This is a genomic window from Paraburkholderia kururiensis JCM 10599 = LMG 19447 (assembly GCF_003986935.1).
GTDB classification, from domain to species: Bacteria; Pseudomonadota; Gammaproteobacteria; order Burkholderiales; family Burkholderiaceae; genus Paraburkholderia; species Paraburkholderia kururiensis.
Map to the genome: position 1 here is coordinate 1 of NZ_RJZE01000015.1, position 57,671 is coordinate 57,671.

Genomic DNA, 57,671 nt, shown 5'->3' on the forward strand with positions numbered 1-57,671 from the left:
GAACAGGACCGTGAAACGACTCCACGCCGATGATAGTGCGGATTGCCCGTGTGAAAGTAGGTAATCGTCAGGCTCCTTACCCCGCAAAGACCCCGCCACCCATATGGCGGGGTCTTCTGCTTTGGGCCGGCGCTTCCCTCCTGAACCACGCCTCGACCAGTCCCCACTGGCAGCCCCAAAACCTCCCGCATCTCCAGCCCCAGCAAGCCCATACCAAGGCGAAACCATCCGCGCCTCGTAGGTCGCTTAGGTCCTTGAGGCACTATTAGCAGTTAAATCAGTCCGGAACGTTCACACACGCTGAGCGCTTACTCACTCGCATTGCAATAGAAACTGTGTGGCTAGCCGCACCCAATAGGTCGCGCCTACCGGAAGCAGTGCGTCGTTGAAGTCGTAGCTCGCGTTGTGCAGCATACAAGGCCCGACGCCATGTCCTGCTTCCCGATGCCCGCCGTCTCCATTCCCGAGGAATGCATAGCAACCGGGTTTGGCGAGCAACATGAATGAAAAGTCCTCAGCACCCATGGTTGGCTCTACGTTGCTTTCGACATTTTCTGCCCCAACCACTTCTGCCATTACGCTGGCGGCAAATTGAGTTTCTTTGCTGCTATTCACCGTAGGCGGATAGTTGCGATGGAAGCTTATCGTCACGTCGCAGTCGTACGCTGCTGCCGTACTTTCCGCGATCTTCCGCAAGCGCGTTTCGATCAGATCCAGCGTTTCGGTCGTGAACGTTCGGACTGTGCCGGCTAGCCACGCGTCATCGGGAACAACGTTGACGGCGTCGCCAGCGTGGATTTGAGTGATTGAAAGCACTGCCGTGTCGAGCGGCTTCTTGTTTCTCGTGACGATGCTTTGCAGACCGTTGGCGATCTGTACCGCAACGAACACAGGATCGCGGCCGTTGTGCGGAAGTGCCGCGTGAGACCCGACGCCCTTGATGTCGATGCGGAACTCGTTGCTCGACGCCATGATTGGTCCTTCCCTCACGCCGAAATGTCCTTCCGGTAGGCCGGGCCAGTTGTGAATGCCGAACACCGCATCGACGGGAAACTTGATGAACAAGCCGTCGTCGATCATCGCCTGTGCGCCGGCTCCGCCTTCTTCGGCCGGTTGAAAGATAAATACGATCGTTCCATCAAACTCACCATGTTTCGCAAGGTGGCGAGCCGCACCTAGCAGCATCGCGGTGTGCCCGTCGTGTCCGCAGGCGTGCATCTTCCCTTCGTTGCGAGACCGATGCGCGAAACTGTTGAGTTCATGTATCGGCAGGGCGTCCATATCGGCTCGCAGTCCAACAGAGCGCGTTCCGTTACCGCGCTTCAGGACGCCCACTACCCCCGTTTTGCCTAGGCCACGGTGAACCTCGATGCCCCACGCGGTCAATCTGTCTGCAACGAGGTCGGCTGTCCGTGTCTCCTCGTAGCGCAGCTCGGGATGAGCGTGAATCGTTCGTCGAAGGGTTTGAATTTCGCCGCGCGCGGCCTCGATTTCGGGGATCAATCTCATGGTTTTCGTCTTGATGTCTCGTGACGCGCGGCTGGCGCCGCGACAGATCGGACCATTCTACGCCCCACCGATTTTTCCGCCGGAATCCCCCTTGTGGCTGATCTGGCACGCGAGCAGAACGTAATAAAATCACCGCTTCGGTATTCGCAATACCTTCCGGGTCCGTCCATATGAATGCTTCAGCAGAATTTGCCCGCGCCGTTTGTCCTCATGATTGCCCCGATACCTGCGCGATGCGGGTCACCGTCGAAAATGGGCGTGCGATCAAGGTGGTGGGCGATCCGGATCATCCGCCCACACAAGGCGTGCTGTGCACGAAGGTGAGTCGATACGCGGAGCGCGTCCATCACCGTGATCGCTTGACGGTGCCAATGAAGCGGGTCGGCCGTAAGGGGGAAGGTCGTTTCGAGCCGGTCAGTTGGGACGAGGCTTACTCGATCGCTGCAACCCGGCTCTCCGAAATTGCGGCCCGGGCGCCCGAAGCGATTCTTCCATACAGCTACGCGGGCACGATGGGACTCGTGCAGGGAGAGAGTATCGCCCAGCGCTTCTTTCACAAGCTCGGGGCGTCGCGGCTGGACCGCACCATTTGCTCGGCTGCCGGTGCGGCCGGTTTGCGCTATACCTATGGCGCCAGCATCGGCATGCACAGCGAGTTCTTCTCGGAAGCCGAGGTCATCCTGATCTGGGGCGGTAATCCTATCGCGTCGAACCTGCATGTATGGACGCGCATGCAGGAGGCGAAGCGCAACGGCGCGAAGCTCATTGCGATCGACCCCTACCGCTCGCTGACCGCCGAGAAATGCCATCAGCACGTCCAGCTCAAGCCGGGCACGGACGCCGCGCTCGCGCTCGGTATGATGCACGTGCTGATCACCGAAGACCGGCTCGATCACGCGTACATCGGCGAGTACACATACGGATTCGAGCAACTGAAGGCCCGCGCCCTTGAGTGGACACCGGATCGCGCTGCCCGTGTGTGCGGTATCGAGGAGCAAACGGTCATTGACCTCGCGCGCGTCTATGGGTCGACCAAACGAGCCGCTATCCGCGCGAACTACGGGCTCCAACGCGTACGCGGGGGAGGCAACGCGGTGCGCGCAATCGCCTGCCTGCCGTCGCTCACGGGTGCATGGCGGCATCGGGCGGGTGGATTGTTGCTTTCGTCGTCGGGCTGGTCGCCGGTCAATAACCACGCGCTGGAGCGTCCCGATCTGATGCCGGGCTGGCCATCGAAACTGCCGCGTGTCGTCAATATGAACGAGATCGGCAACACGCTGCTGCATCCTGGTGACGGCGAATTCGGGCCGAAGGTAGAAGCGATCGTGGTCTACAACTCGAATCCGGTCGCGGTCGCGCCGGACTCCGCGCGGGTCGCGAAGGGTTTCGCCCGCGAGGACCTCTTCACCATCGTGCTCGAGCAGTTCCAGACCGATACGGCGGACTACGCCGATTTGCTGCTTCCGGCCACGACGCAGCTAGAGCACCTCGACATTCACAAGTCGTACGGCCACACCTACGTGATGGCGAATCTTCCTGCGATCCCGCCGGTCGGCGAGGCTCGCGCGAATACGGAGATCTTCCGCGGCATCGCACGCCGCATGAAGCTCACGGAGCCGGCGCTCTACGACAGCGACGAAGCCGTGGCTGCAGTCGCCTACCGTTGGGACGATCCCGCTCTCACGGGCGTGAGCTGGGAATCGTTAAAGACAACGGGTTGGGTCAAACTCGCCTTGCCCGATGCGCCTTTTGCCAACGGTGGCTTCCAAACACCTTCCGGCAAGTGCGAATTCTTTAGCGATCGTCTTGCAAAAGAAGGCATCGATCCGCTACCGGACTATCTGCCACCCCACGAATCGGCCGACGGCTCGCCAGAGCTCGCAGCCCGCTATCCGCTCGCCATGATTTCGCCGCCGGCGCGCAACTTTCTGAACAGTACCTTCGTCAACGTCGAGAGCTTGCGCTCCACCGAAGGCTCGCCCCATCTCGACATCCATCCTGTGGATGCCGTGGCGCGGGGTATCGCCGAAGGCGACGAGTTGCGTATCTTCAACGACCGCGGCGTGCTGCATGCCCGCGCCCGCGTGACGGACCGGGCGCGCGAGGGTGTCGTTGTCGGCCTGTCGATCTGGTGGAAAAAGTTGGCGCCGGATGGCTGCAACGCCAACCAGGTCACGAGTCAGGCGTTGACGGATCTGGGCCGCTCGGCAACGTTCTACGACTGCCTCGTCGAAGTGGAGCGCGCCTGAGAGTGGGAGCGTGCCGTTGTTATGCGCCTGCCTCAACGGACGCCCAAACGTATTCGAGGGCGAAATCTAACTGCCCGCCCGGCTTCGAAACCGCCACCGTCCCCGTGCTAGGATGCCATTTTTTAGCACGACCATTCGAAAATTCAGGAGGAGACGCGGCATGGAAAAAGTCTGGCTAAAGTCCTATCCGCCCGGCGTTCCAGCCGAGATCGATCCGAGCCAGTACGCGTCCATTACGGACTTGCTGGAGGAAAGTTTTCGGCAGTATCGCGCGAAGAGCGCGTTTGCCTGCATGGGCAAGCAGATCACCTACGGACAGCTCGACGACCTGTCACGCGCCCTCGGTGCCTGGTTTCAGTCGCGCGGCATTGTGCGTGGCGCGCGCATCGCCGTCATGATGCCCAACGTGTTGCAGTATCCGGTCGCGCTCTCCGCGATCCTGCGCGCGGGTTACGTCGTGGTGAACGTCAATCCGCTCTATACGCCGCGCGAACTCGAACATCAGCTCAAGGACAGCGGCGCCGAAGCCATCATCATCCTCGAAAACTTCGCGGTTACGCTGCAGGCGGTTATCCGCAATACCGCGGTGAAGCACGTAGTCGTTGCGACGATGGGCGATCTGTTGGGGCCGAAAGGCGCGCTCGTGAACTTCGTTGTGCGTCGGGTGAAGAAGATGGTGCCGGCGTGGGCGCTGCCGGGTCACGTGCGTTTCAATGACGCCGTGCGCGCGGGCGGCCGACAGACCTTCAAGCGCGTGGAGCAGAGCGCGGAGGACGTCGCGTTTCTCCAATACACGGGCGGCACGACCGGCGTGGCGAAGGGGGCGACCCTGCTGCATCGGAACATCATTGCGAATGTGCTGCAGTCGCATGCATGGCTGGATGTGGCGCGCCGCCAGCGGCCTGACATCGAGCAGTTCATTACTGTGGTCGCGCTGCCGCTCTATCACGTATTTGCGCTGACGGTGTGTGGCCTGCTGACCATCCGGACGGGCGGCCTCGGCGTCCTGATTCCGAATCCGCGCGACATAGCGGGCACGATCAAGGCACTGCAGGGCTACGCGATTACGACGATTCCGGCGGTCAACACGCTCTACAACGCTTTGCTCAACCATCCTGACTTCGACAAGCTCGACTTTTCGAATCTGCTCGTTGCGAATGGTGGCGGTATGGCGGTTCAGGAAGCTGTTGCGAAACGGTGGTTCGAGCGCACCCATACGCCGATCATCGAAGGTTATGGGTTGTCCGAAACATCACCGTGCGTAACCTGCAACCCGGCAACGGTGACGGAGTACAGCGGGACGATCGGCCTACCACTGCCGTCCACCGAGGTTTCGATCCAGGACGATGCCGGCAACGAAGTGCCGCTCGGCGAGGCTGGCGAAATTTGTATCCGCGGCCCTCAGGTGATGGCGGGTTATTGGAACCGACCCGAAGAGACGGCCAAGGTAATGACGTCCGATGGCTTCTTCAAATCGGGCGACGTCGGCGTCATGGACGCACGCGGATTCGTGAAGGTCGTCGACCGGAAGAAGGACATGATTCTGGTGTCCGGCTTCAACGTGTACCCGAACGAGATCGAGGACGTGGTCGCGAAACTTCCCGGGGTGTTCGAGGTTGCCGCGGTGGGAGTGCCCGATGCGCACTCGGGCGAGGCGGTGAAGCTCGTCATCGTCAAGAAGGATCCGGCGCTTACCGATACGGACGTTTTCGCGTTCTGCAAGACGCAGCTGACGGGTTACAAGCGGCCCAAGATCATCGAATTCCGCGCCGAGCTGCCGAAGAGTAATGTCGGCAAGATCTTGCGGCGGGAACTGCGTGACGGAAGAGCATGAGGTCTTCCAGGAGTGCAAGTGAGCAAAACGTGGGTGTTGCGCGCGAAGCAGTCACATAGCACCTGATGGGCGAGTCGGGTTTAGCTTCCGCCCGCTGCCTCATCGGCGTCAGCCCGACCGACGTAAAGTCTGTCGGGCTTTTTTGTGTGCACCGTTCTGGGCACAGTGATGGTCCGTCTGCGCAGAAGGCCCGGCGACACCGGCCAATCAACAACACTAAAACGAAAAAAGGCGCCCGAAGGCGCCTTGAGACTACAGACTACTTTGTTCCGACTTATTAGAACTTGTGACGGATACCGACGCGAGCCGTCAGCTGATTCTTGTTCGACGACGCGGTGAGGCCGTTGATGCCGGCGACGGCAGGAACGACGCTGTTACCGCTCGAGCTAACCGTATCGCCAGACGCGTGTTGGTACACGCCGATCACGTAGACGTCGGTGCGCTTCGACAGGAAGTAGTCGGTACCAAGCGAGAACTGATGGTACTTCGCGGCCGAATTGCCGTTGATCTTGGAGCCCTGCGTATAGTCGTACGCCGTGCCGATCAGCAAGGCGGGGGTCAACTGATACTTGAAGTTGACTTCAGCATTGTTGAAAGTTGCGGTTTGACCTGCAAAGGCCGATGCGTACGACGAGCCCAGGTTATAGAACTTGATGTTCGAGTACGTTGCACCCACCGTTGCTGCGCCGAACGTGTACGCGCCACCTGCGCCGATGACCTGGTACGTGTGCGCCGAACCGTAGCCCGCATAGACCGGCGAGCTGACGTTCGAAATCGCACCGTTGACCGTGCCCGACGTGCTGTTGCCGAAGAAGCTGACGTTCGGGTTACGGACGTTCAAGTAACCGAGGCCGAGAACCAGCGGGCCGTTGTTGTAGCCGGCGCCGAACGAGAAGATCTGGTTACGGCTGAAGTCGCCGGACACGCCACCGAGGCTGTACAGGGCGCCGAACTTGAGGCCGGCGTAGTCAGCACTCGTGAACTTGATCGCGTTGTTCACGCGATAGGCGTTGTTGAAGTTGTCGAGGTCACCCGGGTGAGCAGCGATGTAGCCGCCCCATTGGTCGCCGGCTTCCAGCGGGCCGACGAAGTCGACCACGGAGTCATACTGGCGTCCCAGCGTGACGGTACCGTACGGGCTCGACAGGCCGACATACGCCTGGCGGCCGAACTCGAGACCGCCTTGACCGAGCTTGCCGGTGTTCACGTCGAAGCCGTTTTCCAACACGAAGATCGCCTTCAGGCCACCGCCCAGATCTTCCGTGCCGCGCAGACCCCAGCGGCTGCCTTGCATGACGCCGCTTGACAGGTTGTAAAGGTGCTTGCCGCCGGCGTTCGTATTGATGTTGAAACCTTCATCAATAATGCCGTACAGCGTGACGCTGCTCTGTGCGTGAGCAACACCAGCGAACGCGCCAAGGGCTGCGAGCGCGAGAAGCGACTTTTTCATTGAGAGATCTCCAAGGGATTACCGAAATCGTTATATGGGCAGGGCAAATATTTGTCTTGCGTTGCGGCCTTGCCATCTAACTTCGCGAGAAGTTGCCCGTAATGTAACAAAACGCCTAACGTGGACAAAGAAAAAGCGGGGTGCGCTGCAAGTCCATGTTTCGTTTACGCAACATGGTCTAGAATTGCATATTTGCCATAGGATTTACCCTGGATCTGTCGCGTGCGGAGCGGAAGAAGTCGGCCGGTTGGCTTCGGGCTACTACGTATTTCTTCCGGATGCAGACGCGAGGTATGCCAATGGCCAGACGCAGAAGTCGGATGGAGGGATTGAATGACGCTGGATGAATTGATTACGGAGTTTGATCGAGGCCTGCGAACCATGGCCGGGGTATCGCGAATGAGCCGTCCCACTCCGTTGCCGCCTACCGAAGAACAATCTGGAGAGGGGGCGCAGCCAGTGGACCTTTCTCCGGCCGAGCGCACCCATGCCGCGGGACTCATGCGGGTGAACCACGTCGGGGAGGTATGCGCCCAGGCCCTATACCAGGCGCAGAAGCTTGCCACGTCGTCGCCTAAGCTGAAAGACGCGTTCGAACGCGCCGCGCGCGAGGAGGAAGACCACCTTGCATGGACCGCCCGGCGTCTGGAAGCGCTGGACTCTCGTCCCAGCTTGCTCAATCCGCTCTGGTACGCCGGGGCACTCTCGATCGGTTTCGTCGCCGGGTGTTTCGGCGACAAGGTAAGCCTCGGATTCATGGCGGAGACAGAGCGTCAGGTCGAGCAGCATCTCGACAGCCATCTGGACAAGCTTCCGGAAGCCGACCGCGAGTCTCGAGCAATCGTTGAGCAGATGCGCACCGACGAGGTTGCGCACGCAAAGGCCGCCACCGACGCAGGCGGCGTCGAACTGCCGTTTCCGGCTCGCGCGATCATGAGAGCCGCATCGAAAGTAATGACGCGTACTGCCTACTATCTATGATCCATTTCAGGTGGGACGGCCTCTCAATGCCGTTTCACCCCGCCTTGCCTCAAACGCCTCTCTCGCTCCGCATCACCATCTCTCCCGCTCGCCCTCCAATCACGCCTTTCCCCCGCACTTTTCAGGTATTACCTTCACAGTCTGCAGTAGCTCATTCATTCGTAACGATTTTTTGCTTTTACCGTGCTTGAACAAGTGCCGCTAAGTCCTTGTTCTAACTAATAAATTTCGTCAAAAAACAGTCCTTCTCCCTTGACCCGTCCAGGGCGTTCCTCTAAAGTGGGAGACAGTGTGAGAAAGTGTATTTTTGTGTGATTCCTCGGGCATCTTCCGGTAGATTTTTGAGATCAGGCGGGCGGTGCGCGGCACCGCGATGAGGGGAGAGCGAAGTGTTCCAGGGGGCGTCGGCGCTGACGCTCGATGCGAAAGGACGGATGTCGATTCCGTCGCGCTATCGGGAAGCGCTGCAACAACAGGCAGAAGGACGGGTGACGGTGACCAAGCACCCGGACGGCTGCCTGTTGCTGTTTCCACGCCCCGAATGGGAAGTGTTTCGCGCGAAAGTCGCTGCCTTGCCCATGGACGCCCACTGGTGGCGCCGCATCTTCCTCGGTAATGCCTCGGATGTCGAACTGGACAGCGCGGGCCGCGTGCTCGTATCGCCTGAGTTGCGGCTTGCTGCCGCGCTGGAAAAGGAAGTGATGCTGCTCGGCATGGGCAGTCACTTCGAGTTGTGGGATGCCCAGACTTACGCCGCGAAGGAAGCTGCGGCGATGGCGCAGGGCATGCCCGACGCGCTGAAGAATTTCACATTCTGACCGCGGGTGACTCGATGGCATCCGCGATGGGAAATGGATTGCAGCATCGCACGGTGCTGCTGGACGAAGCGGTCGACGCGCTCGTAACGCGCACCGACGGCATCTATGTGGACGGTACGTTCGGGCGTGGCGGCCACAGCCGGGCGGTGCTCGCCAAGCTCGCTGACAAAGGGCGTCTGATTGCGTTCGACAAGGATCCGCAGGCCATCGCGACGGCCGGTGAAATTGTCGATCCGCGTTTCGAAATCGTGCATGGCAGTTTTGCATCGCTGCGTGACGCTCTGGCGGAACGCGGGGTAGGGCGTGTGTCGGGCGTGCTGCTGGATCTCGGTGTGTCGTCGCCGCAGTTCGACGACCCGCAGCGCGGTTTCAGTTTCCGCGCCGAAGGTCCGCTCGACATGCGGATGGACCCGACGCGCGGCGAGTCCGCGGCTGACTGGCTCGCGCGGGCCACTGTGCAGGAGTTGACGGAGGTAATACGAGACTATGGGGAAGAACGGTTTGCTTTTCAGATTGCAAAGGCGCTTGTTGCTCGCCGGGCAGAGTCCGACCGTCTTGGGCCTCTCGTCAGCACGCGCGAGCTTGCCCAAATCGTGGCTAACGTCGTCAAAACCCGTGAGAAGGGCAAGGACCCGGCAACCCGCACCTTTCAGGCTATACGGATTCACGTCAATCAAGAGCTTGCGGAGCTGCAAGTCGTTCTAGAGGCTGCATTGTCGTTGCTGGAGCAAGGGGGGCGGCTCGTGGTCATCAGCTTCCATTCGCTGGAGGACCGGATAGTCAAGCGGTTCATGCAGACGCATTCGAGTGCGCCTGCGCTCGACCGCCGGCTGCCGCTCCGCGCTGTCGACCTGCCGAGCCCGCCGCTCAAGCTGATGGGCCGTCTGTTCGCGAGCGACGCGGAAGTTGCCGAGAACCCGCGGGCCCGTTCGGCCGTGATGCGCATCGCGGAGCGCGTCACGCCATGAGCCGCCTGAACATCTTTCTACTGATCGTTGTGATGGGGTGCGCGCTGTCGGTCGTCAATGCGACGAACCAGCAGCGCCAGTTTTTCATCGCGCTGCAGCGCGCGCAGTCGCAGGAGCGGCAGCTGCAGCAGGATTACGCACAGCTTCAATATCAGCAGAGCGCGCTGTCGAAGACTTCGCGCATCGAACAGATCGCCACCGATTCGCTCAAGATGCAGCCCGTGACGACCGGACGCACGCAATATCTCACCCTCGCGCCGGGCGCCGCTACGGCTGAAGATGCGCCCGTGCAGGCATCGGCGCCGGGTGGGGCCGCGTCCACGCCGGCGAACGGCCGCGGGGTGACGCGATGAAGAAGTCGTCGAAGCGTAGCGTGGCGTTCTCGGCCAACCCGATTCTCTCGGTGCGCCTGCCGATGTGGCGCTCGAAGCTCGTCGTCTTTCTTCTCTTCATGGCGTTCGTTGCGCTGGCCGGCCGCGCGTTCTGGATCCAGGGTCCGGGCAACGCGTTCTATCAGAAGCAGGGCGAGAGCCGCTATCAGCGCACCATCGAACTGCCGGCCACACGCGGCAAGATTCTCGATCGCAACGGCCTCGTGCTTGCAACGAGTCTGCCTGTGCGCGCCATTTGGGCGATTCCCGAATCCGTGCCGGACGACCTGGGCGCCGACAAGCTCGCCGCGCTCGGCAAGCTGCTCGGCATGACGCCGACGGAGCTGCGCGCCAAACTCTCCGAGGACAAGACTTTCGTCTACGTGAAGCGCCAGGTGCCGCTCGACGTCGCGCAGAAAGTGGCCGACCTCGACATCCCCGGTATCTATCAGCGCAACGAGTACAAGCGCTATTACCCCGAAGGCGAAATCACCGCGCACCTGATCGGCTTCACGAACGTCGAGGACGAGGGGCAGGAAGGCGTCGAACTGGGCGACCAGAAGATTCTCGCGGGCACGCCGGGCAGCCGCCGCGTCATCAAGGACCGCATGGGCCATATCGTCGAGGACGTCGACGAACTGGCCGTGCCGCATAACGGTCAGGACGTCGAGCTTTCCATCGACAGCAAGATCCAGTACATCACCTACGCGAACCTGAAGGCCGCCGTGGAGAAATTCCGCGCGAAAGCCGGCGCGGCCATGGTGATCGACGTGCGCACGGGCGAGGTGCTCTCGCTCGTCAATTATCCGACCTATAACCCGAACGACCGCTCGCACCTGACCGGCGAGCAGCTGCGCAACCGCATGCTCACCGACGTCTTCGAGCCCGGTTCCATCATGAAGCCGTTCACGGTGTCGCTCGCGCTCGATCTGCACCGCGTGTCGCCGACTACACTGGTGGATACAGGCCCGGGCCGCTTCGTGCTGGACGGCGCCACCATCACGGACGACAGCGCGTTCGGCGTGCTCACCGTGGGCGGCGTGATCCAGAAGTCGAGCAACATCGGCGCGACCAAGATCGCGATGCAGCTGCGGCCCGAAGAGATGTGGAACATGTACACCAGCATCGGTCTCGGTCAGGCGCCGAAGGTCGGGTTTCCCGGCGCGGCGGCGGGCCGTCTGCGTCCGTGGAAAAGCTGGCGGCGCATCGAGCAGGCGACGATGTCGTACGGCTATGGTCTTTCGGCTTCGCTGTTCCAGCTTGCGCGCGCCTACACGGCCATTGCGCATGACGGCCAGATCCTGCCGGTGTCCATTTTCAGGACGCCGGGCGATCAGCCGGTCTCCGGTCCGCAGGTGTTCGCGCCGACCACGGCACGCGAAGTGCGCGCCATGCTCGAGATGGTGACGGCACCGGGCGGCACGTCGCCGGATGCAGCCGTGCCGGGTTACCGCGTCGGCGGCAAGAGCGGCACGGCGTACAAGCACGGTGCGCACGGGTACGACCACGGCAAGTACCGTGCGTCGTTCGTCGGTATGGCGCCGATGCCGAATCCGCGCATCGTGGTGGCGGTTTCCATCGACGAGCCCACGGCCGGCAGCCACTTTGGCGGGCAGGTGTCCGGCCCGGTGTTTTCGGGCATCGTCGGCGATACGCTGCGCTCGCTCAACATTCCGCCGAACATGCCCGTGAAGCAGCTAGTCGTCTCCGACGACCCCGCGCAGCAAGCGCAGTCCGGCACGCCCGCACCTGTCGCGGCAGCTGCGAAGAAGCTCGCGGGCGGCAAAGAAGCCGGCGGCGCCAAACATATGAAGGTCGCGGAAAACGCGAAGAATCGTCCGGGGGTGGTCCGATGATCGCGCTGGACAAACGGGACCGCGCCGAGCACCCCGCCCATCAGCGGATCGCCGAGGCGCTCGCATGGCTGCGCGCCCATGCCCAACGCGGCGCCGATCTGCACGCCGACACCCGCGCGCTCAAGCCCAGCGACGTGTTTCTCGCCTACGCCGTGGACGGCGCCGACAACCGTCCGTTCATCGACAACGCCATCGAGCGCGGCGCGTCTGCCGTGCTGTACCAGCCGGAAGGCTTCGACGGTACGGTCAGCGCCGTCGCCTCGCTCGCGGTACCTGAACTCGACGTGCTGGCGGGCGAAATTGCGAGCGGCTGGTACGGCGACCCGAGCGACGCGATGCTGATGATCGGCGTGACCGGCACCAACGGCAAAACCTCGTGCAGCCAGTGGGTGGCAAGCGCGCTGACCGCGCTCGGCAAGCCGTGCGCCATTGTCGGCACGCTCGGCAGCGGCATGCCGGGGCAACTCGTACACACTGGCTTCACGACACCGGACGCGCCCCAACTCCAGCGCAGCCTTGAACAACTGCGCGCCGGTGGCGCCCAGGCCGTGGGCATGGAGGTGTCGTCGCACGCGCTTCATCAAGGGCGCGCGAACGGCACGGCGTTCGACATCGCGATCTTCACGAACCTCACGCAAGACCATCTCGACTATCACGGCACGTTCGAAGCTTACGAAGCTGCGAAGGCGAGACTCTTCTCGTGGCCGGGGCTGCGCTGTGCGGTGATCAACCGCGACGACGAAACGGGCCGCCGCTTCATCGCTGCCTCGCAAGGCCGTGTGCGCACCATCGCCTACGGCATTGCCGCGACCGGCGAAGCGTCCGGTGCCGCTGCGCAGGTCGCCGACGCCTTCCTCACCGCGAGCAACGTGCGCGCTACCGCGACGGGCACGGCGTTCCACCTGTCGACGTCCGATTGGGGCGCAGCCGACGTCGAAGTGATGACCCTCGGTGCCTTCAACGTCAGCAATCTGCTTGGCGTGCTAGGCGCGCTGCTCGGGGCCGGCGTGCCGTTCGACGCCGCGCTCGCTGAAATCGCGAAACTCGAACCGGTGAATGGCCGGATGCAACGTCTTGGCGGTCGCGTCGATCACGACGAGCCGCTCGTGGTGATCGATTACGCGCACACGCCGGACGCGCTCGAAAAGACGCTGGAAGCGCTGCGTCCCATGGCCGCCGCGCGAGGCGGCCAGCTCGTCTGCATGTTCGGCTGCGGCGGCGATCGCGACGCGACCAAGCGTCCGCTGATGGGCGGCATTGCGGAGCGCCTCGCCGACACCGTCGTCGTCACGAGCGACAACCCGCGCAGCGAAGACCCGGCGAAGATCATCGACCAGATCGTCGCGGGCATGACGAAACCCGACGCCGCGCGCTGCGTCGAAGACCGCGCGAGCGCGATCTTGCAGGCAGTGCGCGGCGCCGCACGCGAAGACGTGATCGTGCTCGCCGGAAAGGGACACGAAGCAACACAGGAAATCATGGGCAAGAAGCGCGCTTTCTCCGATCAGGATCACGCACGTCTCGCGCTCGCGGCACGTGCGACACACGTCCGCGGAGGTGGCGAATGACGATGTTCTCGCTGCGCGAAGCGGCCCAACTGATCCCCGGCGCCACGGTGCTTGGCGACGACTCGGTGACGTTCGAGCGGGTTGCCACCGACAGCCGCACGGCCGGCCCGGGCGATCTGTTCGTCGCGCTCAAGGGCGACCGCTTCGACGCGCACGATTTTCTTCCGGAGGTCGCGGCGCGCCACGTGAGCGCGGCGCTGGTATCGCGTAGTCCTGGCGACTGGCGTTTGCCCGCACTGCGCGTGGCGGACACGCGCGTCGCGCTCGGCGCGCTCGCGCACGGCTGGCGGAAACGTTTCACCTTGCCCCTCGTCGCGGTGACAGGCAGCAACGGCAAGACCACCGTCAAGGAAATGATCGCGTCTATCTTCGCGGCAGCCGTGGGTGCGGATGCGCGGCTCGCGACGGCGGGCAATCTGAACAACGACATCGGCGTGCCGCTCACGCTGTTCCGGCTCTCCAGCGCTCATCGTCTCGCGGTGGTCGAACTCGGCATGAACCATCCCGGCGAAACACAACTGCTTGCGCAGATCGCCGCGCCGACGGTGGCCGTCGTGAACAACGCGCAGCGCGAGCACCAGGAGTTCATGGCGACAGTCGAGGCGGTCGCGCTCGAACATGCGAGCGTGATTCATGCGCTCTCGCCAGACGGCATCGCTGTATTTCCCGCCGACGACGCCTACGCCAGCATCTGGCGCGTTGCCGCAACGGGCAGCGCCGTGATGGACTTTGCGCTGCACACCGCTGAACGCCAGACGCCTGCCGCCGTGACCGGCACGCTCATCGGCAATCGCCTCGCTATCGAGTCGCAGCAAGGTCGCGTCGAAGTCGCGCTGCAAGTGCTCGGCGCGCACAACGCCCACAACGCGCTCGCGGCGGCAGCGGCGGCGCTGGCCTCGGGCGTGTCGCTCGATGCGATCCGGCGCGGGCTCGAGTCGTTCGTTCCGGTCAAGGGCCGGCTCCAGGTGAAGCGCGCGGCGCTCGGCGATCTGGCCGGCGCCACCGTGATCGACGACACCTACAACGCGAACCCCGATTCCGCCCGCGCTGCGATCGACGTGCTCGCGCAGCAACCGTCACCGCGCGTGCTCGTAATGGGCGACATGGGCGAAGTGGGCGACAACGGCCCTGCATTCCATCGCGAGGTGGGCGCCTACGCGAAGGAGCGCGGCATCGACGCGCTCTACGCGCTCGGCGGCGCATCGCGCGACATGGTGGCCGCATACGGTTCCGGCGCAACGCATGCGAACGACGTCGGCTCGCTCGTGAGCGCTCTGCTGCAGGCCGGCTTCGGCCCGGCCGCAACGATTCTCGTGAAAGGCTCGCGCTTCATGCAGATGGAGCGCGTGGTGGACGCCCTGACGAGTCCACTCACCCCCGCGTCGGGCGCTGCGCCCGGCGCTCATTGAAGACTGGAAGGACCGAAAGCATGCTACTGGCGCTGGCGCAATGGCTGCAGAATGACGCAAGCTTCTTGCGCGTGTTCAGTTATCTGACGTTTCGCGCGGTGATGGCCACCATCACCGCGTTGTTGATCGGGCTCGTCTGCGGCCCGTGGGTGATCCGCACGCTGACCCAACTGAAGGTCGGCCAGGCGGTGCGCAAGGAAGGTCCGCAGTCGCACCTCGTGAAGTCCGGCACGCCGACCATGGGCGGCGTGCTGATCCTCATCGGCATCGCGGTGTCCACGCTGCTCTGGGGCGATCTCACGAACCGCTTCATCTGGATCGTCATGCTCGTGACGTTCGGCTTCGGCCTGATCGGCTGGGTCGACGATTATCGCAAGGTCGTCTACAAGGATCCGCGCGGCATGTCGTCGCGCGAGAAGTATTTCTGGCAGTCGGTGATCGGCATTTTCGCGGCCGTGTATCTGGCGTTCAGCGTGTCGGAGGCGAGCAACGTGCGCGTGTTCGACCTCTTCATGGCGTGGGTGCGCAGCGGTCTTTCGATGGGCCTGCCTGCGCGCGCCGACCTCATGCTGCCGTTCCTGAAGTCGATCAGCTACCCGCTCGGCGTGTGGGGTTTCATCGCGCTCACCTATTTCGTGATCGTGGGCGCGAGCAACGCGGTGAATCTCACGGACGGCCTGGACGGCCTCGTCATCATGCCCGTCGTGCTCGTAGGTGCCTCGCTCGGCGTGTTCGCCTACGTGATGGGCAGTTCGGTCTACTCGAAATATCTGCTGTTTCCGCACATTCCGGGCGCGGGCGAACTGCTGATCTTCTGCTCGGCGATGGGCGGCGCGGGTCTCGCGTTCCTCTGGTTCAACACGCACCCGGCGCAGGTCTTCATGGGCGACGTCGGCGCGCTGGCGCTGGGCGGCGCGCTCGGCACCGTCGCCGTGATCGTGCGGCAGGAGATCGTGCTCTTCATCATGGGCGGCATCTTCGTGGCGGAAACGCTTTCCGTGATGCTTCAGGTGACGTGGTTCAAGTACACCAAACGCCGTTACGGCGAGGGCCGGCGCATCTTCAAGATGGCGCCGCTGCATCACCATTTCGAATTGTCCGGCTGGAAGGAAACGCAGGTCGTGGTGCGTTTCTGGATCATCACGTTGATGCTGTGTCTGTTCGGTCTGTCCACTCTCAAACTGCGGTAAGGGAAAGCAAGCAATGTTTGGCGAGAAGTTTCGGGATCGGCAAAAGCCGATGGTGCTCGTGCTGGGGCTCGGAGAATCCGGCCTCGCGATGGCGCGCTGGTGCGCGCGGCACGGGTGCCGGCTGCGCGTGGCGGACACGCGCGAAGTGCCGCCCAATCTCGCCGCACTCGAAGCCCATGGCGTGGACGCCGATTTCGTCGGCGGCGCGTTTTCGACGGCATTGCTCGAAGGCGTGGAGCTGGTCGGCATCAGCCCGGGACTTTCGCCGCTCGCGCCGGACCTCGTGCCGCTCATCGCAGCCGCGCGCGAGCGCGATATTCCCGTCTGGGGCGAACTCGAATTCTTCGCGCAGGCATTGAAGACGCTCGGCGAGAGCGGCTATGCGCCGAAGGTCATCGCCATTACGGGAACGAACGGCAAGACCACCACGACGAGCCTCACGGGCCTCCTGTGCGAGCGTGCGGGCAAGAAGGTGGCGGTGGCGGGCAACATCAGCCCGGCTGCGCTAGACAAGCTTTCGGACGCCATCGACCACACCGCCTTGCCCGACATCTGGGTGCTCGAGCTGTCGAGCTTCCAGCTCGAAACGGCGCATACCTTCGCGCCGGACGCCGCCGCAGTGCTCAACATCACGCAGGACCATCTCGACTGGCACGGCGGGCTTGACGCCTACGCCGCCGCGAAGGGCCGCATCTTCGGACCGCAGACGGTGCGTGTGCTGAACCGCGACGACGCGCGCGTCATGGCGCTCGCCCCGGCCGCAGAGTCCCAGAAAGACAGCGCACCGGTCATCACGTTCGGCGTCAACGAGCCGCAACGCGACGGCGATTACGGCGTGCTGCGTGAGAACGGCATGCTGTGGCTCGTCGCGGCAGAAGATCGCGACGCGACCGACGAACCCGTGTCGCCGCGACGTCGCAAGCAGGAAGCGGTCGCGCCGGCCAACATCGCCCTGAAGCGCTTGATGCCCGTGGACGCGCTGCGCATCCGCGGCTTGCACAACGCCGCCAACGCGCTTGCCGCGTATGCGCTCGCCCGCGCCATCGGTCTGCCGGGCGCGCCGCTGCTGCACGGGCTGCGCGAGTACCGCGGCGAGCCGCATCGGGTGGAACTGATTGCGTCGATCGACGGCATCGATTTCGTGGACGACAGCAAGGGCACGAACGTCGGCGCGACCGTGGCCGCACTCGACGGTCTCGCGCAACGCACGGTGCTGATCGCCGGTGGCGACGGCAAGGGCCAGGATTTCGAGCCGCTCGTCGCGCCCGTCACACGCTGGTGCCGCGCCGTCATGCTGATTGGACGCGATGCGCCGCAAATTCGCGCGGCGCTCGAGCACACCGGCGTTGCGCTCTCCGATCACCCGACGCTCGAAGCCGCCACGCGTGCCGCCACGGCGCTCGCCGAGCCCGGCGACGTGGTGCTGCTCTCGCCTGCCTGCGCGAGCCTCGATATGTTCAAGAACTACGCGCACCGGGCCGCAGTGTTCCGCAGCACGGTCGAGGACATCGCAGCTGAACGGGGGACGACGATATGAGCTGGTCCGAACGCTTCGGTTCGAGGCTTGCCAAGGAGCGCGGCAGCGCGGGCGGTAACGCCGTGCCGCGTTCGGGCGGCATGCGCGGCGGCCTTGCGAGCGCAGTCAACGGCGTGCGCGGCGCACGTTCGCGCATGCTCGACTACGACCATTCGCTGCTGTGGGTCGTGATCGCGCTGCTCGGGCTTGGCGTCGTGATGGTGTATTCGGCGTCTATTGCCATGCCCGATTCGCCGAAGTACGCCTCGTATCGCGACTACGCATTCCTCGTGCGCCAGATCATCTTCGTCGTGATGGGCGCGGTGGCGGGCATCGTCGCGTTTCGCATTCCGGTTTCCACGTGGGACAAGTACGCGCCGAAGCTCTTTCTGGTCGCGCTGCTGAGCCTCGTGATCGTGCTGATTCCGCACGTCGGCAAGGGCGTGAACGGCGCGCGCCGCTGGATTCCGCTCGGCGTGACCAACATGCAGCCGTCCGAAATCATGAAGCTGGCCGTGACCATCTACGCGGCCAACTACACGGTGCGCAAGCAGGAATACATGCATAGCTTCGCCAAAGGCTTCCTGCCGATGGCGTTTGCCGTGGGCGTGGTGGGCGCGCTGCTGCTGCTCGAACCCGACATGGGCGCCTTCATGGTGATCGCGGCCATCGCCATGGGCGTGCTGTTCCTTGGCGGCGTGAACGGCAAGCTGTTCGGCGGCCTCGTGGCGACGGCGGTGGGCACCTTCACGCTGCTCGTGTGGGCGTCGCCGTGGCGGCGCGAGCGGATCTTCGCGTACCTCGATCCGTGGGACGACCGCTACGCACAAGGCAAGGCCTACCAACTCACCCACTCGCTGATCGCGTTCGGGCGCGGCGAGTGGTTCGGCGTGGGCCTGGGCGGCAGCGTGGAGAAGCTCAATTACCTGCCCGAAGCGCACACCGACTTCATCCTCGCCGTGATCGGCGAAGAACTTGGGTTCGTCGGCGTGATGATCGTGATCCTGCTCTTCTACTGGATCGTGCGGCGTTCGTTCGAGATTGGCCGCCAGGCGCTCGCGCTCGACCGCACGTTCGCTGGTCTGATGGCCAAGGGCGTCGGCATCTGGTTCGGCGCACAGACCTTCATCAACATGGGCGTGAACCTCGGGCTGCTGCCCACGAAGGGGCTCACGCTGCCGCTCGTGAGCTACGGCGGCTCCGGCATTCTGCTCAACTGCGTTGCGGTAGCCGTGCTGCTGCGTGTGGACTACGAAAACCGGGTGCTCATGCGCGGAGGCAAGGTATGACCGCTCCGCGCACCCTCATGGTGATGGCTGGCGGCACCGGGGGACACGTGTTCCCCGGCCTCGCAGTCGCGCATCGCATGCAGGCGTGGGGCTGGCGCGTGGTCTGGCTCGGCAACCCCGGCGGCATGGAGGCCTCGCTCGTGCCGAAGCACGGCATCCCGATGGAGTACGTGCGTTTCGGCGGCCTGCGCGGCAAAGGGCTCAAAACGAAACTGATGCTTCCCGTGAACCTGCTTCGCGCGTGTATGCAGAGCCTTACGGTGCTGCGTCGCGTGAAGCCCGACGTCGTGCTCGGCATGGGCGGCTACATCACGTTTCCGGCCGGCGTCATGACGGCGCTCTCGGGGCGGCCGCTCGTGCTGCACGAACAGAACTCGATTGCAGGGCTTGCCAACAAGGTGCTCGCGAAGCTCGCAAGGCGCGTGCTCGTAGCGTTCCCGAATGCATTGCCGCACGCCGAATGGACCGGTAATCCGATTCGCGAAGAAGTCGCGCACCTGCCGGAACCGACGGCGCGCTATGCCGCTCGAAGCGGCCCTTTGCGGCTGCTCGTGGTAGGCGGCAGCCTCGGCGCCGCGGCGCTGAACGAAGTCGTGCCGCGCGCCCTGGCGCTGCTGGCGCCCGGCGAGCGTCCGCAGGTCGTTCACCAGGCCGGCGCGAAGCATATCGAAGCGCTGCGTGCGAATTACGCGGCGGCAGGCCTCATGTCCGATGCGTCGTCCGATTCTTTTTCCGGCGCGAGCGTGCAGCTCGTACCGTTCATCGACGACATGGCGAACGCGTACGCGAACGCCGATCTCGTGGTCTGCCGCTCGGGCGCCATGACCGTTGCGGAGATCGCGGCGGCCGGCGTCGCGGCTTTGTTCGTGCCGTTCCCGTTCGCCGTGGACGATCACCAGACCACCAACGCAGCGTTCCTCGCCGATCAAGGCGCGGCGCTCGTCGTGCAACAACGCGACCTGTCGGCGGAAAAGCTCGCCGACTGGCTGCGCAGCCAGACCCGCGAGAGTCTCGCGCAGATGGCGGAGCGTTCGCGCTCGCTCGCGAAACCGGATGCCACCGATCAGGTCGCACGCATCTGCGCGACCGTGGCGGGCGCGAGCCCAGAAGGAAAGCAATGAAACACATCGTCAAACACATTCATTTCGTCGGCATCGGCGGCGCGGGGATGAGCGGCATCGCGGAAGTGCTCGTCAATCTCGGCTACCAGGTGAGCGGCTCGGACCTCACCCGCAACGCGGTGACGGACCGGCTCGCCGCGCTCGGCGCACGCATCGCGATTGGCCACGACGCAGAGAACATCGAAGGGGCGAACGCCGTAGTGGTATCGAGCGCCGTGCGCAACGACAACCCCGAGGTGCTTGCCGCGCGCCACCGTCACGTTCCGATCGTGCCGCGCGCCGTGATGCTCGCGGAACTGATGCGGTTGAAGCAGGGCATCGCCATTGCCGGCACGCACGGCAAGACCACGACCACCTCGCTCGTGGCGAGCGTGCTCGCGGCGGGCGGGCTCGATCCGACCTTCGTGATCGGCGGCCGGCTGATCAGCGCGGGCGCGAACGCGCGGCTCGGCACGGGCGACTTCATCGTCGCGGAAGCGGACGAATCCGACGCGTCGTTCCTGAACCTCTTTCCGGTGATCGAGGTCATCACGAACATCGACGCGGATCACATGGACACCTACGGCCACGACTTCGCGCGGCTCAAGCAGGCATTCATCGAATTCACGCACCGGTTGCCGTTCTATGGCATCGCGGTGCTGTGCGTCGACGACCCGAACGTGAAGGAGATCTTGCCGTTCGTCTCGAAGCCGATCATCCGCTACGGTTTCGCGGCCGACGCCCAGGTGCGCGCCGTGAACGTCGTCGCCCACGAAGGGCGCATGCATTTCACGGCGATGCGCGAAGACGCGGCGCCGCTCGACATCGTGCTGAACCTGCCCGGTACGCACAACGTGCAGAACGCGCTCGCGGCGATTGCGATTGCGACTGAACTCGAAGTCGCCGATGCCGATATCCAGCGTGCGCTCGCCGAATTCAACGGCGTGGGCCGGCGCTTCCAGCGCTACGGCGAAGTGCCGGTGGCCGCGGGCGGCACGTACACGCTGATCGACGACTACGGGCATCACCCGGTGGAGATGGCGGCGACCATCGCGGCCGCGCGCGGCGCCTTTCCCGAGCGGCGCCTCGTGCTCGCGTTCCAGCCGCACCGCTTCACGCGCACGCGCGACTGCTTCGAAGATTTCGTCAGAGTGCTGTCCACTGTCGACGCGCTGGTGATCACCGACGTTTACGCAGCCGGCGAGGCGCCCATCGTGGCCGCCGACGGCCGCGCGCTCGCTCGCGCGATTCGCGTGGCGGGCAAGGTCGAACCGGTGTTCGTGGAGACCGTCGACGAAGTGCCGGAGGCGCTCGCGGCGCTGGTGCGCGACGGCGACGTGGTGATCACGATGGGCGCGGGCTCGATTGGCGGCGTGCCGGGGCGGCTTGCCCAGTCAACGGAAGGTGTGAAATGACGAGCAGTATCGATCCGAAACAGTTCGGCAAGGTGGCGGTGCTGCTTGGCGGCGTGTCCGCCGAGCGCGAGGTGTCGCTCAATTCGGGCCGCCTCGTGCTGCAGGGTTTGCGCGAGGCAGGCATCGACGCGCATCCGTTCGATCCGTCCGAGCGGCCGCTTTCGGCGCTGAAGGACGAAGGCTTTGTGCGCGCCTTCAATGCGCTGCACGGCGGCTATGGCGAAAACGGGCAGATCCAGGGCGCGCTCGATTTCTACGGCATCCGCTACACGGGTAGCGGCGTGCTGGGTTCGGCGTTGGGCCTCGACAAATTCCGCGCGAAGCTCGTGTGGCAGCAACTCGGCATTCCCACGCCACCGTTCGAAGCCGTGATGCGCGGCGACGACTACGCTGTGCGCGCCGCCGCCATCGTCGCGAAGCTCGGCTTGCCGCTCTTTGTGAAGCCGGCGAGCGAGGGTTCGAGCGTCGCCGTCATCAAGGTGAAGACCGCCGACGCGCTGCCGGCCGCCATCGCTGAAGCCGCGAAGCACGACAAGATCGTGCTCGTGGAAAAGAGCATCGAGGGCGGCGGCGAATACACCGCCTGCATCGCGGGCGATCTGGATCTGCCGGTCATTCACATCGTGCCCGCGGGCGAGTTTTACGACTACGACGCGAAGTACATCCTCGACACGACGCAGTATCTGATTCCGTGCGGACTCGCGCCTGAACTGGAATCGCGTTTGAAGGTGCTCGCGCGCCGCGCGTTCGAGGTGCTGGGCTGCACGGACTGGGGTCGCGCCGATTTCATGATGGACGGCGCGGGCAACCCGTATTTCCTCGAAGTGAACACGGCGCCGGGCATGACGGATCACTCGCTGCCACCGAAGGCGGCGCGCGCAGTCGGCATCAGCTATCAGGAACTGGTGGTGAAGGTGCTCGCGCTCACGCTGTGAGCGGTGGGCAGAAGCACAACAGACATTTGACGCAGACAAAGCAACATCGCACATGTGGAACAACGTTCGCCAGCTCAACCTCGCCACCAGCGCGCTGCACCTGCTGTTCGTGGTGGCGCTCGTCCTGGCGGGGGCGCTGTGGCTGGTGCAGCGCCCGAGCTTCACGTTGCGCGAAATCCGGATCGACGGCGACACCGAGCACGTCAACGCGCCCACGGTGCGGGCGAGCGTGGTCGGCAAGCTGAAAGGCAATTTCTTCACCGTGGACCTGGACGCGGCACGCCAGGCGTTCGAGCAGATGCCGTGGGTGCGTCACGCGAGCGTGCGGCGCGTCTGGCCGAATGCGCTGGCTGTCACGCTGGAAGCGTACAAACCGTTGGGAACGTGGGGCAGCGATCAGCTCGTGAGTGTGGACGGTGAACTCTTCACCGCGAACCAGGGCGAACTGGATCAGGAACTGCCGTCCTTCGACGGACCGGACGGCACCGCGCAGGAAGTCGTCGCGCGCTATCACGATTTCCAGAAGTGGTTTGCGCCCATCGGCGCGACGCCGGAAGACGTGACGCTCTCGCCGCGCTACGCGTGGACAGTGAAGTTGTCGAACGGCATGCAGGTGGAGCTGGGTCGCGAGCGCAACAGCGACACGCTCGCAGATCGCACGCGGCGCCTCACGGCCGCATGGCAGGCGGTGACGCAACGCTGGGGGAAGGATATCGAGTATGCGGACTTGCGCTATCCGAACGGTTTCGCGATTCGTGCAGCGGGCATGCGTTTCATCAGCGAACCCGTCAAGGGCAAGAAGTAACAGGACATCACACGCAACGAGCACGCTATGAGTAAAGACTACAAGGATCTGCTGGTCGCCCTCGACATCGGGACGTCGAAGGTGGTGGCCGTCGTCGCCGAACTGAAGGGCGAGGGCCACTACGAGGTGATCGGCCTTGGACAGAGCGAATCGAAGGGGCTCAAAAAGGGCGTCGTGGTGAACATCGAGGCCACTGTGCAGTCTATTCAGCGAGCGCTCGAAGAAGCGGAGCTGATGGCCGACTGCAAGATCACGAATGTCTTCACCGGCATTGCGGGCAGCCACATTCGCAGCTTCAACTCGAGCGGCATGGTGGCGATCAAGGAGAAGGAGGTCACGCAGGCCGACGTGGCGCGCGTGATCGAAACAGCGAAGGCGATCAACATTCCGACCGATCAGCAGGTGCTGCACATCCTCACGCAGGAATTCATCATCGACGGTCAGGAGGATGTGCGCGAGCCGATCGGCATGAGCGGCATTCGCCTCGAAGTGAAGGTGCACATCGTGACGGGCGCGGTGAGCGCGGCGCAGAACATCGTGAAGTGCGTGCGCCGCTGCGGGCTCGAAGTGAACGATCTGATCCTGCAGCCGCTTGCGTCGTCGCTCGCAGTGCTGACGGAAGACGAGAAGGAACTGGGCGTGGTGCTCGTGGATGTGGGCGGCGGCACGACCGACATCGCGATCTTCAGCGAAGGCGCGATCCGCCACACCGCGGTGATTCCGATTGCGGGCGACCAGGTGACGAGCGATATCGCCATGGCATTGAGAACGCCGACGCCCGACGCCGAGGACATCAAGGTGAGCTACGGGATCGCGAAGCAGGCGCTGGCCGATCCCGACGAAATGATCGAAGTGCCGGGGCTTGGCGAGCGCGGTCCGCGCACGCTGTCGCGCCAGGCGCTGGCGGCGGTGATCGAGCCGCGCGTCGAAGAACTCTTTTCGCTCGTGCAGCAGGTGGTGCGCGAGTCGGGCTACGAAGAACTGCTGAGCTCGGGCGTCGTGCTGACGGGCGGCGCAGCGATGATGCCGGGCATGGTCGAGCTGGGCGAGGACATCTTCCTCAAGCCCGTCCGCATCGGCGTGCCGGAATACGCGGGCGGCCTGGCGGACGTGGTGCGCAATCCGCGTTACTCGACGGCGATGGGCCTGCTCGTGGAAGGGCGCGCGCAGCGTATGCGCGGGCGCAAGGTGGCGGTGCAATCGGGCTCGATGAGCCAGGTGTTCACGCGCATGAAGGATTGGTTCCTCGGCAACTTCTGAAGCGAAGGGGCGAGGCAAAGGTTTCAGAAATACGCGCTGGTGCCGGCGGCCGGCGCGCGACAGGAGGTTGCCCGATCTCCTGCCGGATAACGGCCGAGTGGCAGCATTTTTTTCTTGACGGAGGCAACATGGAATTCCAGATGCTGGAAACGGAAACCAACGGCACCATCATCAAGGTGGTGGGTGTTGGTGGCGCTGGCGGCAACGCCGTGCAGCACATGATCAACCGCGGCGTGCAAGGCGTCGACTTCATCGTGATGAACACGGACGCCCAGGCGCTGTCGCGCTCGCGTGCACCGTCCGTGATCCAGCTTGGCATGACCGGTCTTGGCGCCGGCGCGAAGCCGGAGATGGGCCGCGCGGCAGCCGAAGAAGCTCGCGAGCGGATTGCCGACGCGCTGCGCGGCGCGCACATGGTGTTCATCACGGCCGGTATGGGCGGTGGCACCGGCACGGGCGCGGCACCCGTGGTCGCCCAGATCGCGAAAGAGATGGGCATTCTGACCGTGGGCGTGGTGAGCAAGCCGTTCGAATTCGAAGGCGGCAAGCGCATGCGCGTGGCAGAAGCAGGTTCGCAGCAACTGGAGGATCACGTCGACTCGCTGATCGTCGTTCTGAACGACAAGCTGTTCGAGGTGATGGGCGATGACGCCGAGATGGACAAGTGCTTCCAGTGCGCGGACGACGTTCTGAACAACGCGGTGGCCGGCATTGCCGAAATCATCAACGTCGATGGTCTCGTGAACGTCGACTTCGAGGACGTGAAGACGGTGATGGGCGAGCAGGGCAAGGCGATGATGGGCACGGCCACGGTGGCCGGCGTCGATCGCGCGCGCCTTGCGGCCGAACAGGCCGTGGCGAGCCCGCTGCTGGAAGGCGTGGATCTGTCGGGCGCGCGCGGCGTGCTGGTCAACATCACGTCGAGCCGTTCGCTGCGTCTGTCCGAAACGCGCGAAGTGATGAACACCATCAAGAGCTACGCGGCAGACGACGCCACGGTGATCTTCGGTGCCGTCTACGACGACGCAATGGGCGACGCGCTGCGCGTCACGGTGGTGGCCACGGGCCTTGGCCGCGCGAGCAAGAAGCAGCAATCCGCACCGATGACGCTGCTGCGCACCGGCACGGACAACCAGCCGGTCGCGGCCGTGCAGCACTCGTACGCGCCGCAGCAAGGCAACATGGCGGACTACGGCGCGCTCGACACGCCGGCCGTCTGGCGTACGTCGCGCGACACCGCGGCTTCGCACGTGCAGGCGCTGCAGGAGAAGGGCGTCGACACGTACGACATCCCGGCGTTCCTGCGCAAGCAGGCGGACTGACACGCCCGCGAGCACGTTCAGCCGCGGCGCGGTAGTATCGCGCCGTGATTGCTGACGGCACGCCGGCGTGGTGGCGAAACGCTAAACGAAGGCCGCGTTCCGTCCGGACGCGCGGCGCGTTGTCGTCTCCTGCGCTTTTGCGAGGGACGAAGGCAGACGCGACTGCGTGAAACGGTGACGACTGCGCGACATTCGTGAGGTGAACCGCCGTGCCGCTGACAGCGTGCTGTGTGCGTGACGGAATGCAGCGCATCGATGTGAAGGACGAGCGATGATCAAAGTGGGTGAAAGGCTGCCTGATGCGACGCTCTTCGAGTTTGTCGAAGATGCGCGCGAGGGCTGCACGATCGGGCCGAACAGTTTCGACGTGCAGGAAGCAACGCGTGCGAAGCGCGTGGTGATCTTCGGATTGCCAGGCGCGTTCACGCCGACCTGCTCGGCGAAGCACGTGCCGGGTTACGTCGAGAAGGCCGACGCGCTGCGTGCGGCAGGTATCGACGAAATCTGGTGCGTGTCGGTCAACGATGCGTTCGTGATGGGCGCGTGGGGACGCGATCAGCACACCGCGGGCAAGGTGCGCATGATCGCGGACGGCAGCGCCGTTTTCACCCGAGCGCTCGGTCTGGATCAGGATTTGTCGGCACGGGGCATGGGAATTCGTTCCCAGCGCTATGCGATGGTGGTCGACGACGGCGTGGTCAAGACGCTCCATGTCGAAGCACCCGGCAAGTTCGAAGTCAGCGACGCCGCGAGCATTCTCGCCACGTTGAGCTAGCCGCAGCCGCGTCCGGCAAAGGCGCGTGGTGGTCGCCGTTGTGCGCCGCCAACGCTTGTGCCGTGCGGATGTGACGGGCTGTAACGCGGGCCGATGGCCGGAAACGCCTCCGTTCCGGTCGTCGGCCCGTCACGCTTGGCTGGACGTAATAGCGGGAAACAGATTGTCACGCCGTGTGAAACGACGGGTCAGACGGTTTGGAGTATAATCGCCGCTATGAATTAAAATCCGCGATTGGGATTTTCAATCGAAAATAAGACACCATGTTGAAGCAGCGCACCATCAAATCGATCGTCAAGACCGTCGGCATCGGCTTGCACTCGGGCCGCAAGGTCGACCTGACGCTCCGTCCCGCGGCGCCGGACACGGGCATCGTCTTTTCGCGCGTGGATCTGCCCACGCCGGTGGATATCCCCGCCTCCGCGATGGCGATCGGCGACACCCGTCTGGCCTCGGTTCTGCAAAAGGATGGCGCGCGCGTCTCCACGGTGGAGCACTTGATGTCGGCGTGCGCGGGTCTGGGCATCGACAACCTGTACGTCGATGTCACCGCCGAAGAAATCCCGATCATGGATGGCAGCGCGGCGTCGTTCGTGTTCCTGATCCAGTCGGCGGGCATCGAGGAACAGCCTGCGCTGAAAAAGTTCATCAAGGTCACGAAGCCGGTTGAGATTCGCGAGGGCGACAAATTCGCGCGGCTCGATCCGTATTTCGGCTTCAAGCTCAAGTTCACCATCGACTTCCGCCATCCGGCCGTGGACAAGACCGGCCAGGCGCTCGAAGTCGATTTCGCGACCACCTCGTATGTCCGCGAAATCGCGCGTGCCCGCACGTTCGGTTTCGCTCACGAAGTGGAAATGATGCGCGAACTGGGCCTCGCGCGCGGCGGCAGCATGGACAACGCCATCGTGCTCGACGAGTACCGCATTCTGAATAACGACGGGCTGCGTTACGACGACGAGTTCGTCAAACACAAGATGCTCGACGCGATCGGCGACCTGTATGTGGTCGGTCATCCGTTGCTGGCTTCGTACACCGCGTACAAGTCGGGGCATGGCCTGAACAACGCGTTGCTGCGCGAGCTGCTCGCGCACGAAGACGCCTACGAAATCGTCACGTTCGAAGATACGCAGAAGGCCCCGCGCGGTTTCGGCTACGACGCCCAGACGGCATTCGCCTGAAGCCACTTCGGGCGTTTGCCCGAGGCGTCCTGACTTCTTTCCGCTCGCTTTGCCCGTGTGGCCATGTGGCTCATTCTCCGGGCGAACCCATTCCCTATTTCTTCAAATGCCGCGCGGCCATTCTGGCCAGCGCGGCCTGCAGCGGCGACGGGCTCAGCGCCTGGCTCAACTCGTGCAGCGCCGTTGCGCCGGCAGGCGTCATGCGAGCCTCTTTGACGGGCGGCGGCGCCTTCATGGCCTGCGGCCGCACTCGGATGCGCAGCGATTCCACAGCCCATCCCCGTTGCTGAAGATCGGAAAGAAGCCGTGGCTCCAGGTGCCGCAGCCGCGCCGCGAGCGCGTTGTGCGCAGCGAACAGGACCAGTACGCCGTCCTTGATGAATCCGGGTTCGACGCTCGCCGAGAGGTACTCCGGCAGTAGCCGGGACAGATCCCGCTCCATTGCCGCAATCTGCTCGACGCCGGCGCGCAGCGGTGCGAACGCGTCCGTGCGGCTCAACACCTCGGCGACGGGCTGCGGCAGGCGGGGGGCGGATGGCCTTGAAAACGGCGAAAATCGGCTCATGTCCTTGTCTGGGTGGGCAACGTGAACGGCAGCACAGCGAGGCACGGGAACGGTGCGGCGTGCGTTGAAGCGTCGAGCTTTCGGGTGCCCCGATTGTAGCGCGGCACCGGCCTTGCAGGCGCTGTCCGGCAAGCGTTTGCGGCGGCCCGAACGGTGCCGAACGGTGCCAATAGGCCCGGCCCCGCGACCCAAGCCTGACACAGGCGCAGACAGGGGCGCGTGCTAAAATGCCCGATTCGAATTCACTACTGGACTTAAGCCGCCGAGGTCCTTCCGCTCCGGGTGCATTTGGCAAGCATGCCCGGCCGAAAGCCGCGACGCAGAACCGATCCGATGATCAACGGTTTCCTACAGAAGATTTTTGGCAGCCGCAACCAGCGTCTGATCAAGCAATATCAAAAGACCGTCGCGGCCATCAATGCGCTCGAACCCCAGATCGAGCAATTGACCGATGAGCAGTTGCGCGCGAAGACGGACGAGTTCCGTCAGCGCGTTGCGAATGGCGAATCGCTCGATCAACTGCTGCCCGAAGCCTTCGCGGTGTGCCGCGAGGCGAGCCGCCGCGTGCTCAAGATGCGCCACTTCGACGTGCAGCTGATCGGCGGCATGGTGCTGCATTACGGCAAGATCGCCGAAATGCGCACGGGCGAGGGCAAGACGCTCGTCGCCACGCTGGCCGCTTACCTGAACGCGCTGTCCGGGCGCGGCGTGCACGTAGTCACGGTGAACGACTACCTCGCCCAGCGTGACGCCGAGTGGATGGGCCGGCTCTACAACTTCCTCGGGCTTTCCGTGGGCGTGAACCTGTCGCAGATGGATCACGCGCTCAAGCAGGAAGCCTACGCGGCGGACATCACCTACGGCACCAACAACGAATTCGGTTTCGACTACCTGCGCGACAACATGGTCTACGAGACCGAGGCGCGGGTGCAGCGGCCGCTCAATTTCGCGGTCGTCGACGAGGTGGACTCCATCCTGATCGACGAAGCCCGCACGCCGCTCATCATCTCGGGCCAGGCCGAAGACCACACCGACCTCTACGTGCGCATGAACGCGCTGCCGCCGCTGCTCGAACGGCAGATCGGCGAAGAGCGCGCGGACGGCACGGGCGTCGAAAAGCCAGGTGACTACACGCTCGACGAGAAGGCGCGCCAGGTGTTCCTCACCGAGTCGGGGCACGAGAAGGCGGAACGCCTGCTCGCCGAGTGGGGCCTCATCGGCGAGGGCGAGAGCCTTTACGCTCCGCAGAACATCACGTTGATGCACCACGTGTACGCGGCACTGCGTGCACATACGCTGTTCTATCGGGACCAGCACTACGTCGTGCAGAACGGCGAAGTGATCATCGTCGACGAATTCACGGGCCGCCTGATGCAGGGCCGCCGCTGGTCAGATGGTCTGCACCAGGCCGTGGAAGCCAAGGAGCACGTGAAGATCCAGAGCGAGAACCAGACGCTCGCCTCGATCACGTTCCAGAATTACTTCCGCATGTACGCGAAGCTGTCGGGCATGACCGGTACCGCGGATACGGAAGCGTACGAGTTCAACGAGATCTACGGCCTTGAAACCGTCGTGATCCCGACCAACCGGCCGCCGAAGCGGATCGACCTGCAGGATCAGATCTACAAGACCGCGAAAGAGCGGTACGACGCGGTGATTCGCGACATCCGCGATTGTCATGAGCGTGGCCAGCCGGTGCTGGTCGGTACGACGTCGATCGAGAATTCGGAGCTGCTGTCGAACCTGCTCCAGAAGGCGGGCCTGCCGCACGAAGTGCTGAACGCGAAGCAGCACGCGCGCGAAGCAGCGATCGTCGCCGAAGCCGGGCGTCCAAAGCGCATCACGATCGCGACGAACATGGCCGGCCGCGGTACCGACATCGTGCTGGGCGGCAATGCCGAAAAGCAGGCGGCGTTCCTCGAAGCGGACGAATCGATTCCGGCCGACGAAAAGGCGCGCCGCATCCAGCAACTGCACGACGAATGGCAGGCGCTGCACGACCAGGTGAAGGCGGCGGGCGGTCTGCACATCATTGGTACCGAGCGTCACGAGTCGCGCCGTATCGACAACCAGCTGCGCGGTCGCGCCGGACGTCAGGGCGATCCGGGCTCGTCGCGCTTCTATCTGTCGCTCGACGATCCGCTCTTGCGCATCTTCGCGGGCGACCGCGTGCGCGCCATCATGGACCGCCTCAAGATGCCCGAAGGCGAGGCGATCGAGGCGGGCATCGTCACGCGTTCCATCGAGTCGGCGCAGCGCAAGGTCGAGGCGCGCAACTTCGATATCCGCAAACAGCTGCTCGAATACGACGACGTCTCCAACGACCAGCGCAAGGTGATCTACCAGCAGCGCAACGAGCTGCTCGAGGCGCAGGACATCACCGAAACCATCGGTGCGATGCGCCACGGCGTGGTCACGGATCTCGTCCGGCAGTTCGTTCCGCAAGGCAGCATCGAAGAGCAATGGGACGTGCCCGAACTCGAAGAAGCGCTGCGCAACGACTGGCAGCTCGACCTCGCCATTCAGGAGATGATCAACGAGTCGCAGTCGATCGATGCGGACGAGATTCTCGAGGCCGTACTCGCCGCCGCGGACGAAACTTACGAGCACAAGGTCGCGCTCGTGGGCCGCGAATCGTTCAGTGCGTTCGAGCGTTCGATCATGCTGCAGACGCTCGACCGCCACTGGCGCGAGCACCTCGCCGCGCTCGACCACCTGCGCCAGGGCATCCACCTGCGCGGCTATGCGCAGAAGAATCCGAAGCAGGAATACAAGCGCGAGGCGTTCGAACTCTTCGCGGCCATGCTCGACGCGGTCAAGCATGAAGTGACGCGGATCGTGATGAACGTCCAGATCCAGACGCCGGAGCAGCTCGAACAGGCGGCGGAGCAGTACGAAGAAGAAGGCAGCAGCCACCTCGAAAACGCCGAGTTCCGTCATGCCGAATTCGCCGAAGCGGCCGCTGTCGCGGCTTCTGCGGCGCCGGCTGCAGCGGACGCCGCTGCGTCGATGGTCGATCACGCCATGCAGTACGGCTCCGCGCAGGACAACCCCGTGCCGAAGGCTGCGCCCGCCGTTGCCAAGGTGGGCCGCAACGATCCCTGCCCGTGCGGCAGCGGCAAGAAGTACAAGCAGTGCCACGGCAAGATCGGCTGATGGCGAACGCGGCGCGTCCTTCATGGCGCGCCGTTTCGTCTCATGCCGCGCTGCGCCGTTGAGACTCCGGCGGCCTGGACTTTGTCCGGGCCTTTTTTGACCCTACGATGCCGGCTCACCCGCCACGCTTTGCCGCCGGCATTGCCTCTCCGACAGGTCGCCACCATGGCTGTCAATTTCCCCTCGATCGATCCCGCACAACTTCATCCTGTCTCCGGCGTGACGCTCGGCTGGGCTGAGGCCAACATCCGCAAACCGAACCGCAAGGATGTGCTGGTGATTTCCGTCGAAGAAGGTGCCACGGTTGCGGGCGTGTTTACGTCGAACCGCTTTTGCGCCGCGCCCGTGACGGTGTGCCGGGAACATCTCGCGCGTGTGCGAGAGGGCGGCAGCGGCATTCGCGCGCTCGTGGTGAACACGGGCAACGCCAATGCAGGGACCGGAGAGCCTGGCCTCGCGGTCGCACGCGAAACCTGCGCCGAACTCGCGCGTCTCGCGGGCATTGCGCCGGAGCAGGTGCTGCCGTTCTCGACGGGCGTGATTCTGGAGCCGCTGCCCATCGACCGCCTGAAGGCCGGCCTGCCGCAGGCGCTCGCCAACCGCGGTCCGGCGCACTGGTACGACGCGGCGCAGGCCATCATGACCACGGACACGCTGCCGAAGGCGGCCTCGCGCCAGGTCACCATCGACGGCCATACCGTGACGCTTTCTGGCATCAGCAAGGGCGCCGGCATGATCAAGCCGAACATGGCGACCATGTTGGGCTTCCTCGCCTTCGACGCCGCCGTGGCGCAGCCGGTGCTCGACGCACTCGTGAAGCATGCGGCGGACCGTTCGTTCAACTGCATCACGATCGACGGCGATACTTCCACCAACGATTCGTTCATTCTGATCGCAACCGGCAAGTCGAGCCTGCCTGCGATCACATCGACCGAATCGCCCGCGTACGTAGCACTGCGCGACGCCGTGACGGAAATGGCGCAGGCCCTGGCGCAGCTGATCGTGCGCGACGGCGAAGGCGCGACGAAGTTCATCACGGTCCAGGTGGAAGAGGGCGCGAACGTGGGCGAGTGCCGCCAGGTCGCCTATGCGATCGGCCATTCGCCGCTCGTGAAAACGGCGTTCTACGCGTCGGACCCGAACCTCGGCCGCATTCTTGCCGCCATCGGTTATGCCGGCATCGCGGATCTCGACGTCGGAAAGGTCGAGGTCTATCTGGACGACGTGCTCGTTGCGCGCGCTGGCGGGCGCAATCCCGACTACTGCGAAGAAGACGGCCAGCGCGTCATGAAGAAGAGCGAGATCGCGGTGCGCGTGCGGCTAGGCCGCGGCGACGCGCAGGCCACCATCTGGACCTGCGACCTGTCGCACGACTACGTGAGCATCAACGCCGACTATCGTTCCTGATCCCGCACATTTGCCATGGACAAGCTCGAACAGTTTCTGACCCGCGCCGAGGCTCTGCTCGGCCGCCTGGAAGCGGTGCTGCCGCCGCTCGCGCCGGAAGTGGACTGGAACGCCGCGGTGGCGTTCCGTTGGCGCAAACGCCAGGGGCGCGGCTTCCTGCAGCCCGTCACGGCCATTTCCACCATCGCGCTCGATGATCTTCAGAACATCGACCGCCAGAAGGAACTGATCGAGCAGAACACGCGCCAGTTCGTCCACAGGCGGCCCGCGAACAATGTGCTGCTGACGGGCGCGCGCGGCACCGGCAAGTCGTCGCTGATCAAGGCCTGCCTGAACGCACACGCGAAGGACGGCCTGCGCCTGATCGAGGTCGACAAGGACGACCTGCATGATCTGGGCGATATCGTCGATCTGATTTCGCAGCGTCCCGAGCGCTTCATCGTGTTCTGCGACGACCTCTCGTTCGAGGAAGGCGAGTCGGGCTACAAGGCGCTCAAGGTCGCGCTGGACGGGTCGGTTGCCGCGCAATCGGACAACGTGCTGATCTATGCGACGTCGAACCGGCGCCATCTGCTGCCTGAGTACATGAGCGACAACGAGACGTACCGGCATATGCCGGACGGCGAGATTCATCCGGGCGAAGTGGTCGAGGAAAAGATCTCGCTGTCGGAGCGCTTCGGGCTCTGGGTCAGTTTCTATCCGTTCAAGCAGGACGACTACCTCGCCATCGTCGGGCACTGGCTGCGGCATTTCGGCTGCGACGACGCCGAAATCGAGGCGGCGCGCGGCGACGCGCTCGTCTGGGCGCTTGAACGTGGTTCGCGCTCGGGTCGGGTGGCGTGGCAGTTCGCCCGCGACTGGTCCGGCAGGAAGGCGTCGGTATGACGGGCGCGGCGAGTGGGGCAGCAGCGGCGGGCGCCGGCGCGCAACGGCCTGTGACAGAAGTCGCGGTCGGTGTGCTCGTGAAGCCGGACGGACGGTACCTGCTGGCGCAGCGGCCGGCGGGCAAGCCGTACGAGGGCTACTGGGAATTTCCGGGCGGCAAGCTGGAAGCCGGTGAATCGGTGGAGGCCGCGCTCGCGAGAGAGCTTCACGAAGAACTCGGCATCGAGGTGACGGCCTCTCACCTGTGGCACACGCTCGAACACGACTATCCGCATGCTTACGTGCGGCTGTACTTCTGCAAGGTCACTGAATGGGAAGGCGAGCCCCACGGGCGTGAAGGCCAGGCGTTCGTCTGGCAGACACTGCCGGCGGACGTGTCGCCGCTCTTGCCGGCGACGATTCCCGTGCTGGAGTGGCTTGCGGCGGAGTGAGGTGATTCAGTAAGCGCGTGGTGGGTGGCTGCACGCGCTTCCGGCTTCTGGCGGACGCCCGCCACACGCGCTTACTGCGGCCGTGTATCGATGGGTGGCGCGTCGTCCGGCGGCGTATCTTCTTCGTTGCCGCCGATCCGGTACTTTTCCGCTGCCCACGCCCCCAGATCGATCTGTTTGCAGCGCTCCGAGCAAAACGGGCGGTAACGGTTTTCAGGTACCCAGCGGACTTCCTTTCCGCAAGTCGGGCATTTGACGACAGTGGCAGTCATTCGGCTAGACGTTCGATTGTGCTGAGGGGCTGTACACGATGCGCGTCGGGCATCTTCCTGATCGCAGCGTTCCGTTCATCCGGTGGGTGAGGCCACCGGGTAGCTTAGAGGCTACACAACGTCAGCTGAAACGGCACGTCGACATCGACGGCGCGTGGACGCAAGTCGCCGTCCTGCACCATGAAGCGCACCCACAGCATGTACTTGTTCGCGCTTGCTTCCGGAATGACGCGCAATTCCGGTGCCACGCGCACTTGCATCAACTGATACGAGCGGCCCGACAGCATTTGCTGGTAGCTTCCCTGCATTGCCATTACCTTCGACGCCTGGCCCGATTCGCGTGCGAGCCGTAGCACGATGGCGGCCGCATCGCGCAGCGGCAACAGCGGCGTGACCCATTTCGCGATGTCCTGACGCCGCTGATCCGGGTGCGACTGCTGCCAGGCGTAGTACGACGGAAGATCGAATTTGCAGGTGCCGCCGGGAATGATGGTGCGGCTGCGGATGCTTGCGAGCCACTCGTTGTCTGCAAGATGCTGGCCAGTTTTGCCTTGCATCTGACCGAGTCCTGCGAGCGTTTGTTCGATCTCGCCGAGCACAGCCTCAAGCGCGTTCTGTTCGATGCCGGGGTTGCCGCGGAATGGTGCCAGCGTTTGGCGCTGACGCTCGAGTTCCTTCATCAGATCCGACTTCAGATCGGCGCGGCCCGCAACTTCCGATATCTCGAACAGCGTCGTGAGCGCAACGTGATGCTCCCGTGCATCTTCCTGAGTGAGGAAGAACGTGAAGCGCTCGAACAGATCCTCGAGGCGCAACAGCGTGCGGATTCGCTCGTTGAAGGGATACTCGTAAAGAATCAAGCGCGCTCGCCTCGGCGTGGTCGGTGACAGGATTGCAGGACATTCTAATGCCGTGAGACTACCGTCGCAATCGCGCACTTTCATGGCGAGGCACTTGCCGCGGCGCCGTGACGCGCCCCGGAAAGCATGCGTTGATCGCGCTGCGTGGGGGCTGGCCCTTCGTTCACCGTATTGTCATGGACTGCGCTTTTCCTGCACGCGCCCAACTTGGCTTCGCCTGCACGCTTCTACGGCTGGTGTGGTTTGCGCACTTGCTCGCTCGCGAGGGCAAGATACCGGCGATGGAGCGTCTCGACCTGAGCAGTCAGGGCATCAATCGACGAGCCGTCGTTCACGACGACGTCGTCCGCGGCAGTGAGTCGGGCTTCGCGGGAAGCCTGACGGGTGATGATTGCAAGCACCTGTTCCCGCGTGAATCCGTTTCGCTTCATGACCCGTTCGATCTGCGTTTCGACGGCGCAGTCGACGACGAGAACGCGATCTACCCGTGTTTTCCAGTCTCCGGACTCCACGAGCAAAGGAACGACGACGATTACGTACGGTCCCTGCGCTTCGCGTCGTTCGCGATCCGCCTCGGCGCGAATGAGAGGATGCGTGATGGCTTCGAGCCGCTTGCGCGCGGAGTCGTCCGAGAAGACGAGCGAACGCATGCGTGCCCGGTCCAGCGACCCATCCGCCGCCGCGAAGGAGGGACCAAACTCCGCGACGATAGGTGGCATGGCGAGACCACCTGGCGCTGTGATGCGATGGGCGATGAAGTCTGTATCGACCACAGGAACGCCGCGTGCCGCGAACAGATCTGCTACGGTCGACTTGCCGCTTCCGATCCCTCCGGTGAGCCCAACGGAGAACATGAAACACGCTCCCAAATACGAAGTTAGAACGCGAAGTTAAAACGGCGTGAAATAAAACGGTGTGCCGAGAAACAAGGTAGCGAGCCCTCCGGCTGCGAGAAAAGGACCGAACGGCAGCGGCTCTTCGAAACGCATACGGCCTGTCCACGTTGCGACGAGTCCGACGACTGCGCCCGCAACAGCGGCAATCACGACGATCTGCGGCAACGCGGTCCATCCGAGCCACGCGCCGAGCGCCGACAGCAGCTTGAAGTCACCATAGCCCATTCCCTCCACGCCACGCACCAGCCGGAACAGCCAGTAGACGCACCAGAGTGCGAGATAGCCCGCAATGGCACCGATCACGGCGTCGTGCAGGCTCACGAACGTACTGCTCAGATTGACGATGAGGCCGGCCCACAGCAGCGGCAACGTCATCGAGTCGGGCAGCAACTGGTGGTCGAGGTCGATGGCGCTGACCGCCAGCAGCGTAGCGCACAGGCCGAAGGCGACCAGCGCCTTGCCGGTAGGACCAAATGCGGCGAGGGCGGCTACTGCGCACAGCGCACTTGCGAGTTCGATGAGCGGGTAGCGCACGCTCACATGTGTCTTGCAGTTCGAACAGCGTCCACGCAGCAGCAGCCAGCTGAGCACCGGGATGTTTTCCCATGCGTGCAGCACGTGGCCGCAGTGCGGGCACGCGCTGCGCGGCAGCCACAGGTTGTAGCGCGGCGGCAGGCCATCTTCAGGAAAGAGCTGACCGGTTGCATCGGTTACTTCGGCACGCCACGCCCGGTCCAGCATGATGGGCAGACGATGCACGACGACGTTGAGAAAGCTGCCGATCACGAGCCCGATGACGATCGCGAAGCCGAACTGCACGCTCTGCGGCAACGCGCCGAAAGCGAGCGTAAGTGCGCTGGGCGGATGCCCCGCGACACCGGTCAAGCCGCTTCGCGCGGTATCGGACAGGAACGGAAAGAAAGCGGACATGGACGGATGACGGAATCTGGCAGCGATGCTACACCACGTTGCCGAGTTGAATGATGGGAAGATACATGGCGATCACGAGCCCCCCTACGAGCGCCCCAAGCACGACGATCACGAGCGGCTCGCAGAGGCTCGATAGTGTGGCGATCTTTTCGTCGACCTGGCGATCGGCGAGTGCGGCGACATCGAGCAGCATGGCATCCAGCGCCCCCGATTCCTCCGCAACCGCAACGGGCTGCACTACGTCGGAGGGGAAGCACTGCGCCGCACGCATGGCGGCCGCGAGCCGTTCGCCACGAGTCAGGCGGTTCGCGATGCCGGCGCTCGCCTGGTCGAAGAAGGCGTTCCCGCTTGCGTGCGAGAGCGAGGCGAAGGCGTCGGCAAGCGGTGTGCCGGCCGCGAGAAGCGTTCCAAGCGCGCGGCTCCAGCGAGCGGCGCAGAGGGTTTTCAGAAGCGGGCCGGCAATGGGGATGCCGAGCACGAATCGCCCGAACCGCACGCGTGCCGTGTCGGAACGCCTCAAGAGCCAGCGCAGTGCGAAGGAGCAGCCGATGACGAGTGCCGCCAACGGACCGCTCCAGCGCGCTGCGGCGTTCGAGAGCGCAAGCACCGTTCGGGTGGGGGCAGGCAAGGCGGCGCCAAAGCCATCGAAGATCTGTTTGAAAGTGGGGACCACCCATATGAGCAGTGCCGCCGTGATCGCCACGGCGAACAGCAGGACGGCAACGGGATAAGTCAGCGCAGAGCGAACCTTGGCGCGTTGCGCGGCGGCGCGCTCGCGGTCGTCTGCGATTCGTGCGAGCACGGCCGGCAACGCGCCGGAGGCCTCTCCGACTGTGACCAGTTGGCAGTAGAGCGGACCGAACTGCGCCGGATGCCGGCCGAGCGCCGCAGAAAAGCCGATGCCCGCGGCAATGTCGCGTGAAAGTGCCGCCGCGATGCGCGGCATGCCGCGCGGACCTTCCGCCTGCGCGAGCAGATTCAGCGCGGGCGCGAGCGGCAGCCCGGCGCGCAAGAGGCTGGCGAGTTGACGCGTGAACAACGAAACGTCGGCGTGGGCCGCTTTGGGTCTCGGCGCGGTGCCGCGCATCACAAGTTCGAGTGCGAATACGTTGTCTCGTTTGAGCACTTCGCGCGCCTGAGTGGCATTTGGCGCGACAAGCGAGCCGCGCCGCGGTGCCCCGGAGGCGTCTATGCCACGCCACGCAAAGCGCAGTTCGCGGACAACAGCGTTCGCCTCGGCTCGTTCGACGCTCATGCCACCTCCGTGGCGGAGAGCGCTTCGTCGAGACTCGTGGTGCCGTCGCAGACTCGCGCGAGCGCGGCTTCGCGCAGGCTTGCCACGTGTTCGGCGCGAGCCTGCCTCGCGATTTCGTGGCTCCCCGCGCGTTGAACGATGAGTTCGCGCGTGACGTCTGAGACCGGCATCACCTCGTGCACGCCGATTCGCCCGCGATAGCCGATGCCGTGGCAGTCGGCGCACCCGCAGGGCGAGTAGGGCAAGCAGTCGTCGGCACGGTCACCGGCCACCGCTCGCCACGCCCCCAAATCTTTTGCCGGCATACGACACCCAGCACACAGCCGCCGCACGAGCCGCTGCGCAGTCACCATGCGCAACGCCGCCGCAAGGTTATAGGGCGCCACGCCGATGTCGATCATGCGGGCGATGGCGGCTGGTGCGTCGTTCGTATGCAGCGTCGAGAGGACGAGATGGCCTGTCTGGGCAGCCTTCACCGCGACGTCGGCTGTTTCCTCGTCGCGGATTTCGCCGACCATGATGACGTCGGGATCCTGGCGCAGAAATGCGCGCAGGGCGACCGCGAACGTGAGTCCCGCCTTCTCCCGAACGCTAACCTGGTTGATGCCGGCAAGCTGAATTTCGGCGGGGTCTTCCACCGAGCACACGTTGCGCGAGTCCGTGTTGAGCATTTGCAGGAAGCAGTACAGGGAGAGCGTCTTGCCGCTGCCAGTCGGACCGGTCACGAGCACAAGGCCGTGCGGGGCGCGGATCGCGGCTTCCACGGTGTGCTGCTGTGCCTGACCGAGTCCGAGTGCCGCGAGCGAGAGATCGGCAGGAAGCGCATCGAGGCGTCGCAGCACAAGCTTTTCGCCAAACAGCGTGGGCAACGAGTTGACGCGATAGTCTTCGTTGCGCTTACCTGTGAGCGCAAGACGCAGCCGCCCGTCCTGCGGCACGCGCCGTTCGGCGATATCCATTCGTGCGAGCACTTTCACCCGCGTAACGAACGCATCGCGCAAATGGGCAGGCGGTCGCGCGAGTTCGTGAAGCACGCCGTCGACGCGCAGCCTCAAACGCCAGCCGTGTTCGAAAGGCTCGATGTGCACGTCGGACGCGTTGCGTTGCGCAGCTTGTTCGAGCGTATCGGCGAGCAGCCGGACGGCGGGCGTGTTGTCCGTGTCGCGGAGCGCGGGCGGCGTATCGGCAGGGCGAGCCCGAGTTGGCGAGCTTGCTGGGATGGCGCCGGCTGCGGTTCGAGCGCTCGCGGTGCCGCCGGTCACACTGCCAGGAAGGGGAGCCGGGACCAAATGGCCTTCCTGCGGCGAGGTCGGCCCGTATGGCCGCGAACGCTCCGATTGGGCGTGCTGCGTTTGCGAGGTAAAAGGGGACGTCGAAGGAGACATCGAAAACCGGCGCTGTGCCGCCTGCGAAAGATGATGGTTCATCATCGGTCACAGACGGTTCGACCGGCATTCGTCCGGATGGCTAACGCTGCGATGCCTGCATGGTCTTGCTGCCTTTCGTGCCGCCTTTCATGCGGCCTTTTGCGCCGGGCCTGAACAGCTTCACGGTGCGGATAGCCTGATCGTCGCTTCGCATCACCTCCAGCTTCACGTCGCCGATCTGCACGCAGACGTCTCCGTCCGGAATTTCCTCGAGCATTTCGAGGATCAGACCGTTGAGCGTCTTGGGTCCGTCGGTTGGCAACGAAATCTGCAGCCAGCGATTCAGCTCGCGCAGCGGCATGGCGCCCGACACAATGCATTCGCCTTCCTCGTTCCATCCGCCGCGCGCTGCGCCGCTGCGGGGCATGGACGTGGTGAACTCGCCGATCAGTTCCTCGATGATGTCTTCCGGCGTGACGAGCCCCTGAAGTTCGCCGTACTCGTTGACGACGAGCGCCGTGCGCTGCCGCGATTCCTGGAAGTACTGGAGTTGCTGGAACACGGGCGTCCCGGTCGGTACGAAATAGGGCTCCGCGAGCAGTTCACGCAGCGTTTCGCGCTCCAGTTCCTGGTTGTGCAGCGCCGCCAGCGTTTTGCGCACGTGAAGAATGCCCAATACACGGTCGATGTCGCCCTGGTAGACGACCAGCTTGTTGTGGTAGCAGGTTTCGAGCTGGTGAAGGATGTCCTCGAGCGGTGCTTCGAAGTCGAGCGCCTCCATCCGGCGGCGCGGGATCATGACATCGTCGACAGTGATGTTTTCCAGATCGAAGAGGTTCAGCAGGATGCTGCGGTGCTTGGTAGGCATGAAGCTGCCGGATTCGAGCACGATGGTGCGCAGCTCTTCGGTGGACAGGCGCTGCTCGCGCGCGCCTTTGGTGTTGATGTGCAGCAGCCTGAGCAGGCTGTTGGCGAAGAGGTTCACGAGCCAGACCACCGGTTTTGTGATCCGCATCAACGGGGCGATGAGCAGACTTGCCGGCAACGCGATCTTCTCGGGATAGGTGGCGCCGACAATTTTCGGCGTGATTTCGGCAAACACGATGATGAGGAACGCGACGATGCCGGTCGCGATGGAGAGCACCACGTTGTCATGGCCGAACGTATGCAGCGCGATCGACGTGGTGAGCACCGGAATGATGGTGTTGAACAGATTGTTGCCGATCAGGATGACCGAGAGCAGCAGGTCAGTACGGGCGAGCAGCCCTTGCGTGACCTTTGCACCGAGGACGCCCCGGCTTGCCAGATGTTTGAGGCGATGACGGTTGATGGCCATCATCGCCGTCTCGGAGATGGAGAAGAAGCTGGAGCAGATGAGCAGCAGGAAAACCGCGCCTATCTGCGCCCATAAGGGGAGTTGTTCCACGCGTCGAGAGGGAAGAGGAAATAGGGATGGGACAACTATATCAGAGGGGGATGACGCTTCCAGCCTGGCCGGATGGCCAGACTGTTGTGCTATCCGGAAATCGCGGGCGAAAAAAAACCGCGCAACGGTGCGCGGTTTTTCAGTAATTCTGGTCGGGGTGAGAGGATTCGAACCTCCGGCCTCTACGTCCCGAACGCAGGGGTTATTTCTTTATTTGACGGCCTCTTAGCGGACGCGTACTATTTTCTGGGACAGATTTGGGACAACGGTCGATATGGGAACGATCACGAAGCGGGGGGAGTTGCAGTGGCAGGCCAAGGTGCGCCGGAAAGGCTTTCCGCAGGTGTCAAAGACGTTCATGTATCGCGAGGACGCTGAACGATGGGTACGGGCGCTCGAGCGTGAGCAGGAAACCAGCGGGTTTATCAACCGTCGAGAGGCCGAGAGGAATACGCTGGGCGCGGTGCTGCTCAGGTATCAGCGTGAGGTTACCCCCACCAAGGTGAAGTCGGCGGCAATCGAGTCAGTCAAGATCGACGTGATTATGAAGGACACGGAGCTGGTCGGGATAAAAATGTCGGCCATCAACGGTACGGCGCTTGCCGCATGGCGCGATCGCCGATTGAAGATCGTCTCGGGGGCGACCGTTAACCGGGAGATTGACGTGTTATCGGCGGTTCTGAACCATGCGCGGCGCGAGTGGGGTATCCACGTCGAAAATCCGGTGCCATACCTCCGGCGGCCAGCCAAGGCGCGCGCACGCGACAGGCGCTTTTCGGCGGACGAGGAGCGCTATTTGATTGCCGCCCTGTCCGGCGGCGAGCGCAAGGACGACGGCACTTTTGGGCGTGGCGCACGGAACCCTTGGCTCTTGCCGCTGGTACAGCTCGCTCTGGAGACGGCCATGAGGCGCGGAGAACTGCTGTCGTTGCACTGGCGGAATGTCGATCTGGACCGCCGCACGGCGCATCTGCCAGACACAAAAAATGGCGATGCGCGTACGGTTCCGCTTTCGTCGCGGGCCGTCGCGATTCTGAAGGCCTTACCGTCGTGTCCAGATCCGGACGCAGGCGCCGATTCGTTGCCGCCGGGCCCGGTGTTTCCAACGACGCCTATGGCGCTCCGAAAGGGCTTTACTAGGGCCGTAGAACGGGCGCGGGAGGACTACGAAGCGGACTGCAAGGAGGCAGGCAGGCGCCCGGAGCCGGCTTTCCTCAACGACGTTCACTTCCATGATACGCGGCACGAAGCCACGTCTCGCATCGCGGACAAGCTCGCCAATATTCTGGAGCTATCGGCGGTGACTGGACATAGGGACGTTAGGATGCTACGTCGGTACTATCACCCGCGAGCAGAGGATATTGCCAAGAAGCTTGGTTAATCGAGTAAGCGGCCCGGCACGGTGCTACCAACACCGCGTCGGACCTAACCACAACCCACCTACCCAGAGGTGCATTATGGCTGTCAGCATTCTCCCACTTGTAGTCCGAAAGGCCGAGCACACCTCGGCACAAGAGACCGTCGTGGTATTTACAGCAACGATCAGCCCAACAGCGCTCGTCGAGGCGCTCCATGTGCAGGCAGAGCCGGAAGTGATTCTCGGCATTGTGAGCGCGATTGCTGAGAGCACGCGTAAGTCCCCGCGGGCGCTCCTGCCCTTACTTTTCGTGCAATTCGCACGCGGCCACGGCATCAACGTCCGTGTGCCTCAGGATCGTGATGAACTAGACGTCGTTAATCGACTTTACTCACAGGAAGGGCATGGTGTTCTAGGATTCGACAGTCACGGCGAGGTCGTCTCGCTGAGCAATCGCTCGGGGTCGGTCAGCCTCGAGGAACTGTCTTACATGCAAGCAACGCCGCTTTTCGAGCAAGCTCTACGGAAAGCCGTCGCGTGGCTATCCTTTTAGCGAAAAGGGGCAAAAAGTGAGCATCCTGCAAACCGTTGTTTTCCAGTTCAAGTGCCTGTTTCTTGGCATCGGCATCGGCATCGACGTCGAGAACTTTGCCGACGAGCGTGAAATCGAGTCCGTAACCGATCTCGATTTCAACGCGGATAACATTGCCCCTAAAATCGGGCGCGGTGACCTCGCCGCGGAGATCGGGCGTAGTCTTGATGCTGGTGGTTCGTATTGATGTGTTCAGCCTCCTACCCACGCCCTAATCAGGGCGGCGGCAGGCCCGGTGCGATTGCAGCAGCCTGTTCCGGTGACCCCGGTACATTGGCCGCTCGATTTTGCGCGTCGACGCTCTGATCCATCGTCACCTTGTCCTGCGTCCGCTTGAGCTGATTCTCAAACGCTCCCCCGCCTCCCGGCCCCATACCTACTGCACCCGCTGCACTACCGAACCGGGTGGGATGATCGCCGACCGACAGGCCAGATACCGGATTCAGCGGTGAGTTCGCGACTCCAACTGACCCATTGGCAAGCGACGCAAGAGCGCCACCTGTGCCGCTGCTTGCGGCTGAGCTGATAAAGCGATCGACGTCCGCTTTCGCATACAGGCTCTCGGAAACACCGCCGTGCCCGGCCGAAGAGGCCAATGCGGCCGCGCCGGCTGTCGCCGCACTCGATACGCCGGCAGACTGACTACCGAGACTTTGCGACAGGCCGCTGGCCACACCACTTGCGCTCGAGAAATTCATGCCTCTCAGCGTCTGGTTCGTGATGTCCTGCGCCTTGCTCACGACGCTTTCTCCACTGATGAGACCGTTCTGCGCCATACCTTGTGCCGTTTTCATCGCATCGGCATAGACGGCAGACTGTACGGCCGCGCCGATCTGTGACGAATCACTACGCTGATAGGCCATCGTAGCGAGGTCAGCAACATTGACCGATGTTTGTACACCCGACTGCATGACGTGCTGAGCCTCATGCGCAAACGACTGGCTCTGGCTAAGAGCCTGCTGATAGCTGTTTTGTGCCGACTGCAACTGCGACTCCGTTGCCCTGATACTGCTCGACACTTGGTCGATTTCCTTCTGTTCCCAGCTGGTTCCGGTCGACGCGCTAGCACCATCTGTGAAAGTCTGACCGGCACTGACCTGGCTTCCCGTAGCCGCTAACCTCTGCGAAGTGTCTTCATGCCGGTGTCCAGCCTCTCCACCTATCGCGACGCCACTGCCAGCAACTTTGAAGCCGATGCTCCCACCGGCCTTAGCACCGTAGAAGTCCGAGGTGGTCGACAAGGTATTTGTTTTCACATCCCGGGACTGGCTGCTGGCAGAGGTCTGGTCGCTGCCTGTTTGATGGACGATCTGGCCACTGTTGTCGATCCCCTGCATAAGACTATGAAGGTGTGCCTGCTCACCGGCCAACTGGTGCTGCAGCTGCTCGACGCGTTGATGCGCAGCGCTCGTCTGAAGCTGCACCTGCTGAGCCAGCTTGCTTGCATCGCCGACGCCTTGCCCGTAGCTGATCGTGGCGGCCGCCGCGCGCGTTCCCGGCCCGACCAGTGGGCCAAGCGAGTTCATGTCGGCAGGTTTTCCAGCCGACATATTGGATACGACGGCGTTCGGCGAGACGGCGCCTGCATTGGCGTAAGGCAAGCCCAGCGATTCGACCTGATGCTTTGCTGCGTCGGCGTTCGTCAGATCGTAAGCATCGCCCGCAGCGCGGTCGGTGTCCATGTAGTCCCGACCGGTGCCGGTCGCTTTCCCTGCCAGCATGCTCATCGTGTAGACCGATCCAGTCAGCAGCGAGAGCGTAATGATCGGAGTTGCGGCGATCATCGTCGAGCCTGTGTAAATCGTGCTGCTCACCTGCGTATAGAAATTGTCGATGCTTGCCGGCGACATGGTCGAGCTCGAGGCGAAAGCCAGCAGTCGATCCCAGAACGTGATCTGGATGTAGTAGGAGAGAACGGCAGCGATCGGAAGCCAGCTCTGGCTCCAGATCCCCATGATGAGCCAGGAGCCGTAGATCTTGAAGCCGCCCCAGCCCATGGTGATCGCCACGATGGCGACGATCGGCGTCAACACGATGAAGAGGAACGAAAACGCGTTCATTGCGTTGGTCATGAACGACTCGAAGAGCGATGCTTCGCCTGCTGTGTCGATCATGGCCTTGTTGCGCGCGTTGGTCATGAGGGTTGTGAAGGTCACGGCCGGCTGCTGCTGGTCGAGCGATGCCTTCTGCGCGGCCCGGAAGACGGGGCTGAAGACAAGGTTCATCATCGTGGCATCGCGCGACTGCATGTTACCCGCCGTCAGGTTCTGGGCGCTCAACGCTGTGCTCGCCAGATTGCCCGCGAGCAGGTTCAGTGAGTTGTCCGCCGCGGTCACTGTGGACGGGCCATCGGGATTTGCCGTTGCCGCCCTGGAAAGAACGTCGGATGTAAAGGTGTCGCTATCGATATAAGCCGCCATGGCGGCGTAGATTTGTGGTCCAGCCTGACTGCACGGCATGGCCGTAGATGTGACGGTCTGGTTGCCGCTCGCGTCAGTCTGAAGTGCAAAAAACTCGGTGTACCCCCCCATCTGCCTCTGCCCGTTCGGCGCACCATTGGTATTGTTGTTCAGCAGGTCACTGATCCCGGTATTGGACTGCATGGCCTGGTTGGCCAGTGTCTTGACCGGGCAGTACTTCATGAAACTCACGATACTGGGACAGATGGTACTGTCCTTGGAGCAGTCGTACACCTCCTGCAGCTTGAGCAACATCTTGAGCGGGGAAATCAACCCGTTCGTGCCTTCGACCGTGATTCCGCCGTCGCCAGACGTGGTGAACCACTGGAGGAATTTGTCCGTTACTGCCTTGGTCATGAAACTGGCCAGCCCAGCCGGGTAGGCGATGCCGACCGGCACGTTGTTCACCACGATAGTTTCGGGCGTCACCGTCGTGCCGTTGTCGTTGAAATACGGCTGGACTGTGATCGTAGTGTGGTTGGTAAACATCACCATCGAGACGATCGTAGCCACGAACCAGGGACCAACCAGGAATTGCTGTTTGGTTGCCGAAGCGAAAAGGGTGACAACCAGTCCGGCCAGCGCGCCGGCAAGCAGCCCGCCGGTCATTACGGCCGAGCCGCTGTCCCCATTGCCGAAAAACGCGGCAAGACTGGTGAAGGCGTTGGCGATGGGTTGCGGGTCGCCCGCACTCCAGTAGACAGGGAAGGTCGAACTCGCTTGCGCGAATGCCCCTCCACTGAAAAGAAGAGCGGCGAACCCGGTAATAACTGCAAGCACGCACGAAGTCTTGTTTTGCACGTCACGGCTCCTCAGGTCTTGTCGCAGGCGAAGAACCAGTTGTATCCGCTGCATAGGTCCATGCAAGCGTGAATCCGGCCAAGCACCATTGAGTCAGGAAAGCCAGCCCTTGGCATCGAACGTAGGGTGTTCCACCACCTGGCGGCTGGCCGGTGTTTCCGCGATATCGACGCCGCCACACATCGTTCCGGAGGGTGCCGAGCCGACTGACCACACAATGCATCGCAGGCGGATCAGCTACCATAATTTCCACCCGTCGCGCTTTGCTGCGTGCAAAACGCCAGCTCGTTATCCGGGCCGAATTGCGAGATGCTCCAGTGAATTCGGGCGTATCCTGGAGGGCAACCAAGATAAGGGTTATATCCTTGGCACAGGCTTCCGGTCGTCCCGTCACCTGTGACCAAACCGCAGATAGACCCGGGCGGAGAACTCGCAGCCGTCCACACGCCAGATTCGCAAAGAAGTGGCCCGGTTGCGCCCGCCCCTATGTACTGCGGCCCCGGACAGGCACCGCCGACGGTCGCAGCCCCGTTTACAAGGACATAGCCACCCGAAATCATGTTGCCGCCCGACTGGATTTGCCCGAGGGTCGTGCTGTTGCCGTTGACCTGCGAGTCGCCATTGACCTGTAGGTTCCCGGTCGAATAGAGCGTACCTCCCTGCACCGTGGCGCCAGTGGAAATGTTTCCGTTGGCCACCACGTTTCCGCTCTGGTCAACCGAGAACAATTGCAGATTCCATGGGCTGTTGACCAACCGGAACATACCGTTATCGCTTTCGAGATACACGAATTGCCCGTTTGCACCGACGAGACCAAGCACGCCCCCTTCGGGAATCTGATTGAACGACACAACTTTCCCGTTCGCGAGCGTCACCGACGGCGCTGCCATCGAACCATTTGCGAGTGCCTGCAAGCTTTGTGTGCTGAGCTGGTTTGCCCCCGTGATATTGTTGTTGTTCATCCCTATGCTGGTGTTCATGTCGTTGAGCTGGGGCTCATTGGCGACCAGATTCCGATATAGATAATTGTTGCTGTTCATCGCTCCGTTGAACGCAAGCAGAGATGCCAAATGCCCCGCGCCCGGATTGGTATAACCAGTCATCGAGACCTGCCAAGTGCCGTACGTGCCATAGGCGTTGCTCGATGTCATGCCGGCCCCGGCCTGATTCGCGTAGGGGATAAAACCACCCTGCGCTCCCGCCTGGGCAGCGACCTGTACAAGCTGCTCCTGATTCGTGATTGCCGGACCAGTCGAAATCACGAGCGGCTGAAGCGTGCCAGTAGCCGATTTCAGAACCTGCAGCTGAAGAGTCTGACCAAAGGGATTCTTCGCAGCGAAGCCGTTCGGCAGATCACCGGCGGCAATCAGCTGCGCAGCGGTCACGGAGACTGGCGTAGTGGTGGATGCCGTCGACATGAGCGTCGATGAATTGTCGGCGACATACTCCGCGGCAGCATTATCGAAAATAACCAGTTGACTCGCCGCGACCGCGGTCTGCACATTGCGGGCGCCAAGGGTGATCCAATGCATGACGCTCCCTGTCTCAAGTAGCCCGATGGTAATCGCTACCAAAACGCCGATAATCGCTTGCATCTTTGCTCCTTCACGGGTTCACGATGACAGACTCAAGCGAAGAGCCCGTGGGGAAGTCGTCGGTACGGGCAATGCCGACTCGGTAGTAAGGCCTATCGTCATGTCTCAATGTCGAATGAGAACTGCTCACAGTTGGAAATACAGGCTGGGCGGCAGAGTTTGCGCTGATCGGGAGACAGCTCAATGCCAAAGCTAACCGGAGATCTCTGCAGAGAATTATTCGGGCAACAGGAATTTGTGATTCTTGTCCACAGCCCATCGCCTGTGTGCAACCGGCCGGGCGCCTGTGCCCGCCCTGGGGCCGGTTGTGCATAGGTCGCGGCCGAAAGGCCGCGAGGCTGTGGGCAAGGTCAGCGCGTATTGCTCACGGCTACACTTTCCGAGCCTAACGTTTTGAGCTCGTCGACGATCATCATGACGCGGTGTGCGCGCTCTTCGAAATTGTTGTGCAGCTGAGCATCCCTTTCAAACTGTGCAAGTGCGGCCTTCTGCGAGTCGCTCATCGGCACGATGCGCTTCATCGTGTTGTCAATCGATTGGGACGCTTGAGTGGTCGGGTTGTAGGCTTGGCGTACTGCGCTGACGATGGCATAAGCTACCGACGCCGTGACCTGATCTGCCATCGCGTCGACCAGCTGGTTGTAGATTTGGAGAGCGTCGTTCTGGTTCATCGAAGACAACTCCATGATCATCTGCTGCATGTTCACGCCGAGGCTGCCAACGAAGGCCTGCTGCGTCGATGTGAGCGCCACGCCCTTACTCATGAAGTCGATAATCGAGCCTGACTGGATCGCGGTGATGATGTTCCCCGGTTGGCCTGCTGTACTATCCGGCGCGGCAGACTGGACGCCAGCCAGTTGATCGATCAGGTAGCGACGGATGCCCTGATACGTGTAGGTCGCCTGCTGGATCTGCTGGCAGCCTTCGTCGTTTGCCTGAAAATCGTTGCACTGGTAGGCAATGCGTGGCTTTGCCGGATCGTAGCCTTCTTTCAGGTCGCTCCAGGTGAGAGTAGCCGCGAAGGTCTTGTCGTCTTTCGGCGAAGTCGACGCAGGACTGTTATTGATGTCGGGCACCACCGATGTGCCAAAGAGGCTCATCATCAGTTCCATACCCGGCTCTTGACCGCCGAACACACCCAGATCGATCGTATTGACAGCGCCCGTCGCGAACATCGTGTTGAAAAACGAGTTCCGGTATCCCGTTGTGTCGTTCTGCCGCGCGCCCCGGTTAGCATTTGGGCCGTTGGTAAATGCGGCGTTCAAACCCGCGAACATGTCCGAATACCAGCCCTTGGCGACGCCCGCGGCGTTTTCCGCAGCAGTCTGAAGCGCTGAGGTCCCGCCGACCGAGTCAGCCGCGCTGACCGTGTTCACTGCCGCGCCAACTACGGCCTTGGTAACCGCGCACGAGTTGATCTGGCCGGAGTTGAGCATGTCGGCGTAGTGCTTCATCGCCGCCATGATCGCGTAGCAGTCGTCGCAGATCGCCTTGATGGCCAACTGCATCAGGTAGCCCGGCGCCGCCTGGATGATGTTTCGCACGAGCGACTCGAGTTGAGCGCTCGACAACATCGAAAAGCTGCCAAAAAAAGAGTCGATGCCCGAACAACCGGCCGAGAGCCGTGGTGGGTCGATATGCAGCAACTGGTAGTTCTGCACCGGCGCGCGCATGTAATAGGACGGGCCGTAGATACCCATGCCGTTCTGTCCGCTCACCGAGCCTCCGGGCGACGAGGCCCACATTGCATCGAGTGACGAGTTGATATTGGCGTGCGCCGTCGAACCGGCGGCAAACACGAAGGCGAAAAACGCGGCCCGGCGTACCGCGCGGCGTAGATCCATGGCTGACTCCCGATGGTAAGAGGGCCAAGCTACACGCTCTGGCGAGCGGCGATTAATTCATTTGTACCTTAGCGATTACACGTGGCGGCAACGCCGACAGGTCTGTGGTATGCGATCAGTTTTTTGATTGCATAAATGCAGAATATGCGCGTGCAATCAATCTTCTGATCGCACTCACATCACGAAACTGCATGCAATTTCTGCTATCAGTTTTCTGATTGCACGTGTGGCAGTTCGATGAAATGAGGCTTCTGTGGTCTGCCGCGAGCAATCGCGCTAGGCACTGCGCCCGCTGGCGTCCAGTCGTCAGGCAGGCGTCGCATGTAGTACAAAAACGTCGGCAAGTCGGGCGGAGCGCCCTTGCGTAAGCGCCGCCACTCGCCGCGGATGTAGTTTGCAAGCTGTCCGATCTGCTTTCGGACGATGCGGAATCCGGCCGAGCGGTACAGATGCCGGATAGTGGTGAGCAACTGCGCGAGATTGTCTCGCGCGATCGCGTCGTGGATCCGCTTGCGCCATTGCTTGATGGCCTCCTGAGTGAACCGCCACGACCAGCCTACGCCGTCATGCACAAGCTCGTAGCTACCTACGGCGATGCGCTTCTTCGTCGGGTCGTGCATCGTCTCGCGTCCAATCAGCCCCTTTCCCTCCGTGGCCATCAGAAAGCCCGTCACAATTCCGTCCTCCTCGACAGAGAAAAACCGCGCCCGTGCGATTCCGGCCATCTTTCGCCGGTACCTGGCCTGCTTGCTGATCTCGGTCTCGTATTCTGCGGCGAACTGCCGGGAGAGCTGAGCGGCTTTGGTCGCACTGCAATGGATGAACTGATAGCGGTCGTAGCCATCGATTACCGCATCCTGAACACGCTGCATCAGGACGAAAATATGCCGGTAGTGCGCGTGCATAGCCGAGACCTAATAAAGTGACCTGCCACACTCTATAAGGGTTTTGGGCATGTAAATAATCCAGATGCGCGAGACTTGATAACAAGAGGTTCCTTGGACGGTGAAGCCGTCCGCTGGACGGTGCCGATCGTGGCCAGCGAGCCACGTCGGCATCGTCCAGCCCCGAGGGCGCAGCCCGCTGGAGCCTGGCCGACTGGCCGGGCGTGAAGTCGTCCGCACATACTTTTCGGCGGCGCATGTCGATGCGACCGTGCGAAACGGGGAAGAGGCCGCCACCCTCTGCATGTAATACCAAAAGGGGGGCCGCCAATCCCCCGCCAACACACACACGTCGCTGAAGCCAGCACGCCAATGCCGGCAAGCACGCCGTAGCGTGGTGCCTCTAATAGGGCTCGCCATGCTGCAACGGGCGCTAGGTGGTGCAATTCCACCTTTCGACCCAATCCCCGTATAGGGGCGAGTGTTGGGCGACGTGGACACGGACGGCGGGAGGAAATGCCCGCCGGTCCTGGTCATACGCGAAACCGGGTGAAAGTCCCGGACGTGGGCAGTATCGAAAGAGCTGGACACGTTCCGCACACGTAGGCTGGTAAGAGTGCAGAAATGCACTAGGCGGCGAGCAAAAATAAGCGAGGCAACCCTTCGTGTGACGCCGTTCGCACCGTGGGAAACCGCGGGCGACCTGTATAGCTCAAGCGTGTAACGGCATCCCTCGAGGATGCTGTGCGGAGTTGCATAAAGCCTGTAGCCTAAGGGGTGGAAGCCTTGGGCCAGTCAGGTGACGAAGAAGCGCGTACGTAGTAGCCGATCCGCTTTGGAACCTCGGGACGGCGAAATTCCCTTCGGGGAGGTAGGGGCCGAGCCCCAAGCGTGCGTAGTGGAGTCAGCAGGCGTTGTGCAACGTAGTAGCGGTGATCTAACACGGGAAGCGCTGACTGCCGTTGACCTTGGGTGGCACCAAGGTAGGCAAAAGCGTGGGAGCGTGGCTCAGTAGCGTGGATCTCCCCTGTTCACCTGGCAGTGATGGGGCCGAGGGAGCGAAAGGCCGCAGCGTGTGTTGTGACGTGTGTGTGTTGTGTGGCCCGGTCGGGCTTGGCGGCCCGACCTTGTTTGGCAACGAGTATCAGTGGTTCGAGAGCGAACCGTAACTATGACGATGGCCGTCGAGGCCCTTTAAAAAACGCGGATTTTCCGCGCAATGGCTGATGCCAGGAGAAAGCTCGTCCATGCGAAACGACGACAGCAGAAAAGGTAGCCCAATGCGGGCTGAATCCGGGCGTGTGTCGCCCTAAACCACAAACCCCCGTGCGCCTATGGCCTCGGGGGTTTTTCTTTGAAGAGGCCAGCGACCGCATGAACGATCCGCCGCTGGTCCTCGATGGACTGCCGGCAACCGGCCAGGAAACTAGCGAGCACGTCCCGGAACATGATTACCTCGCAATTATCGACGCGATGATGCTGCCAATACCGACGATACCAGCACCGATGCCCATGCGAGTAACGACCAGCATCTGGACGGCCTCCACGCCATTGCGCTTCGGAAATTTCCGTTCGGCATAGGCGACGACAGCGGGAGCTGTGCGGCTCAGCGCGGCTGGCGCGCGAAGGACAAGAGCGTAGTAGCCGACAACGTAAGCCACCGGCAGAGCCGCGGCGATCAGTAGTGAGTTCACCGGAAATTCCTCATTTTTTGATGGTCCTCCATAGATCGATCAGCACCGGCACGCACAGCGCACCGAGAATCCCGCCCACACCAAGCCCCATCAAGAACACTGCGGACCAGGTCCCATGCGTGCCGCCCGCCGCGAGCCAGGCTTCCGTCTGCTCGCTGCGCAGATCCTCAAACCACACGAAGAGGATGTATCCCACCACTACCATGCTCCCTGCCCGCGCGAGTCGAGATCGCCACCAATGGCCAGAAGTGCGCTCCATGATCAATTGGTACCGTGGTTCCTAGTAAAAGCGGTATTCGCGCCGCGCAAAGAGAGCGCCCGCAACGAGTCCGACGATGTACGTTACGGCTTTGAGAGCAGCCATGCCGAGCATCATTGACGGCGTGACGCCTGTCGCCAACATATCGATGAATGCATTGAAGCTGCCGCTTTCATACCGTACCCAAGACCAGAGATCCTTGGAGGCAAAGAGAACGATCGCAGCGGAATTTGCGGCAATGGCCCATTTTTTCCAGTTCTCGAATTCGTGCGTCCAGTAGGTTACGACACCTGCTATCGCGCCCGTCAACAAAACAACGACGAACAATTCTGCGGTTTGCATCAAAATCCCTCCCCGGTCGTTTAAAACTAAGCGATTCGATATCCACCGAATTCATCGGTTCGAATATACGGCAACGCCGGGTCAATTGGTGACACTACGGTCAACCAGGTGGGCCCCGGCAACACGTCAATGAAGAATTATCCCTCGTAGGGCTCGTACTTTGGAGCAACGAACTGCGTGCGCACCCATGCTTCGTCGGCAAGCGCGGCGACGATCCGCGGCGGGAGCGTTTGCCATGACAGGCCGGCGAGCTTCATGCTGTCCTTTCGCTGCCACTGGCCACGACGGATACGACGCCACAATGTCCGGGCAAGCACCACCCGCGCAACCCGGCCATCCTCGCATACATGGAGCAGCACGGCTTTCGAAAGGACAACCCGGAGATAGGCGCGGGTGTCGTCGACCAGCGCAACGTCGACGCGCGCGCCGCGCCGATGTGCGCCGGCGAGAAGTCGGCGCACGCGAGGATAAAGTGGACGCAGGCAGACGGCGACTTTGCGTAACTGAGCACCTGATCCTTGTGAGGTTGCCAGCCAGCATACTGTGCCCACGAGTCGATGCATCCCGTTCGCGCAGAGCAAGGCACCTCCGACACCGGTCATCTTTAGCGGCTCGGCCGCCCATTCAGCCGGGAACCAGCGAAGGCCGATTTCCGATTCCATCCAGCCGATCGACTCGTCGCGCCAGCCTACGCCATGCACCCCTTGCAGCAGCACGCGCCATGTCCGGGCTTCGGGTGCGAAGTTCTTGTGGCCAAGGGCAACGACAGCCGTGAGAGGGACGTCCAGAAATATTGGCTGTACGGCCTTTTCGGCGAGAGCCTCGATCGCGGCTCGGATATCGCGTGAGAGTGCGACCTCGAGGTCCAGCGCGGGTTCGCGCGAGGAAGCCACGGCGCTCTTGATCCGGGCAGCGGCACGGGCGGCGATTAGCTCACGGGCAATATCTCGTCCGTACAGAACTTCGAGCGATTGTTGTGTCGGCGCCTTGTCAGCCATCTAACTCCCTCACAAATTTTCCCACCATCGGAAGGGCGGCCGTTTGGTTAAGCAGCGTGCAAGTCGCGAGCGACCGCAGGATCACATACTTTTCGTTAAGCGATTGATTTTGAACGAGGTCCTACTAGGACTGTCCGTTCGACTCGTTGGGGCGTGTGAACGACGAACATCCCTTCTTGCACGGCCGGCACCTCACAGAAAGAGCGTGGCGGCAACCGCAACAGATCGGTCCTACCTAGCGGTAATGCTCCCTAGATCGATTTTGAGGTATTTTACGATTATAAAAATACCTCGCACGGCCCTTTCTCTACGAAGCCTACTGAGCGGCTACCTTCCTTAAAAAACGCGCTTGCGCGCGGGGTTGTCGGCTCAAGGGTCGACGCATTGGTACAGCGGCATGCCCCTGCCGGCCACGGCCCATTACAGGCGGATGCGTTCAATCTCGTCGAGGCTGACGTCTTCGCGTCGGCGGTCATACAGCTGCGTGGTGCGCGTCGACGCGTGATTAGCCATCGCCGCGGCGTTCTCGAGCGTGCCGCCGTTCTTCAGGTAGGCGGTGATGCCGGTCGCGCGGAACGTGTGATTGCCAATCTTCGTGGCGATGCCAGCCGCGAGTGCGCGTCGGCGCACCATCGCGTAGGCGTTCGCCTGCGGTAGCGGTGTAGTGCTGAGCTCTCCGGTGCCGCGCGCGATCGTGCGAAACAGCGGCCCCTTCGGCTCGCCGGCAATGCCGGTCTCCTCGATATAGGCGTGCAGGTACCCCTCGAGCGTGCGGTGACAGGGCATCGCGTGCGCCTTGCCGCCCTTTTCGCGCAGGCGCACCCACAGGCGCCGCTGCTGTACGTAGACGTCCTCGACGCGCATGGCGAGCGCGGCGCCCACGCGCGCGAACGAAAACACCATCAGCGCGATTAGCGCTCGGTCCCGCAGCCCCACGGGCGTGGTCACGTCAATGGCATCCAGGAGCTGTCGCGCCTCGGCCGCCTCGAGCACGGGCGTTTTGCCGGTGCGCGCCGAGTGATTGGGTCCGCGTACCGACGCCGCAGGGTTGTGCGGCACGACCTGGCCGGTGACGAGCCAGTCGAACAGGTGGCGGATGGCTGCGAGGCGCTGCTTGACGGTCGGCGCCGCGTGCGTGGCCGTCTGCAGCTCGATCCAGCTCCCCACGTGCAGCGGCTGCACGGCCGCGATCGACGGCACGCCGACACCGCCGCACCAGTCCAGAAACTCCGCAGCCGCGCGCGCGTACGCCCGCCGCGTGTGCCGGTTGCGGATCTCCGATGCGAAGAATTCGAGGAAGCGCACGCTGGCGCGGTCGCCGGCCGCGATGACCAAGGCAGGCACCGTCGCCGAAGACCGGACGACGATCTCAGTCATGCTTCTTGTCCTTTGCATGGCTAGTTTTCTTCACAGCGGCCAGCTTGTCGATGAGACGCTCCGCTTCTTCGGCCGAGTTCGCCTTGACCCTGATGCCGAAGCCGCTGGCTTCGGTTCGGCGGCCGGCTCTCCCGTGAACCCAAGCGACTAGGGCGGCCCCGAGAATCTTGAGGGCGTCATGGGTCAGCGGCTGGACAAACTCCAGCACGGTCTGGATCTCGGCGCTGTCCATCGCGAGGCGGGGCGGCACAAGCCGGCCGCCTTGTGACTCCACAACCGCCATGAACTGCTTCATGTCGCGGACATATTGACTGTCCTGCCCCGCAAAGGGGTCGTCGTTGACCGACGAACGCAGGACGAGCTGAAGCTTTTCGACGTCGGCCATGGCCTCTTCCCATATGTTTGATAAAGGACATTATCACATATAGAAGGCCGCGAGAATCTCACGACAGGTCAGTGGCCAAAAAAATCACCGACCCGTCACGGACAGCAGGGTGACGGTAAGAAGGATCGGGATTGGCGCTTAGTGAAGGAGGTGCTGGATCTGGGTCACCGTGATCGCCTCATGCGCATGAATCGCGGTAACCGTGATTACCTTGAACGCATGGATGAGGGCGACGATGATCAGGGTCCAATTGACCTTTTTCATTTTTGCTTGTGCCAATAAAAAACCCGCCTCGATGGGCGGGTCAGAAATGCAAAAGGCCGCACGCGGCGGCCTTTTGCGAAAAGCGGGGGCGCACGAAGGCCCCACGCGAAAATGCTACACGAAAAACAACGGCTCCGCCCCCCCAAGTGAGCCATTAGAGCCTCGGAATCACAATCGTGAACTCCAACTGTCCATCTCAGTTCCCCGGTCAAAAAGAACAGGCTCGGATGAACAACAGGGTGGTAAGCGCAAAAAAACCTGCAAGCTTGCGACGTGCAGGTCTCAGAAATTTAGGGCGAGCGAGGCTTACGCCGCCAATTAAACAACCGGTGCTCTACCTATGCACTGCTCGCCCTGACGTCATCTGTCTAATGACGACAACTCGCAGCGCTATGCGCCACTGGCAGCTTGTTCTTCTTGCCACCGCCAATATGGTCGGTAGCCCGCGCACAACGGCGCGACGTCAAATTAAAAACACATCTCTCTGTCCGACAATCAGCGGCGACAGTGCTTGTGTCGCCGGGGCGCGCCGGGCGCGTTATTTTTGTCGAGGGCATTCGCTGGTTTGTCCGGGGATTGCCGTTCGTTGACGGTACGGTCTACCGGGCCGGGCGAAATGTCATCGATTCGCTTGGGTGCAATTACCGCACCATAACGCCACAATTCTATCACGTCTTACAAATGTGTCCGCTACTCCCAGAATTTTTTGCGGCCGCTCAGCGAGGTTGATGGCTTCTTTATTTGTTCCAGCTCTTTTAACGCACGTGCCATCCGCAAAGTCCGATAACACGAGAGACAATATCTTCCCCGAATCCCTGCCAGAGCGAGTCGCTTGCTCGCGTCTGAAAACACCCAGTTCAGGCAGTGTTCGCACTGCAGCTGACGCTGGGTTCGAGGTAGGCCTTTGCTAGTCTTGGTTTCCTTCCTGATCCCCCAGGCCTGGCAGGCTTTCGCGAAGTCTTCCCACTCGTATGCATGCGGTTGTGGCAGCACGTCCGCCAAGGTCAGAAAAGGACGAGTCTGGGGCCAGTGGCAGCTCGTCGCCGCGCGCCATTGAAAGCCGCTTTTCAGACGCCATCCATCGGGACTCCAGAAGCGCTCATAGGTGAGCAGCATCCCGCGCCAGGCGAAGGTACCAAGCAACAGCAACTGCCTTTTACGTTCGGTTGTCAGTGTCCCATTAGGCTCGTGATGAGCCAGTTCCGGCGCGTCGATCAGTTCGATCAGGTCCGGGAAAAAGTGACGTTGGCGCAACTGCTGGAAGGCCTTCTGGTGTGCGCCCAGTCCGACGATATGTCGATAACCAGATTGAGCTTGCCATACGGCTTCCACGAATGTGACGATCCGTTCAGCTTCAGTTTGAGGATCGCCAGCCGGCTCGGCTGCCCATGACAAGAATCGGTTCACCTGCTGCTGCCGTGCGAGAAGCTGGCTCGCCCGATCAGTGGTTGGCATGCAATCAAGCAGCAGCTGGGTCGACCATTTTTGGCCCATAGATCTTCCTCGCTCGATTTGCCATTGCGAAAGGTTGTCGCCCGGCCAACGCCCTTTTTGCCAAGTGTCCCGCTC

Annotated in this window: 49 protein-coding genes (1 of these 49 running past the window's edge); 27 read left to right on the plus strand and 22 right to left on the minus strand. The window is 62.7% G+C overall.

All coding sequences use genetic code 11. The features are described 5' to 3' along the window. Window positions 1–312: 312 nt before the first annotated feature. Window positions 313–1,509, minus strand: coding sequence for a M20 aminoacylase family protein (locus PKKP23_RS18595; RefSeq protein WP_126877976.1), 1,197 nt, complete (start codon window positions 1,507–1,509; stop codon window positions 313–315). Between the two features lie 170 nt (window positions 1,510–1,679). Here PKKP23_RS18595 and PKKP23_RS18600 point away from each other — a divergent pair, with 170 nt between their 5' ends. Both PKKP23_RS18600 and PKKP23_RS18605 read left to right on the plus strand, forming a co-directional pair. Then, window positions 1,680–3,758, plus strand: coding sequence for a molybdopterin-containing oxidoreductase family protein (locus PKKP23_RS18600; RefSeq protein ID WP_126877977.1), 2,079 nt, complete (start codon window positions 1,680–1,682; stop codon window positions 3,756–3,758). A gap of 160 nt (window positions 3,759–3,918) precedes the next feature. Continuing rightward, the gene (locus PKKP23_RS18605) at window positions 3,919–5,592 is read left to right on the plus strand and encodes a long-chain fatty acid--CoA ligase (RefSeq protein ID WP_126877978.1); all 1,674 of its coding nucleotides are present in this window, start codon (window positions 3,919–3,921) and stop codon (window positions 5,590–5,592) included. Window positions 5,593–5,869: 277 nt separating this feature from the next. Here PKKP23_RS18605 and PKKP23_RS18610 read toward each other — a convergent pair whose 3' ends face one another. After that, the gene (locus PKKP23_RS18610; protein ID WP_126877979.1) at window positions 5,870–7,042 is read right to left on the minus strand and encodes a porin; all 1,173 of its coding nucleotides are present in this window, start codon (window positions 7,040–7,042) and stop codon (window positions 5,870–5,872) included. A gap of 333 nt (window positions 7,043–7,375) precedes the next feature. Here PKKP23_RS18610 and coq7 point away from each other — a divergent pair, with 333 nt between their 5' ends. The 18 genes from coq7 (at window position 7,376) to lpxC (ending at window position 27,801) form a co-directional block, all read left to right on the plus strand. After that, entirely contained in the window at window positions 7,376–8,023 is a 648-nt protein-coding gene (gene coq7, locus PKKP23_RS18615) for a 2-polyprenyl-3-methyl-6-methoxy-1,4-benzoquinone monooxygenase (RefSeq protein WP_126877980.1), read from the plus strand. 389 nt (window positions 8,024–8,412) lie between these two features. Continuing rightward, complete coding sequence (gene mraZ, locus PKKP23_RS18620) at window positions 8,413–8,841, plus strand: division/cell wall cluster transcriptional repressor MraZ (protein ID WP_017777133.1); 429 nt, start codon at window positions 8,413–8,415, stop codon at window positions 8,839–8,841. A gap of 26 nt (window positions 8,842–8,867) precedes the next feature. After that, the gene (rsmH, locus tag PKKP23_RS18625) at window positions 8,868–9,809 is read left to right on the plus strand and encodes a 16S rRNA (cytosine(1402)-N(4))-methyltransferase RsmH (protein ID WP_017777132.1); all 942 of its coding nucleotides are present in this window, start codon (window positions 8,868–8,870) and stop codon (window positions 9,807–9,809) included. Beyond that, window positions 9,806–10,162, plus strand: coding sequence for a cell division protein FtsL (gene ftsL / locus PKKP23_RS18630; protein ID WP_017777131.1), 357 nt, complete (start codon window positions 9,806–9,808; stop codon window positions 10,160–10,162). Before rsmH ends, ftsL begins: the two co-directional genes overlap by 4 nt. Then, window positions 10,159–12,036 (plus strand): peptidoglycan D,D-transpeptidase FtsI family protein, encoded by a 1,878-nt coding sequence (locus PKKP23_RS18635; RefSeq protein ID WP_126877981.1) that lies wholly within the window; start codon window positions 10,159–10,161, stop codon window positions 12,034–12,036. Before ftsL ends, PKKP23_RS18635 begins: the two co-directional genes overlap by 4 nt. Beyond that, window positions 12,033–13,604 carry a UDP-N-acetylmuramoyl-L-alanyl-D-glutamate--2,6-diaminopimelate ligase gene (locus PKKP23_RS18640; protein WP_126877982.1) on the plus strand — a complete coding sequence of 524 codons (1,572 nt, stop codon included), beginning with the start codon at window positions 12,033–12,035 and terminating at the stop codon, window positions 13,602–13,604. The genes PKKP23_RS18635 and PKKP23_RS18640 overlap by 4 nt, the downstream gene beginning before the upstream one ends. Then, window positions 13,601–15,013 (plus strand): UDP-N-acetylmuramoyl-tripeptide--D-alanyl-D-alanine ligase, encoded by a 1,413-nt coding sequence (locus tag PKKP23_RS18645; protein WP_126877983.1) that lies wholly within the window; start codon window positions 13,601–13,603, stop codon window positions 15,011–15,013. The genes PKKP23_RS18640 and PKKP23_RS18645 overlap by 4 nt, the downstream gene beginning before the upstream one ends. A 20-nt stretch (window positions 15,014–15,033) precedes the next feature. Beyond that, on the plus strand, window positions 15,034–16,203 hold the full coding sequence (gene mraY, locus PKKP23_RS18650) for a phospho-N-acetylmuramoyl-pentapeptide-transferase (RefSeq protein WP_017777127.1): 1,170 nt from the start codon (window positions 15,034–15,036) through the stop codon (window positions 16,201–16,203). Between the two features lie 13 nt (window positions 16,204–16,216). Beyond that, complete coding sequence (gene murD / locus PKKP23_RS18655) at window positions 16,217–17,740, plus strand: UDP-N-acetylmuramoyl-L-alanine--D-glutamate ligase (RefSeq protein ID WP_126877984.1); 1,524 nt, start codon at window positions 16,217–16,219, stop codon at window positions 17,738–17,740. After that, the gene (gene ftsW, locus PKKP23_RS18660) at window positions 17,737–19,008 is read left to right on the plus strand and encodes a putative lipid II flippase FtsW (RefSeq protein WP_126877985.1); all 1,272 of its coding nucleotides are present in this window, start codon (window positions 17,737–17,739) and stop codon (window positions 19,006–19,008) included. The genes murD and ftsW overlap by 4 nt, the downstream gene beginning before the upstream one ends. Continuing rightward, on the plus strand, window positions 19,005–20,129 hold the full coding sequence (gene murG, locus PKKP23_RS18665; RefSeq protein WP_126877986.1) for an undecaprenyldiphospho-muramoylpentapeptide beta-N-acetylglucosaminyltransferase: 1,125 nt from the start codon (window positions 19,005–19,007) through the stop codon (window positions 20,127–20,129). The genes ftsW and murG overlap by 4 nt, the downstream gene beginning before the upstream one ends. Further along, complete coding sequence (murC, locus tag PKKP23_RS18670; RefSeq protein ID WP_017777123.1) at window positions 20,126–21,523, plus strand: UDP-N-acetylmuramate--L-alanine ligase; 1,398 nt, start codon at window positions 20,126–20,128, stop codon at window positions 21,521–21,523. Before murG ends, murC begins: the two co-directional genes overlap by 4 nt. Further along, window positions 21,520–22,458 (plus strand): D-alanine--D-alanine ligase, encoded by a 939-nt coding sequence (locus tag PKKP23_RS18675; protein ID WP_126877987.1) that lies wholly within the window; start codon window positions 21,520–21,522, stop codon window positions 22,456–22,458. The genes murC and PKKP23_RS18675 overlap by 4 nt, the downstream gene beginning before the upstream one ends. 52 nt (window positions 22,459–22,510) lie before the next feature. Further along, window positions 22,511–23,263, plus strand: a complete 753-nt coding sequence (locus tag PKKP23_RS18680) for a cell division protein FtsQ/DivIB (RefSeq protein WP_126877988.1) — start codon at window positions 22,511–22,513, stop codon at window positions 23,261–23,263. A 27-nt stretch (window positions 23,264–23,290) separates the two neighbouring features. Then, window positions 23,291–24,523, plus strand: coding sequence for a cell division protein FtsA (ftsA, locus tag PKKP23_RS18685; protein ID WP_017777120.1), 1,233 nt, complete (start codon window positions 23,291–23,293; stop codon window positions 24,521–24,523). Window positions 24,524–24,651: 128 nt separating this feature from the next. After that, window positions 24,652–25,845, plus strand: coding sequence for a cell division protein FtsZ (gene ftsZ / locus PKKP23_RS18690; RefSeq protein ID WP_017777119.1), 1,194 nt, complete (start codon window positions 24,652–24,654; stop codon window positions 25,843–25,845). 271 nt (window positions 25,846–26,116) lie between these two features. After that, entirely contained in the window at window positions 26,117–26,620 is a 504-nt protein-coding gene (locus tag PKKP23_RS18695; protein WP_017777118.1) for a peroxiredoxin, read from the plus strand. Between the two features lie 263 nt (window positions 26,621–26,883). Then, window positions 26,884–27,801, plus strand: a complete 918-nt coding sequence (gene lpxC / locus PKKP23_RS18700; RefSeq protein ID WP_017777117.1) for a UDP-3-O-acyl-N-acetylglucosamine deacetylase — start codon at window positions 26,884–26,886, stop codon at window positions 27,799–27,801. A 94-nt stretch (window positions 27,802–27,895) separates the two neighbouring features. On the opposite strand, the gene PKKP23_RS18705 is transcribed toward lpxC, so the two are convergent. Then, window positions 27,896–28,366, minus strand: a complete 471-nt coding sequence (locus PKKP23_RS18705; protein WP_126878091.1) for a DciA family protein — start codon at window positions 28,364–28,366, stop codon at window positions 27,896–27,898. Between the two features lie 333 nt (window positions 28,367–28,699). On the opposite strand from PKKP23_RS18705, the gene secA reads away from it, so the two are divergent. From secA to PKKP23_RS18725, 4 genes are all read left to right on the plus strand, one after another. Further along, complete coding sequence (secA, locus tag PKKP23_RS18710) at window positions 28,700–31,522, plus strand: preprotein translocase subunit SecA (protein ID WP_126877989.1); 2,823 nt, start codon at window positions 28,700–28,702, stop codon at window positions 31,520–31,522. Between the two features lie 165 nt (window positions 31,523–31,687). Next, complete coding sequence (argJ, locus tag PKKP23_RS18715) at window positions 31,688–32,929, plus strand: bifunctional glutamate N-acetyltransferase/amino-acid acetyltransferase ArgJ (protein ID WP_126877990.1); 1,242 nt, start codon at window positions 31,688–31,690, stop codon at window positions 32,927–32,929. 15 nt (window positions 32,930–32,944) lie between these two features. After that, window positions 32,945–33,814 carry an ATP-binding protein gene (locus PKKP23_RS18720; protein WP_017777113.1) on the plus strand — a complete coding sequence of 290 codons (870 nt, stop codon included), beginning with the start codon at window positions 32,945–32,947 and terminating at the stop codon, window positions 33,812–33,814. Continuing rightward, window positions 33,811–34,245, plus strand: coding sequence for an NUDIX domain-containing protein (locus PKKP23_RS18725; protein ID WP_017777112.1), 435 nt, complete (start codon window positions 33,811–33,813; stop codon window positions 34,243–34,245). Before PKKP23_RS18720 ends, PKKP23_RS18725 begins: the two co-directional genes overlap by 4 nt. Before the next feature lie 71 nt (window positions 34,246–34,316). Here the strand turns inward: PKKP23_RS18725 and yacG are convergent, their stop codons facing one another. From yacG to PKKP23_RS18760, 7 genes are all read right to left on the minus strand, one after another. Continuing rightward, the gene (yacG, locus tag PKKP23_RS18730) at window positions 34,317–34,517 is read right to left on the minus strand and encodes a DNA gyrase inhibitor YacG (protein ID WP_081601908.1); all 201 of its coding nucleotides are present in this window, start codon (window positions 34,515–34,517) and stop codon (window positions 34,317–34,319) included. 104 nt (window positions 34,518–34,621) lie between these two features. Next, window positions 34,622–35,377, minus strand: a complete 756-nt coding sequence (gene zapD, locus PKKP23_RS18735) for a cell division protein ZapD (RefSeq protein WP_017777111.1) — start codon at window positions 35,375–35,377, stop codon at window positions 34,622–34,624. A gap of 227 nt (window positions 35,378–35,604) precedes the next feature. Next, window positions 35,605–36,231 carry a dephospho-CoA kinase gene (gene coaE / locus PKKP23_RS18740; protein WP_126877991.1) on the minus strand — a complete coding sequence of 209 codons (627 nt, stop codon included), beginning with the start codon at window positions 36,229–36,231 and terminating at the stop codon, window positions 35,605–35,607. A gap of 36 nt (window positions 36,232–36,267) precedes the next feature. Continuing rightward, window positions 36,268–37,203, minus strand: a complete 936-nt coding sequence (locus PKKP23_RS18745; protein WP_161978118.1) for a prepilin peptidase — start codon at window positions 37,201–37,203, stop codon at window positions 36,268–36,270. Between the two features lie 28 nt (window positions 37,204–37,231). Continuing rightward, window positions 37,232–38,458 carry a type II secretion system F family protein gene (locus tag PKKP23_RS18750; RefSeq protein WP_126877992.1) on the minus strand — a complete coding sequence of 409 codons (1,227 nt, stop codon included), beginning with the start codon at window positions 38,456–38,458 and terminating at the stop codon, window positions 37,232–37,234. After that, window positions 38,455–39,678 (minus strand): GspE/PulE family protein, encoded by a 1,224-nt coding sequence (locus PKKP23_RS18755; RefSeq protein ID WP_240659065.1) that lies wholly within the window; start codon window positions 39,676–39,678, stop codon window positions 38,455–38,457. Before PKKP23_RS18755 ends, PKKP23_RS18750 begins: the two co-directional genes overlap by 4 nt. Before the next feature lie 247 nt (window positions 39,679–39,925). Further along, entirely contained in the window at window positions 39,926–41,251 is a 1,326-nt protein-coding gene (locus PKKP23_RS18760; protein ID WP_176049026.1) for an HlyC/CorC family transporter, read from the minus strand. Between the two features lie 274 nt (window positions 41,252–41,525). Between PKKP23_RS18760 and PKKP23_RS18765 the strand changes: the two genes are divergently transcribed. The 3 genes from PKKP23_RS18765 (at window position 41,526) to PKKP23_RS18775 (ending at window position 43,387) form a co-directional block, all read left to right on the plus strand. Next, a complete protein-coding gene (locus PKKP23_RS18765) occupies window positions 41,526–42,632 on the plus strand; it encodes a site-specific integrase (protein WP_126877994.1) in 1,107 nt (368 codons plus the stop codon). A gap of 76 nt (window positions 42,633–42,708) precedes the next feature. Continuing rightward, the gene (locus PKKP23_RS18770; RefSeq protein WP_126877995.1) at window positions 42,709–43,161 is read left to right on the plus strand and encodes a hypothetical protein; all 453 of its coding nucleotides are present in this window, start codon (window positions 42,709–42,711) and stop codon (window positions 43,159–43,161) included. Window positions 43,162–43,177: 16 nt separating this feature from the next. Then, window positions 43,178–43,387: a hypothetical protein gene (locus tag PKKP23_RS18775; RefSeq protein ID WP_126877996.1), complete on the plus strand. Its 210-nt coding sequence runs from the start codon at window positions 43,178–43,180 to the stop codon at window positions 43,385–43,387. Window positions 43,388–43,415: 28 nt separating this feature from the next. Here PKKP23_RS18775 and PKKP23_RS18780 read toward each other — a convergent pair whose 3' ends face one another. From PKKP23_RS18780 to PKKP23_RS18830, 12 genes are all read right to left on the minus strand, one after another. Next, entirely contained in the window at window positions 43,416–46,460 is a 3,045-nt protein-coding gene (locus tag PKKP23_RS18780) for a conjugal transfer protein TraG N-terminal domain-containing protein (protein ID WP_161978119.1), read from the minus strand. A 233-nt stretch (window positions 46,461–46,693) separates the two neighbouring features. After that, entirely contained in the window at window positions 46,694–48,055 is a 1,362-nt protein-coding gene (gene pilV, locus PKKP23_RS18785; protein WP_126877998.1) for a shufflon system plasmid conjugative transfer pilus tip adhesin PilV, read from the minus strand. 350 nt (window positions 48,056–48,405) lie between these two features. Then, on the minus strand, window positions 48,406–49,899 hold the full coding sequence (locus PKKP23_RS18790) for a conjugal transfer protein TraH (RefSeq protein ID WP_126877999.1): 1,494 nt from the start codon (window positions 49,897–49,899) through the stop codon (window positions 48,406–48,408). Between the two features lie 206 nt (window positions 49,900–50,105). After that, the gene (locus PKKP23_RS18795; protein WP_126878000.1) at window positions 50,106–50,804 is read right to left on the minus strand and encodes a hypothetical protein; all 699 of its coding nucleotides are present in this window, start codon (window positions 50,802–50,804) and stop codon (window positions 50,106–50,108) included. Window positions 50,805–52,234: 1,430 nt separating this feature from the next. Then, window positions 52,235–52,477, minus strand: a complete 243-nt coding sequence (locus tag PKKP23_RS18800) for a hypothetical protein (protein ID WP_126878001.1) — start codon at window positions 52,475–52,477, stop codon at window positions 52,235–52,237. A gap of 10 nt (window positions 52,478–52,487) precedes the next feature. Further along, window positions 52,488–52,673, minus strand: coding sequence for a hypothetical protein (locus PKKP23_RS18805; protein ID WP_138721039.1), 186 nt, complete (start codon window positions 52,671–52,673; stop codon window positions 52,488–52,490). 84 nt (window positions 52,674–52,757) lie between these two features. Then, on the minus strand, window positions 52,758–53,078 hold the full coding sequence (locus tag PKKP23_RS18810) for a hypothetical protein (RefSeq protein ID WP_126878003.1): 321 nt from the start codon (window positions 53,076–53,078) through the stop codon (window positions 52,758–52,760). 137 nt (window positions 53,079–53,215) lie between these two features. Beyond that, on the minus strand, window positions 53,216–54,076 hold the full coding sequence (locus PKKP23_RS18815) for a hypothetical protein (protein ID WP_126878004.1): 861 nt from the start codon (window positions 54,074–54,076) through the stop codon (window positions 53,216–53,218). Window positions 54,077–54,496: 420 nt separating this feature from the next. Continuing rightward, window positions 54,497–55,453 (minus strand): tyrosine-type recombinase/integrase, encoded by a 957-nt coding sequence (locus tag PKKP23_RS18820; protein WP_161978120.1) that lies wholly within the window; start codon window positions 55,451–55,453, stop codon window positions 54,497–54,499. After that, complete coding sequence (locus PKKP23_RS18825; protein WP_126878005.1) at window positions 55,446–55,838, minus strand: hypothetical protein; 393 nt, start codon at window positions 55,836–55,838, stop codon at window positions 55,446–55,448. The genes PKKP23_RS18820 and PKKP23_RS18825 overlap by 8 nt, the downstream gene beginning before the upstream one ends. 138 nt (window positions 55,839–55,976) lie before the next feature. Beyond that, window positions 55,977–56,102 (minus strand): hypothetical protein, encoded by a 126-nt coding sequence (locus PKKP23_RS34835; protein ID WP_275094577.1) that lies wholly within the window; start codon window positions 56,100–56,102, stop codon window positions 55,977–55,979. A gap of 690 nt (window positions 56,103–56,792) precedes the next feature. Beyond that, window positions 56,793–57,671 carry the 3' portion of a hypothetical protein gene (locus tag PKKP23_RS18830; protein WP_240659059.1) on the minus strand. It continues 405 nt past the right edge of the window, so only the last 879 of its 1,284 coding nucleotides appear in the window; the start codon falls outside the window, past its right edge; it ends in the stop codon at window positions 56,793–56,795.

Bases quoted from the DNA above. Each gene is read 5' to 3' on its own strand.
- PKKP23_RS18595 (WP_126877976.1), bottom strand. From the start codon at position 1,509: ATGAGATTGATCCCCGAAATCGAGGCCGCGCGCGGCGAAATTCAAACC.
- PKKP23_RS18600 (WP_126877977.1), top strand. From the start codon at position 1,680: ATGAATGCTTCAGCAGAATTTGCCCGCGCCGTTTGTCCTCATGATTGC.
- PKKP23_RS18605 (WP_126877978.1), top strand. From the start codon at position 3,919: ATGGAAAAAGTCTGGCTAAAGTCCTATCCGCCCGGCGTTCCAGCCGAG.
- PKKP23_RS18610 (WP_126877979.1), bottom strand. From the start codon at position 7,042: ATGAAAAAGTCGCTTCTCGCGCTCGCAGCCCTTGGCGCGTTCGCTGGT.
- coq7 (WP_126877980.1), top strand. From the start codon at position 7,376: ATGACGCTGGATGAATTGATTACGGAGTTTGATCGAGGCCTGCGAACC.
- rsmH (WP_017777132.1), top strand. From the start codon at position 8,868: ATGGGAAATGGATTGCAGCATCGCACGGTGCTGCTGGACGAAGCGGTC.
- ftsL (WP_017777131.1), top strand. From the start codon at position 9,806: ATGAGCCGCCTGAACATCTTTCTACTGATCGTTGTGATGGGGTGCGCG.
- PKKP23_RS18635 (WP_126877981.1), top strand. From the start codon at position 10,159: ATGAAGAAGTCGTCGAAGCGTAGCGTGGCGTTCTCGGCCAACCCGATT.
- PKKP23_RS18640 (WP_126877982.1), top strand. From the start codon at position 12,033: ATGATCGCGCTGGACAAACGGGACCGCGCCGAGCACCCCGCCCATCAG.
- PKKP23_RS18645 (WP_126877983.1), top strand. From the start codon at position 13,601: ATGACGATGTTCTCGCTGCGCGAAGCGGCCCAACTGATCCCCGGCGCC.
- mraY (WP_017777127.1), top strand. From the start codon at position 15,034: ATGCTACTGGCGCTGGCGCAATGGCTGCAGAATGACGCAAGCTTCTTG.
- murD (WP_126877984.1), top strand. From the start codon at position 16,217: ATGTTTGGCGAGAAGTTTCGGGATCGGCAAAAGCCGATGGTGCTCGTG.
- ftsW (WP_126877985.1), top strand. From the start codon at position 17,737: ATGAGCTGGTCCGAACGCTTCGGTTCGAGGCTTGCCAAGGAGCGCGGC.
- murG (WP_126877986.1), top strand. From the start codon at position 19,005: ATGACCGCTCCGCGCACCCTCATGGTGATGGCTGGCGGCACCGGGGGA.
- murC (WP_017777123.1), top strand. From the start codon at position 20,126: ATGAAACACATCGTCAAACACATTCATTTCGTCGGCATCGGCGGCGCG.
- PKKP23_RS18675 (WP_126877987.1), top strand. From the start codon at position 21,520: ATGACGAGCAGTATCGATCCGAAACAGTTCGGCAAGGTGGCGGTGCTG.
- PKKP23_RS18680 (WP_126877988.1), top strand. From the start codon at position 22,511: ATGTGGAACAACGTTCGCCAGCTCAACCTCGCCACCAGCGCGCTGCAC.
- ftsA (WP_017777120.1), top strand. From the start codon at position 23,291: ATGAGTAAAGACTACAAGGATCTGCTGGTCGCCCTCGACATCGGGACG.
- ftsZ (WP_017777119.1), top strand. From the start codon at position 24,652: ATGGAATTCCAGATGCTGGAAACGGAAACCAACGGCACCATCATCAAG.
- PKKP23_RS18695 (WP_017777118.1), top strand. From the start codon at position 26,117: ATGATCAAAGTGGGTGAAAGGCTGCCTGATGCGACGCTCTTCGAGTTT.
- lpxC (WP_017777117.1), top strand. From the start codon at position 26,884: ATGTTGAAGCAGCGCACCATCAAATCGATCGTCAAGACCGTCGGCATC.
- PKKP23_RS18705 (WP_126878091.1), bottom strand. From the start codon at position 28,366: ATGAGCCGATTTTCGCCGTTTTCAAGGCCATCCGCCCCCCGCCTGCCG.
- secA (WP_126877989.1), top strand. From the start codon at position 28,700: ATGATCAACGGTTTCCTACAGAAGATTTTTGGCAGCCGCAACCAGCGT.
- argJ (WP_126877990.1), top strand. From the start codon at position 31,688: ATGGCTGTCAATTTCCCCTCGATCGATCCCGCACAACTTCATCCTGTC.
- PKKP23_RS18720 (WP_017777113.1), top strand. From the start codon at position 32,945: ATGGACAAGCTCGAACAGTTTCTGACCCGCGCCGAGGCTCTGCTCGGC.
- PKKP23_RS18725 (WP_017777112.1), top strand. From the start codon at position 33,811: ATGACGGGCGCGGCGAGTGGGGCAGCAGCGGCGGGCGCCGGCGCGCAA.
- yacG (WP_081601908.1), bottom strand. From the start codon at position 34,517: ATGACTGCCACTGTCGTCAAATGCCCGACTTGCGGAAAGGAAGTCCGC.
- coaE (WP_126877991.1), bottom strand. From the start codon at position 36,231: ATGTTCTCCGTTGGGCTCACCGGAGGGATCGGAAGCGGCAAGTCGACC.
- PKKP23_RS18745 (WP_161978118.1), bottom strand. From the start codon at position 37,203: ATGTCCGCTTTCTTTCCGTTCCTGTCCGATACCGCGCGAAGCGGCTTG.
- PKKP23_RS18750 (WP_126877992.1), bottom strand. From the start codon at position 38,458: ATGAGCGTCGAACGAGCCGAGGCGAACGCTGTTGTCCGCGAACTGCGC.
- PKKP23_RS18765 (WP_126877994.1), top strand. From the start codon at position 41,526: ATGGGAACGATCACGAAGCGGGGGGAGTTGCAGTGGCAGGCCAAGGTG.
- PKKP23_RS18770 (WP_126877995.1), top strand. From the start codon at position 42,709: ATGGCTGTCAGCATTCTCCCACTTGTAGTCCGAAAGGCCGAGCACACC.
- pilV (WP_126877998.1), bottom strand. From the start codon at position 48,055: ATGCAAGCGATTATCGGCGTTTTGGTAGCGATTACCATCGGGCTACTT.
- PKKP23_RS18790 (WP_126877999.1), bottom strand. From the start codon at position 49,899: ATGGATCTACGCCGCGCGGTACGCCGGGCCGCGTTTTTCGCCTTCGTG.
- PKKP23_RS18795 (WP_126878000.1), bottom strand. From the start codon at position 50,804: ATGCACGCGCACTACCGGCATATTTTCGTCCTGATGCAGCGTGTTCAG.
- PKKP23_RS18810 (WP_126878003.1), bottom strand. From the start codon at position 53,078: ATGCAAACCGCAGAATTGTTCGTCGTTGTTTTGTTGACGGGCGCGATA.
- PKKP23_RS18815 (WP_126878004.1), bottom strand. From the start codon at position 54,076: ATGGCTGACAAGGCGCCGACACAACAATCGCTCGAAGTTCTGTACGGA.
- PKKP23_RS18820 (WP_161978120.1), bottom strand. From the start codon at position 55,453: ATGACTGAGATCGTCGTCCGGTCTTCGGCGACGGTGCCTGCCTTGGTC.
- PKKP23_RS18825 (WP_126878005.1), bottom strand. From the start codon at position 55,838: ATGGCCGACGTCGAAAAGCTTCAGCTCGTCCTGCGTTCGTCGGTCAAC.
- PKKP23_RS34835 (WP_275094577.1), bottom strand. From the start codon at position 56,102: ATGAAAAAGGTCAATTGGACCCTGATCATCGTCGCCCTCATCCATGCG.